The sequence below is a fragment of the Paenibacillus qinlingensis genome, assembly GCF_031455095.1.
Taxonomy (GTDB): Bacteria; Bacillota; Bacilli; order Paenibacillales; family NBRC-103111; genus Paenibacillus_E; species Paenibacillus_E qinlingensis_A.
In genome coordinates this window covers 1-57,671 of record NZ_JAVDSB010000025.1, presented here as the reverse complement: position 1 = coordinate 57,671, position 57,671 = coordinate 1, and the positions used below count along the sequence as shown (strand labels likewise).

Below are 57,671 nucleotides of genomic sequence, written 5' to 3'. Positions count from 1 at the left end.
ACAATCTCGGTTTCTTCATACTTTCCTGCTTCAAGGTTGTCATACTTAGTCCCTCCCCTTTTTACGTGCAAGATAGAGGAAGAAAGGTACACCAATCAGCGCAATAATCGCACCTATCGGCGTCTCAAAAGGAGGATTCACCATACGAGCTCCGATATCCGCAGCCACGACCAACAAAGCGCCTAATACGGCTGACGTCGGGATAATCCAACGATAATCAACACCTACGAGATAGCGAACAACATGTGGAATAATAAGGCCAATGAATCCAATTGCTCCTACTGCTGCCACAGACGCACCAGCAAGGACCAGAACTAGCACGAATGCGGCTAGCTTAACGTATCCTATCCGTAATCCGAGGCCTATGGCAACATCTTCCCCCATGCTTAACAGCGTAATCCAGGGTGAGACGAGAAGCGCCCCTAGTAAAGCAACGACAATCCATGGTGCCATGATGTCAACTTGTAACCACTTCGTACCTGCAATCCCTCCTGCAAACCAAAAAGCGAGATCCTGTCCAATATGATAGGAGATCGCAATCCCTTCACTGAGTGCCAGCAGTAAAGCGCTAACAGCTGACCCCGCTAGGACGATTCGAACCGGTGTTACGCCTCCCTTAGCCAACGCGCTAATCCCATATACCAGCGCGGTCCCTACCGCTGCACCTAGAAAGGAAAATAAAATAACATAGTGAAACGGCAGCTTCGGAAAAAAGGCAAAACACAGGGCAAGCATAAAGCCTGCACCTGCGTTAATACCAAGAATACCCGGGTCCGATAATGGATTGCGTGTTACACCTTGCATAATCGCACCTGCTACAGCAAACGCAGACCCAACCAGGGCTCCAGCGATTGCTCGCGGAAGTCTAAGTTGTTGGATAATCAAATGCTGTGTATTATCCGCATTAAAATGGAAGATCGCTCGCCATACTTCACCGAAAGTGATATCAGCTGCACCTACTGAAATGGAGGTGATTAAACTGATCACTAGCAAGGCTAATCCACCTATCATAATGACTGTCGCAGCAAGAGGACGCGATTTCAATGAGGGTTTAGCTGAGGGAACTTGGCTTTTTGAACCCATCATACACAGCCCCCAATTTACTTAATGACTTTAACCATATCGTCCATTACGCGCTCGCCAGCGATTACACCGTTGTACAACCAGCTGCTTGTCTTGTCCATTTCAAACACTTTACCTGATTTCACAGCAGGAACGTTCTTCCAAAGCGGGTCTTCCAGGTTCCCTGCTTGACCTTTATCGCTGTTAACCAAGAAAATGTAATCGGCATCTAATTGAGCAAGCTTTTCTAGTGAAATTGGTACCCAATTCGCTTTAGCATCCGGTAGTACAGCCAAAATATTAGGCAGTTTCAAACCAAGATCGCCGTAAGCAACCGCGCCGCTGGCAACTTTACCATTAACGACATAAAAGTTTTTATTCGTTACCCAGAGAATGGCAACCTTTTTATCGCCAAGTACTGGAGCAAGTTTTGCTTTTGTATCTGTTACTTTTTGATCATATTTTTTTAGAGCTGCGTTCGCCGCATCTGTCTTATTAAGAATTTCGCCCATTTTCAAAAGCGTCTTACGGAAGTCCGCAATTACTTCGCTGCCAAGAACGAATGTCGGTACAACTTTGGAGTATTGCTCATATAGACCTTTTTCAACCGCTGACTCACTGCCAACGATCATGAAATCTGGGGTAGCTTTCAAGATGGATTCCACAGGAAGATTGGAAGGAATCATAGGAACACCAGCTAGCTGTGTTTGCAAATAATCTTGCACACTTGTTTCTTTAACAGACCATTGAACAATTGGTTTAATACCCAATGCAAGAAGCGGATCTTCTAGATAGGAAGCAATAACGGCTTTCGGATTAGCCGGTACTTTCACGTCATGACCCATGCCATCTTTCATAACTTTATCAACAGCTGGAGCCGGTGTTGCTGTCGCCGCTGCCGTAGCTGCTGGAGCAGTTGAAGTTGCTGGTGTTGTTGTGCTTGCTGCATCTTTATTACTTCCACAAGCCGTTACTAGTAGTGCTGCCATACACACGGAAAGCACAGTGAATGAAACTTTAGTTGTTTTGGTTTGGTTAAAACGAAGCACGGGAAACCCTCCTGATTATCTCTTGACTATGATATTGATTCTCACCCCATAATAATGAAAATGATTCTCAATGTCAATGCATTAGAGGCTCCAGTAGATATATTCTAATTTTCTGCTAATTTCTTATCTATGACCTTCAATGCCTCTCTGACGCTTAGCGGTGATAACGCCGTGCTTGCAACAAAAGATTGTACGGCTGCAGCATCGGTTTTGGAGTACTCGCGCAGCGCCCAGCCTATCGCTTTGCGGATGAAGAACTCCTTCGAGTCCGCCATTACGCTGATGCAATGAAATAGCAACGGGACATCCGTCTTCTTTTTATACTTCAACTGAAAAAGAATAGCCGTTCGCTGCAGCCACATGTTATTGGAAGCTAACCATTTCTCTACATAACTTGGAATTAAGTCTGGGAATCGCTGCAGATGATAACCGATCAAGTGATCAGCAATCGTGTCAACTGAATCCCACCAGGAATTCGTCACGACAAATTGTTCCAGCGCTTGAATATGCTCGGCAGGGACGGTTTTTCTCACTTGGATAAGCATTAGCAAAGCCGTGTAGTGAAACTCACGCTCGGGCAATCGCCACAGTTCCTGTGCGACGCGAACAGCCTCCTCCCCTTTCGGAAAACCATGTTCCTTGGTGAATTGCTTAGTCAACGCAACACGTTCCGGATTACGAATGCCTAGAAAAGGAAAATGATTCTTCATATAAGCTTCCATGCTCGGGGCATTTTCCGTGTTCGCATGGGTTCTAAGCCATTTTTCAAGTTCATTCATATAAGCTGATGTCATCGTAAAAGAACCTCCTTGTAGCTAATTCCTATGCGCTTATTGTAGCAATTCGCTAGCAATTCGGGTATGCTATTAGCAGAATTTTAATAGAGAAGACGAATAGGATTGGTGAGAAACATGACGTATAAATTAGTTGCTGCTGACTTAGATGATACGCTGCTGCGTGATGATTTGACGATTTCCCAAGAGACGGTTGAGGCTATGCATCAAGCTGTTGCCAAAGGGGTCTTGGTCACCATTGCCACGGGAAGAAGCTTCCCTTCCGCTGCCAAAATTGCCAATCGCATTGGACTCAATGTACCCATTATTACGTATCAAGGCGCTTTGATCAAAAATTTATTAGACGAAAAAGTGCTCTATGAGCGCACAGTTCCTGTAGAGAGCGCCCGCTTCCTGCTCGATTATTGCGAGAAAAACAACTACCATCTCCAGCTTTACCATGGGGACGAGCTTTATGCAGCAGAAGATAACGATAAGATTAAAAACTATGTAAGCTTGTCCAAAACGCCTTATATCATTGGGGATTTGCGCCAGTGGATTGATATTCCGCAGCCTAAGATGCTGATTGTGGATAAACCAGAAGTTTGCGATCAAATCCGTGAAGAGCTTCTCCCTCTGCTCGGTGATCAATTGCATATTACGAAGTCCAAGCCTCACTATCTGGAGTTCATGCATAAGGAAGGTACCAAAGGGCATGCGATCACGTTCCTTGCAGAGCATATCGGTTGTTCTTTAGATGAAGTCATTGCCCTCGGCGATGCTTGGAATGATCGGGAAATGCTTGAAGTCGCGGGCCTTGGCGTTGCGATGGAGAATGCCTTGCCTGAGCTTAAAGCGTTGGCCAACTTCGTGACGAAGAGTAATAATGAGGACGGCGTGAGGCATGTGCTGGAGAAGTTTGTTCTGGCAGAGTAAGTGATGGAACGTGCTAAAGAGGAGCTACGCGTTTGTGCGCGTAGCTCCTTTGTTAGCTTCGCTGGAACTGGCCGATAATCCGATTTTGCCGAACTAAATTTAGATTTTCCCTCGATAGCCAGCCGATAGTCCGATTCTGCCAAACTATTTGTCTGTTTTCGTTGCGTGCTGCCTAGTTTAGGTGATTTAGTTAGGCTAATTCGGACTATTTGAGATTTATCAGCGTAGAGACTGAAAATAGTTCGGTAAATTCGAATAAAAAAACCTCCAGTACGGTCCTGAAGGTCTACGCTTTCATGAGTTTATAATTCCATCGTCATAAATGAACTTAGCGGATCATTCGTGTAATTCGCGAACGGTCCGCAATAGGTGAATCCAAAATTCTCATATAACTTTCTTGCAGGTTCGAATGCTTCCATTGAGCCTGTTTCCAAGCTAATTCGCGTATAGCCGCGATGCTTTGCTTCATTAATAACGTGGGCCAGAATTTGCTTAGCGACTCCTTTTCTGTGATGTGCGGATGATGTTCGCATTGATTTTAACTCACCATGCTGATGATCTAGCTCTTTAAGCGCTCCGCATCCAACTAATTCCCCTTGCTCCCATCCACTCCAAAATGTCACATCTGGTTTTCTTAAACCATCCACATTCAGCGCGTGTGTACTCTCAGGCGGGGATAAGGATTGCATATGTAGAAGGTGCTCCATAATGAGCGCTCTTACTTCAGGACCAGATAAATCATCTACTTTTATCTCCACTTTCGCCACTCCTCTATCACTAATTTTTATTAGCTAGAATACAACATGACAACGGTCAATTCAACCTTTATTAGCGAACCGCACAACGTGGAGTGTAAGTTTCGTGCACGATGACAATACATCTAAGGGTACTGGACAGTACGGTTGCTGGTGTGAGAACATGAGTTAAAAGCATTTTTGTAAGCGCTATCTATTCATTCGAACCAAAAACACTCTATATTTCAAAAAGGAGCGTGAATCCTATGTTCGACGGAGCCTTACTCCAGGATAAAGTGGTTCTCATTACAGGCGGCGGCACGGGGCTCGGCCGTGCGATGGGCGAAAAGTTTTTGTCGCTCGGTGCGAAGCTGGCTATCACGAGTCGACGGGAAGACGTGTTAGCCCAGACAGCGGCTGAACTGCGAGTGCATGGCGGGGATGTCTTCTACCATCCCTGCGATGTGCGTGATCCGCAGCAGGTCGATGCGATGATCACGGCTGTGGAGCAGCACTTCGGTCACATCGATGTGCTGGTGAACAATGCAGCGGGCAACTTTGCCAGCCCGACCGAGCACTTATCACCGCGAGCAGTCGATGCGGTGCTGAACATTGTGCTCCACGGGACGTTCTACACCACGTTGGAGTTGGGTAAGCGGTGGATCGAGCAAGGCGTAGGAGGTACGATGCTGAACATCGTGACCTCCTACGCCTCCACGGGATCCGCCTTTGTTGTGCCTTCCGCCGCAGCGAAAGCCGGCGTGCTTGCCCTCACCCGCTCACTCGCCGTAGAGTGGGCGCGGTATGGGATCCGGCAAGTCGCGATCGCGCCGGGTCTGTTCCCGACCGACGGCGCGTGGAGCCGATTGGCTCCCACGCCCGAGCTGTCGCAGAAGCTCCTGAACCGTGTCCCGCTGGGACGGGTCGGGGAAAAAGATGAGCTGGCGAACCTCGCCGCTTATCTGATTTCGGACTTCGCCGGGTATATTAACGGCGAAGTGATTACGATTGACGGCGGCGAGTGGCTGCAAGGCGCCGGGCAGTTCAACGACCTGCTCGAGGTGACCGATGAGCAGTGGGTTTCGATTGCGGAGATGTCCCGCAAGGGGAAATCGTAGCGCTAAATAGACCTGCCCAGTTGCTTAAACTGGGCAGATCTATTTTAAACTTACACGAATTTACTGGGAGCAACTTGATAATGCTTCTTGAATGCCTTCGAGAACGTGTAGGGGTCAGGGTACCCCAGCAGGGAGGCAATTTGCTGCATGGAATAACGCTGACTATACACCAAATCTCTAGCCCGATTCATTCGTAACTGGAACATATACTGCCCCGGCGTCACACCTAAAGCTTGCTTAAAATACCGGATAAAATACTTCTCCGACATGCCTGCTACCTCAGCCAGCTCCGGAATACGAATAGGATGATGAAGATTCTCTTGAATATAGCGAATGGTTGATTGTAATTCAAACAAATTGCCGGCAGAAGATTGCCTAGTGGAATCGGAGCCGAAGGCTCCTGTGTAGAGCTCGGCCCCGTAGCATTCCAAGATTCTGGCGATCAGAATCATTAAACAGCCCTTTAATCGCATGCCTGACATACCGACCGCTTGCTGGTTCTCTTCGAAGATTTTCCGCAATCCATCCGCTTCCATTTCAACAAGCCTGCCGGGCACTATCCCGCACAATGGAAACGACGCCAGAATCCGCTGCTGCTCCCCCAAACCGAAATCGAAATGAAGATAAATAAAGCGGCATGAATGACTGCCGTTCGTCGCTGTATACGCAATTCCTGGATAAAATAACACCAAATCACCGGCAGTCGCCTTATGCAGGGATGCCCCAACTTGAATCCCAACCTGTCCTTCTTGGATCAGCCAAAGATCATAATTATGATGGGACTTGCTCTCGACTAAGCCTGGAGCATGGAGAACTGTATTATAAGAAGTAATGCGAAGCGAGACGTGCTCGGACAAATCATTGAACAGATCGGTGCTGTTCATCCGCGATCTCCTCCTTACTTTTTGACGAAACGTATCTATAGCTATTTATATCCTGAATATTTATTGACTTTAATATCTTACTATTTGACATCAATAAGGAACTATCCTGCATTTTCTCTCAGGCTCATTCCCTTATAATTAAGGCATACCCTGACATGGAGGAGAATATCATGGCTAATTTGCAGATTCAGAAACCTAAAGTTGTCGTCATTGGCGCAGGAAGCTTGTTTTTTGGACGCCAGTCCATTTGGCAAATGGTGCATTCCGAGTACTTGAACAAAGGAACGTTGGCTTTGGTGGATACGGATGAGGAACGACTGAACAAAATGGTGACGCTCGCTAAAATGGTCGCTGCCGAGAACAACGTGGAACTGACGATTGAAGGCTCTACCGACCGCAAAGACGTGCTGCCGGGTGCAGACTTCGTCGTGCTTAGCTTCGCAGATGATACCGTCAAGTATCGCGGGATGGATTGTGCGGTATCGGAAAAATACGGCATCCGCATGTGTTCTGGCGATACGATCGGTCCGGGCGGCATTTTCCGCGCGATGCGTGAGCTGCCGGTCATTATGGACTGCGCTCGCGACATCGAGCGTTTATGCCCTGACGCTTGGGTTATTAATTACATTAACCCTTCGACCGTTCACGGCATGGCTTTGAGCCGCTATGCGCCCAAACTGAAGAGCTTTGCGTTGTGCGATGGCCATCATATGCCGGGGAAAAAGATTAATTATGCTTGGCGGGCGGGAATTATCGCGGATCCAAGTGAGTACACGGCAGACATCGACAGCCGATTCGATCTGCGGATCGCGGGCGTCAACCATTTTACCTGGATGCTTCAAGCTACTTATGACGGTGTTGATGTGATGCCTCGCATTGCGGCCTCCCTGAAAAAAGCGGCGGAAACAGAGACGGCCGGCGGAGATACCGGCGCTAAAGCGAAAGACAATGATGCCATTAGCTATCAATTGTATGATATTTATGGCTATGTACCGACATGTACCCCGCATACAAAAGAATACCTGCGTTTCTGGCAGGGACTCGGTCGAACGCCGGATGAGATTGCGCCCCTCTCCATTTGGGAAACCGAAGCGCGCTATATTCGTCACGAGGCCATGTGGGAGCAAGTGGACGATTTCATCGCAGGCAGACTGCCGATTGAGACGTATATGGACACTTTCGGCCCTGACCATGCTACCGACATTATCGAGAATATGGTTGGCGGGTTAGGCAAGCCTTTCTATATCAACACCTACAATCAAGGGGCCGTTCCGAATATGAATGATGGCGCTTTCTTAGAGCTCTTGTGTGAAGTCTCTATGGACGGTGTCAAGCCATTTCCTGTCGGCGATATGCCACGTGGACTTCGCGGGTTGCAAGAGCTCGTCTTGGATACGCATGAGCTAACGGCGCAAGCTGTGGTTGAAAGCAGTCGAGAATTGCTTAGACGGGCTATGCTGACAGATCCGTTGGTGAACTCTATCGCCGACGCGGATCTCATTATTGAAGAGCTGTTGGAGCTGGAGCGAGATGTCATTCCAAAAACTTGGTATGCACCGGTTAGTTCCCATTAAATAAAAGTGAAAAAGAGAGTGCTCACGGTATTCCGTAATGAGCACTCTCTTTCGTTATTTGCAGTAGACGCGCATCTCGTAAACTCTGGCACTGGCATCGCCATTCGTGGCGAGCACCTCAAGCTTCACTGCCGAGGCCGTGACGGTATCAAATGTAGCTGATCTTTTACGATGATAGTTGCCATGCTCTTCATACACACACTTCCACTCGTCATGGACATACACCCATAATCGCCAATCCTTCACGCACTCAGGCGCTTTCCAGAAAGCAGGCATATACGCGTAGCTCTGATTTAAACTGGTATCAAAGGTAACAACGACCTCGTTAAATGTCCGTTCTTCTTCCCACTTCAACGCCACATGTTGCGGAAGTTCGCTCGCCCGATCCGATATCCATAGTCCTGGCATCGCAATTGGTCTAGCTATTCCGCTCACTACTTGATCCCCCCCATACGGAGCAGGACAAGGGTGTACGTTCATTGCAAACGAAAAGCGTTTTCGTTTGATCTCATTCCAACGTTCATAAGGCGGGATGACGAGCTCACTTTCTTGAAACGACGGATAGTGCTTATTCTCAGGCTGAGGTCCGCCCTCACATTTGACATAGTACTGAGCTAATGTCCCGGTTGCTTGCTCAGTTGACTTGGCCCATGCGATATGTTCATGGCTCTCTAGAGCAATGCGGTGCGGTTTTCCTGCTGCAACACGGAGATTCAATTCTGCACAGATCCACCCCGTATGCAGCGGAGGAATAAGGAGCTCCGCAGTTCCAACAGGAACCCCCTCCCCTTTATCCCATATGCGCTCCAATTGGTAGACAGACACCTTCAACGAAACGGTCTCTTCTGATGTATTGCTTACATAAAATTCGACAGTGTCGATGCGGTCGGAGGTTATCGGAAGAACCTGAGCCCACGTTGAGTCAAGCGGAACCATCGCATTCTCATCAGGCTCGTTCAGATACATTGTCTGCTCGCTCGAAGCTGTCGCTGTCGCCTCTCTAGCCAAATCGTATTTGTCCTCGTTCTTCAGGCCAATAATTGGCACATCATCACGCAGTAGTTGTTGTTGAATAGCCTGAATATGTCCCTGCGATACGTCAGCAGCTTCTCTTGGTGAGATTTGATGGCGGATTGCGTATCCTGCTGCTGTGCCCACTGCCTGACCGATATTCGCCAAAATCACTTGATTGCGAACAGAACCCAACGCCACTCGACTCACACTAATGTTACGTCCTGCCATCCATAGGTTGGCGATGGAACGGCTGTATAACGAGCGCAGCGGAATGGAATAAGGCGCGACCAACGTATAATCCTTGTAGTTGGCATCGGCATTGGAAAGCTCTGGCGGTTCCGTTCGATTTAGGAGACCTCCATTAATATGGATATCCACAAACATGCCAGAGGTGCTTACCCGATCTGGCCAACATGGATCCTCGTAAATATGACGCTCGGATACGATCACATCGCCTTCCAAACGTCTGCTCTCTCTTTTTCCAGGATACATACCAATCCAATCAATTGAATAGGTGGACAGGGTTTCCTGATACTTGCTTCGATTCTTAAGGAAATCCCAGTATCCGAGCACATATCGCAGCAATTCATGCTTCATTGCGCCAAAATCATCGACCTGATGAAATGGATTGGCAAGCTCCATCCACCAGAAGCCAGCTAAGCGATCATGTTTAATGTGGTTAATATCTCGATATATGCCTACATCTTCAGCGGTTTCGTAGCGGTGTGCCCAGGCAGGCGCTGTAAACGGTACTTCCCTGCCGGCATTACGGGCATAGAAAGTGATACTGCTTCCCATGGTATGATTATCTGCTTCCACTGGCGCCAGCAGCTCTCCGAATTCGCTTCTCGCCTCTCTGCCGTAACGATAAGGAGCGCCTGCCAAAAAGCCAAGCTCAGCATCCCCCGTGCAATCGGCGAACTGACGAGCTGTAAATTTAAAGGCTTTCCCGCTTCCAAGCTGTGTCGCGTAAATCGCTTTCAGCTCGGAACTAACGCCTTCCGCTTCTGGATCTACTTCTACGCCGTTTACTTGTGTATCCAAATAAGCCGTCAAATTCGGTTCCTTTAAGATGGCTTGGTACAAATTCAAGTCATACAGCGTGTTAATCGCGCCATCGCCGAACTTCTCATGATTGGTTGCCCGATCCTCAAGCAGAATCTCACCTATAATCCCGCTCTCCATCGTCCATGAATTGAAATCGACACTCCCAACAGGAACGATTCGAATTTCACTAGAGGAATTGCCTCCGAAAGCAGGTCGATTCTGTATGATGGCTGTACGAAGTCCTCCTCTTGCTGCGGAGATCGCACAGCACACCCCAGCCAAACCGCCACCCGCAACGATGAAGTCGTATTCGTGATGCTCTAACATTCCTCTTTTTATTCGTTCATCCATGTTCTCCCTGCCTCCACCTACACATTTCATTCGTTACTGCTTGTCAAAACTAATATCCGTAAACTTCAATTTCATTGATTCTAGCGTCCTCATACGTTAAATAATCACAACCGTCGGTGATGTCCACTTTAAGTTTTGTCGTCGTTATTGGCGTAAAACTAAAGTCATTATATTGAGCGTTATAGACATCTATCGCATTATCAACGACGGTAGCAAGTACCTGCCAGGCACTGCCATTCCAGTATTGAATGGTGAAGTCGCGAATTTGCGTACCCCCAACTGTTACGGAACCACTCCAAAGCTTCACATTGTTAATGGTTTTGGCAGTCGGCCAATCCATCTGGAAGACGTGGGTTCCTGCCGTATTCGCTGAAATCCAGCGGCTATTGTTATCGTTTTTGATACCGTCTACCGCTTTCGTTTTGGCATAGCTGACATTGGACGAATCTACGGTTAACGTTGCAGTCGGAGCTATATTGGTAGATGTCGGAGGTAGAACTGTTGTGAGCCCCGACTCGATCTCAATTCGGCTTATTTTCTTATAAGGTTGACCGGTACCTTGCTCCGCAATTTTTAAATATTTCGTACCTGTAGGCAGAGCGGATGAGGTGTATACGACCTTAGGTTTGTTATAGCTGCCTGAATACGAGGTGGTGGCTGGCGTAAAGCTCGTGTAGGTTGCCCCATCTGGCGAAGTCAGCACGCTCAAATCGGTCGTGTTATACGAATACGTTTCAATTCTGAAAGAGCTTATTGCCTCCTGTGTCGTGTATACGATCTCTCCAGGATTGGCGTCATTTCGGTAGAGGACAGCTAAATCATTTCCGACTTCTTTGTTGGAGTAGCTTTTGCCAATTACCATGTTGGAAGTAAGCGCACTCATTTTCGATGTATCAAATAAGTTATCTACCAGCCATCTTGAACTTGCCACGACTGGCCCAACAACATTGGAATAACCCGAAGTGCCAGAGGTATTCTTTGCCTTAACTCTGTAATAATAAGATACATCCGGAGATGTCGTCGTATCAGAGAGAAGTGATCGATTCACAATCACATTATCCATGAAATCCGCAGCAATGACTGTCCAAGGTCCACTGCTGCTTGTAGCCCGCTCCACATCGTAGGCACTTGCATTCGTCGATCCTTTCCATGAAATGTGACCTGTATCCGGGATTGGCAGAAGCACTGGCGCCAATGGAACGGCAATGGCTGGTCGTGTTAATCCTTGAATTTCATAAGCATGATCTGCCAAAGCCGTCAGGATATCCTTCTCTGTTGCGATTTCTGATATGCCACTTGTATTGGTAAAGCCTGGCCAGTGAAGATCTTCATAGGACGCGTGATGATAGAATCCGCCCTCTCGCGCATGAAACCGCAGAGCCCACCAACTTGCACTGCTAGTCCCCCCGCTGATCATTTCATCTAAGAAGCTTAACAGCGTGCTCGTGGGCATGGTCATCGCAATTTCTCCCACATTCAGCACCTTTTGATCTTTTGTATAGTTCCGCATAGCTGTTAATGATTGTACTGCATTCATACCTGATAAATTGATATAAGTATGGTAGGATAGCACATCAATATTCGCATTATTCATAACGGTATACCGATTATAAAACGTAGCAGGCGAATTTCTACCGTCAATGAATAGATGGTTCGCATCGATGCCCTTTACATAATTCGCTAAATCGGACACCCATGTATCTAATACGCCATCATTGCTGGCACTCAATTCATTGCCGGACTCCCAAGCAAAGATCGCTTTGTCATTTTTGTATTGCTCTCCTGTGTAGCTGTTCGTTCTATTCAAAATTTGCGAAATCATATTTTTAAACTTTACATTCGTAGCATTTCCTGGTGTAAAGAAGTTCGATCCATAATCACTATACCCCCCAACATAAGCCCAGTTATCCGTAAATCCGATCGACACACGCACTCCCTCTTGATTGCAATATTGCAGTAATCGGTCAAACGCCTTCATCGCATCTTCATTTAAAGTGACAGCTGCGCTAGGACTCGCACTATTCGTAGTAATCATGCGAACTGCATTGTATGTCGGACTAGAACTCATCGCAAAAACGCGAAATACCCTGCCGCCCATTGCCTTTACCGTTCTCACTGCATCCAATAGCTCATCATCCGATGGGATTCGAAAACGTTCTGAATCATTTCCCATTGGCGAATAAATGTTAATTAATAGCGCATCCGGAATATTGACTGAGATATAACGGAAATCGGGTTCAGCAGCATCCTGAATGTTATTGCCATTCGAATCCTCATACAGTTTATCGATGTTTCTTTTTACGTAACCATTGACGGCTGCATCGGCTGTAGATTCTGGGAGCAGAGACATTGGGTTAACAGCAGCGATCAATGCGAATACAACGAATAAGGCAACCATTCTTTGACCCAGCGATTTCCACATTTGCATGATGGCATAACCTCACTTTCTACATTATGAATGGGATAAAAACAAGGAGACAAAGCGTGCCTTATCTCCTTGTACATGTGTCTGCCTTATTTGATCAATCCCTGACTTTTAAATGCTTTACTTGCTTCATCCACATATTTTTGCAATTGGTACGTTGTGTTTAGTGTTTTAAGGAACGAATCAAATTCAGCTAAAGGACGTTTGCCAAACATGAATTTAATCATTTCCTCATTCTCATAGCGATCCTTATCGGACTTATTCACACCTTCAGGGATGGCCGAGAAGTTATTGAACACTTTGATATAAGGCTGTTTTACGGCCTGATCAATATACTCTTTTTGCTTAGGGAACTTGGTGTACAGATACGGAAGTTCGTCCCTGCCTGTAAGTTGCAATTGGTACGTCGTACCCAGCTTTGACATCTCAGGAAGCGGCGTAATGGTCGTACCTGATTTGGTATAGTGAACGCCTTCGTTACCAAACATCACTAAGTTTTGTCCCTCACCAGCGCCAGTTATATAATCCAAATAGGCTAATGCGCGATCCAATTTCTCCGGCGTTTTTTCCAACGATTTTGGCAAAGCAACTCGCCAATCGGCAGCACTGTCGTCAAACGCGCCCATAAACTTGCCGCCAGGGCCTACAGGAGGTTCAATGGCAATGAATTTGGCATTGGGATTCGTTTCTGTAATCAATTTGATGTGCTCATCCTTGAACATATCAGACCAGTTCGCATAGATCATACCCACTTGGCCCTTTTGTGCTTTCGTTGGTGCGGCAGTTCCTTTATTCGTTAGCAAATCTGGATCAATGGCACCTTTTGCAAATAGATCTGAGATGTACGTCAGGGCTTGCTTCATTTCTGGTTGTGTGGTGGAGTACATCGCCTTGTTATCTTTCACGATTAGATTTCCAATCGATAACGATGCATTGAAGTAGCCATAGCTAGTTCCAAATGCACCAAAGATTGGCGCGAACGCATCTAACCCATATCCTGTTAGACCGTAGGTATCCTGCTTCCCATTTCCGTCTGGATCTTTGTCATGGAAGGCGTTAATCGTCGCTGCTAGTTCTTCAATCGTTTTCGGTACAGGCATCTTTAATTTATCCAGCCAATCTTGGCGAATCATGAGAGCCCGATAAGGAACCGTGGCACGTTTGGGAAGTGTCATCTGCTTGCCATCGACTTTCCCTTTTGCTAAATCAATTTCTGTGTAGGCCTTTTTGACATTTGGCATTTTATCTAAATATTTCGTCAGGTCTAGAATAGCGCCTTGCTTCGTAAACTGCAGCATTTGATCATTAGAGACGGTGAAAACATCCGGTGCATTATTCGATGCAACTCTTACGTTGATCTGATTGACATATTCGTTATTGCTGCCTGGGGCAATGGCATTATAGTCAAAGTTAATGTTCAACTTTTTGCCGATTTCCCCTTGAAGCGCTTTGTCATCCTCACTTAATCCAGGTCCAGATACGAGTACGCTCAGTTTAACAGGTGCAGTTGATTTCTCTGGCGCTTTCTCAGGTGCACTTGACGTGATAGGACTGCTCGGAGCGCCTTCCGTTTTGGTACCTTCACTTTTGGAAGCGCATCCGCTCAGCACCAGGCTTAGAGATAGACATGCCGCAGCACCTAATTTCAACGTTTTCTTCATACGAACATCCCCTTATATTTTATTCGTGTAGCTATATGTTAACTGCTAACCCTTCACTGCGCCAACTAGCATTCCTTTGGTGAAATACTTTTGGATGAAAGGGTACACAGTCACAATTGGAAGTGCGGTCAAGATGACACCTGCCATTTGAAGTGTCGTTGGTGGAACGGTCTGTTCCAAATTGATCTCGGATGACATGGAAGCATTCAATATATTGCGCAACACCACTTGCAGTGGATATAAGGAAGAATCCGTTATATACATAATCGCATTGAAAAATTCGTTCCAATGCATCACACCATAGAAGGTGCTGATCGTTGCAATAACAGGAAGCGACATCGGTAAAATAACGCTGAGCAGAACTCTGCTCTCTGAAGCACCGTCTATGCGAGCAGCTTCAATTAAGGATTCTGGAATATTTTCAAAAAACGTCTTCGTAATCAATAGCGAAAATGTACCCACGGCTGTTGGGATAACCATGGCCCAAATCGAATTCAGCAGCCCTGTTGCCTTCACGATCAAATAGGTAGGGATAATTCCCCCACTAAACATCATCGTAAACATGATGAGAAATAATAGCAGTGAACGTCCTGGCAGCGTCTTCTTGCTAAGTGGATACGCCATTAATACAGTGAGTGCAACATTGATGAGCGTTCCAATTACCGTAACAAAGAACGAAATGCCGTAGGCCCGTGGGATGGTTGATGTTTTCAAAAATAAAGCATAAGCCTCGAATGTCACTTTTTTCGGTATGATCGCAAATCCGCCGTTCTTCAATACTTCGCTGAAGGGAGTCAGGGATACCGCTAGCACGTATAGCAACGGGAATAACACGCACACGGATAATAGCAGCAGAATCGCATAAATCACACTGCTAAATAGCCGTTCTTTCCAATTCATTACCATATACTGCCCCCCGATCGCTTCGCTAAGCTATTGGCTCCAACAACTAAGATTAAAGCAATAAGCGATTTAAAGAGGCCTACAGCTGCACCAAGACTGAAATTGAACTGTTCAAGACCTGTTCGAAACACCCAGGTGTCGATAATATCGATTTTTTCATAAACTTGGATGTTGTACATCACATAGATCTGTTCAAAGCCTGCGTCTAATATCGTCCCTAACCGTAAAATAAACATCAGGATGATCACATTTCGGATTCCCGGCAATGTAATGTGCCATATCATCCGAATTCTTCCTGCACCGTCTACTCTCCCCGCCTCATATAGCGTCGGATCGATACCCGCTATGGCAGCCAAATACACAATTGCGCCCCAGCCTAAGTTTTGCCAGAGATCTGTTCCTACAATTAAAGAACGTATATATTCGTTCGATGTCAGGAAAGGAACTGCTTTCATGCCGACATCTTTGAGCATCATATTGAATAGACCATCTGCCTCCGAGAATAGAGAGAGACAAATCCCATAAATAATGACCCAAGAAATAAAATGAGGCATATACAAAATGGATTGAACCACATTGCGAACGTACTTCCCACGAATTTCAGATAATAAAATAGCGAGCAGAATAGCCGGAGGCATAAGCCATACGAGCTTATACACACTGATTAACAACGTATTGGTCATGATTTGCCCAAAGTAAGGAGAATCATAAAAGTATTTAAAATGCTTATACCAGGGATTCGCCCACGGACTGTTTACGATCCCCTCCGTAATGTTAAAATCTTTAAACGCAATAACTGCTCCGTACATAGGTAAATATTTGTAAATGATAAAATAAATAATGCCTGGCAGTAACATAAAGTAGTGAACCCTATGAAGGTGCATCAACTTTAGTAATCGGATTAACGCATTTTCACGCTCACGCACCCTTTCACGATGTACAACGATCTTTTCCATAAAGTCACCTTTCTTCTCGATCTTGCATGCATGCTTGGAATCGATGGATTGCCCTGATCATAATGGATGCCTTGCAGGGTTGCATAGTTCTGAATCTACAGGTGGTTCTGAAATGAACGATTCCTAGGTTCTGCTTCTCATACCTAGTTTGAATACTCACAATTCGGGTTTACCGTCTTGCAATTTAGGCATGGCGCCTCCACAATACAAATAGGTAGAAACTATACGAACCTAAACTCACATCTTGGGGGAGCGTCAGATGCTAAAGCTGAATCGCATGCAAGGTTTATATGTGCGAATTTTTTTATTAGTGGCCTTTTTGTTTTTAACGATGGCTAGTCTGTATTCTTACTACTTAACGAGTCAAATTTCAAAATACGCCATTAATGAAGTCAATGACGTTGCTTCTATTAAGATTACGCATGTGAAAAATAGTATGGAATTAATCCTTCAACGGTTGAAAATTAATAGCACGAACTTGTATCAAAACCGTAATGTGGGTTATTGGCTAGCAGCCCAAGATAGAGATACCTACCTGGATCACTTAGTGGATTTATCACTTATCGACTTCAAAGCCTCCGAGCGACTTGTAAAAGAGGTCTATCTCTTCAATCCCGCTACACGGGAGATTCTTGCCGCAAATGGCGGCTCTAGTCCTTTTAATGGATTTAGCGATCAACATTTCCTGCAAAAAATTATCCAAAAGCCAGAAGGACCTCTTCAGTTCTCGAAGCAAGTGTTAAATGGCCATCCTGAGATTATGCTCTTTTTCCCAAGTGAAGACATCAATGTCACCCAACAAGGACGACTAGCCGTTGTATTAGATCAGAAGCTCCTTACTGAAGAACTTTTGCTAGATAACAATGAGTTCCAAAGCAAGCTGTTAGTCCTTGATTCAGATAACTCCCTGTTAATGGGCGACATCAACCATACCTTTGAGTCAGCGTTTCATCAATTTTTAAGCGGTACTAACAAAGGCAACCATCATCTACAGGAAGATAATGCTGTCGTTGAAGGCTTTGATTGGAAATATGATGGGCAAGAGTGGGGCGTTCAATCGATCTCCTTAGCAGGAGATCACTGGAAGTTGTATCTGGTATCCCCTTTAGGCATATGGAAAGACAAGCTATTTAACTTGAATTTGAAGATTCTAGGTTCATTTTTTATCATGATTGCTTTCTTATTGGTGTTACTGTATTTTCTGTCCAAGCAGACATTTAAACCCTTTGTTGAGGTGCTCCAAAAAATTCGCGGCTATTATGGCGGAAATAAATCAATGGAAGACGATATGTCGTGGTATTCACTAAGTAAAGGCTATAAGCTGATCCATTCGGGGTTTGATACGCTTGTGGATCGTGTCGAGGAGCAAGACCGTTCAATAAAAAGCAGCGGTCATATTGTCAAAGAGGAACTGCTTCGTCAGTGGATTTTAAGTAATAAGATCACCTCCTCGTTGAAGGAAGAGCTAGGGCAGATGATCCAAATTAATCTCGATGAGCCGATTCGGTTTGCTGTTTTTCGTATTGAAAATTACAGTAAATTTAACGCCAACTACAGCTTCCAATCACGTAAACTGATGAAATTTGCTATGCAGAATATTATCAGCGAGGTTGTGATGAACTACGGGTTAACCTCGGAGTCCGCGGACTTAGGCTCTGACCATATCGTGATGCTCTTTTCTTCACAGGAGTGCGAACAACAATCGGAGACAACCATCGTTACAATTTTGGAAGAAGCCAAGCTTCAATTAAATCGCTGGATTGATATTCCCGCAGTGGTTGGACTCAGTGAATCCACAACCTCCCCTGCCGCAGATATTTACAAGGTATATCAATCCGCCTACGAATTATCTAAGCTCAGTTTTATTACTGGCGATAACCTTATTTTCAGGCAAAGTGACCTCCGTACCGTCGTCAAAGAAGGCCAAGTCAGCGGGCTGGATATTGACCAACTCATTACTTTCATTCAGTCTATACGTGTGCGTGACAAAGATGCTGTTCTTAAACAGCTGCATACGTTGTTTGAAGAATTAAAAGTATTGCCTGCCAATGAATCCAAACTGCAGCTTACTCAGCTCCTGTTCACTTTGCAGAAATCTTTCAAACAAATTCAAGGTCCCCTTGCCATGGAGGATATCGAGCAAAAATTAAATGAATTCACAAATCTCCGCGAAATTCAGGTCTGGCTTGAACAATTGCTGCTTAACCTCATGGAAGACATGTCGAATCGTCATGCACAAAAAGAAGAGGTGTTCACCGATATCCTCACCTATATTGCCAATCATCTGCATGATCCCATGCTGACGATCGACGATATCGCTCATCATGTCTCTCTATCTGTGAACTATGTACGGTTAATTTTTAAAGAACACTATCAATTTTCAGTTTCGGATTACATTTTAGAATGCAGAATTGAGAAAGTGAAAGAACTGCTTTTGGAAACCAATTGGTCGATCGTTGAGATCGCTGCTCAGTCCGGCTTCCAATCCAAGAGCCACTTTTTTACCGCTTTTAAGAAGGCAACTGGCATGACACCCACTCAGTATCGTGAAAAGCGAGCCTAAAGCTAGCCGCGAATCCTGAGATGTCCCGTCTCGCATCTGACTATTGGACCTTTTTAGTTTGAAAACCTCGATTTAGTTCAGAGAAATCGGACTAATCCTGTTTTCAGTTGACGATGCGGGCGCGGATGACAAAAACACGCTTCTAGACGCAGAGCCCTGCATCTAGAAGCGTGTTTACCTATCTAACGCTGCAAAACCTACCCCTTCACAGCCCCCGCCGTCATTCCCTTCATGATCTGCTCTTGGAACAGCAAGAACACAACAATCGTTGGAAGCACGGCAATGGCCAGCGCAGCCATGGTCAATTCATAATCCGTCATGTACCCCGTTGCGAAGGCGGACAAGCTAAGCGGTACCGTTTTAAGCGCAGGCTTACTAATGAAAACAAGAGCGAAAGCGAAGTCATTCCAGAATCGTAGAAAGCCCAGAATGGCAACGGTAGAAAGCGCTGGTACGCTTAGCGGAAGCATCATGCGGAAGAAAATACCCCAGTAGCCCGTACCATCAATCAGCGCGGCCTCTTCGATTTCTTTTGGAATACTGACTAGGTACGCTGCTACGATGAAGATCGCTAACGGTAATTCAAATGCAACATAGGGCAGCACTAGTGCGCCGTATGTGTTCAACAGCCCTATTTTTTTCATGATAATAAATAGAGGTACTAATGTGCTGTGAATCGGAATGAGCATGCCTAGCAGGAATAGTCCTGTGAAGAATGCCTTCAATTTGAACTCAAACCGTGCGATCACAAAGGCTGCCAAAGCGCCTAGAATTAGTGTTAACACTAAGGAAGTTACCGTTACAACCGTGGAGTTCCATAAAGAAAGTCCCATTCCGGAAACTTTCCATGCGCGGACGAGGTTATCCCACTTCCACACGGTTGGCAGCAGAAAAGGCCGGGAATAAAACTCTTCATTTGATTTAACGGCGCTAATAAATAACCATATTAATGGATACAACGTGACCAGTGCATATAAGGAAAGAACGGCATTGATGGCACCGCGCGTCCACACTTTACGTTGTTTAGCTCCAGCGGGAAAACCCGTCTGCATCGCTACTACCTGCTTCATAGATGTCCCTCCTACAAGAGATGAATGATTTGATCTGCCTTATCGATAGTCTCGCTTCATTACATATTGACTGCCCACGATCAGAAGCAAACTTAGAAGAATAATCGCTGTGGATAATGCGCTGCCGAACCCGAAACGATATACATTGAAGGTACTGTTATACATATAGGAAGCCAGCAATTCCGTGGAATGCGCAGGGCCGCCGCCTGTCATGACGTAGATCAGATCGAACGCTTTCAAGGAGCCTGAAATACAAAGCACGATCGCTACCTTCACCGTATCCCAAATCATGGGCAGTGTGACAGCAAATAGCTTGCGAACCGGTCCGACGCCATCCAATTGAGCAGCATCTTCGATTTCAGGAGAAATATTTTGTAAGGCAGCAATGAACATAATCATGTAAGGACCAATATAATTCCAGATGATCGGCACCATCAGTGCGAACATCGATACTTTCGGATCGGAGAGCCAAGCTTTCTTCCAGCTATCAAGGCCAATGCCATCCAGCAAGAAGTTCAGAATACCGATTTGCGGGTGGTAGATGTATCCCCAGATAATCCCGACAACGACAGAGGACAATACCATGGGCATAAAGACGGAAGCACGAATGATTCGTTGAAAAGGTGTACTGCGCATTAAGAGAAGCGCTAGGATCATCGCAATCGGCACTTGCCCAAAGACAGAGGCGGCAACGATCAGCATGTTATTTTTAAAAGCTTTCCAAAAGATCGGATCTGTAAAAACTTCGATATAGTTATCCATCCCAATAAATTTCGCTGCGCCAATGCCTTTCCAGTCAAAAAAGCCATAGTACGCCGACCAGAACAGCGGTACGACAACAAAAAACAAATAGATGATTAAGGCTGGAAGGAGCCCTATGGTGATGAATCCTCTCATTCTTGCGGACACGTTCATGATGCCCCTCCTTGTAAGCTTTTTTTGGAAAAAAGGCTCCAGCCAAGCTGAGGCTGGAGTCCTTTGTGCATAATCTTATTTGCCAATTGCTTTCGCTTGCGCATCTTGCACTTTCTTAGCAACATCCTCTGGCTTAGCGCCCATCAGAAGCTCTTGAAGTCCATTGTTCACGACATCTGCGCTTGAGGAGCTTAGTCTGCCGTCGTAGACAGGCGTCATTTTTACAGTGCCCATCATTTTGTAAACTTCGGCGAAAAGGGAAGTTACTTTACTTGTATCCAATGCTACCTTGTAGCTTACAAGCTGGTTGCCTTCTAGAATCGCTTTCTGTGCTTCTGGCCCTGACAACGCGTAGATCAACTCGTAAGCGGCAGCTTTTTGCGCGCCAGTTACTTTTTTACTCATACCTAAACCTGTTCCAACAACACCGGAAAGCGTGTTCGGATCACCCTTACCATTCGGTACGGATGGTAAGACAGTAACTGCCAAGTTCGCAAGAGCTTCTTTGGAAGCGCTCGCTGCTAGGTTCGGCAATGCCCAACCGCCATCGATCATCATTGCGGCTTTCCCCTGAGCGAACATTTGTTCCATTTGTGTGTTGTCGATGCTGTTGAATCCTTCTTGGAAAGCGCCTGCTTTGCCAAGCTGTTGCAAGTACGTTAAGGATTGAACAAATTCAGGATCCGTAAATTTCGCGCCATTTTGATCAACGGCTTTCAAGAACCACTCTGTTCCTGTTACACGGTCGGCCAAGGAGCTCAGGATACTTGATTGTGCTACCCACGCCGCCTTGTTACCAAGCGCGATTGGCGTTACGTTATTCTTTTTGAACGTATCCACCAGTTTCATCAGGTCATCCCATGTTTTCGGCGGTTGTACATTATATTTGTTGAAGATTTCTTTGTTGTAATAAAGAATGGATGTTGGCGATAAGGCCATAGGTGCCGCATACGTTTTGCCAGAAATGGTGAAATCGTCGAAGGAACCTGGCATAAAGTTGCCTTTCCACTCCGCTTTGCTATCAAGAAGCTCATTAATTGGCTGGATTAAGTCACCACCGACGAACTCCTTCGTCATTACGCCTGGCCACATAACGAATAGATCCGGCATTTCATTTGCTGCAGCTACGGTTTTTAGACGTGGGCGGTATCCATCGGGTGGAATCCCCTGAATATCCAACTCTACATTCGGATGATCCTTCTTGAACTTATCCATATATTCGCGCATGGTTTTGGCACGTGTATCTTCGCCTGTATAGTTGTGCCAGATAGAAAGCTTAACTTTCTCACCAGGCTTTGCTGTTTCTGTTTTAGCCGGTGCAGTGGTATCTTTCGTTCCATCTGTATTTCCACTCGACCCACAACCTGCCATCAACGAAAGTGACATCGCAGCCGCCAGTGTAACGATAAATGACTTTTTCATTCGTTCGGACCTCCCAAAAGTTTCGTAGCAACTAGCTCCTTTACTTGCGAGCGCTCTTCGTTACTCCTTTAGTATAGGGGACATTCGTCTGCCAAGGTACGGGAGAGACTTCGGTGCGAAGGGGGACATATTTCAGTCTTTGCCTCCTTGTCGAAACTCGGATGGTGTTCTTCCCGTGTGCTTTTTGAACTGCTGCGTAAAGTATTTGATATCCTCATAACCCACGCGTCTAGCAATATCGCTCACTTTCATTTGCGTGCTCTGCACAATATCCGTAGCTAGCTTCATACGTTCCCGAGTAACAAACTCAATATAGGTGCAGCCGGTCTCCCGCTTAAATACCTCACTGAAATGATTGGGATTAATATGGACGAAACCTGCAACTTGTTGGAGCGATATAGGCTGATGGAGATTATCCCGAATATACGCAATCGCTTTATGGATGTAGGCATACTTATTCTGATCTAGTCCCTGATGGAAGATGTTCATGATCGCTGATAGCACCTTGAATACTTCCTCTTCAGGACGTCCTTCCCCCTCTAGCTTAGAGAGTGCGCTTAATGCCGATAGATCCTGCTCTGTCGTACTGGCTCTCTCTAACCAACGATGTCCAGCGATCACCATCGACTGCAAGTATCCTTGGACAGACAGCGGTGTAGCCGCGGCGTCCTCAAGCTGTGTTCGAACTTTTAAATTGACCCAATGTCTGAGATCTGTCGCATTATCATTCATAAGGATAGCAGCAAGCTCTGCCTCCTCTTTCTCCGTGCAAACCGTACGGCTCCCGCTTCGATCTTGAATATCCTGTTGGGTATACAGCCCTGTTGAACCGAGCAGTCCTTGGAAGGTAAACACTTCTTTCGCAACCCGATAGGACATACGGAGTCCCTCATCATCGTGTACAACAGGTCCAAGCGCTGCAAAAACAGCACATTTCAGTGTTTCGGTGACCCGTTGGATCGCTTTATGGAGAGCCGCGACATCCGTTAGCCCAGCTTCATATCGAACAACCATGACGAGATGGTCCTTATCCATCAGCGTTACACAAGGCAAAAGCTCGTACAGTATATTCTCAGCCGCACCTTGCAGCAACTCAGCAAACGTCACCCAGCCCGAGCAGGATACAAGAAGTACCTGTCTGGCAATCCCCGCACCATGATCTGCTTTGGTGTCGACACCATTTTTACAAAACCACTGATGAAGCTGTGCACGAGCCTCCTCATCATCGTGCAAGCCACGATTCAAAGCCCTCTCCAGCAATTGTGAGCGCAACGCAGCCTGCTGAAGGTTATCCTGCTTCACCGACTCCCATTTATCCATGATGTTCTGCTTCGCTTTCAATGCGGCTTTAATGATCTCTTCCGGGCGGCTTGTTTTAAGCAAATAATCCATCACACCGCCACGTAAAGCCTGCTGCGCATAGCTAAAGTCATCATATCCGGTGAGAATAATGATTTCCGTATCCGGAAAAATAAGTTTGATCTCCCGAGCAAGCTCGATGCCATCCATCCCCGACATCCGAATATCGGTCAAAACAATATGCGGCTTCTCCTGCGGAATGCGCTCCAAAGCCTCTTCTGCAGACGAAGCGGCAGGCAGCAGCTCCAAGCCAAGTTCTTTCCAATCGATCACGGTACATAAGCCCGTTCGTATAATAACCTCATCATCCACAATTAAAATTCTCATACTGACTACTCTCCCATCTCACGAGGAATGATGAATGTAATTCGGGTACCCGTACCCAACGTACTCTCCAGTACGAGACCAGAACCTGCACCATAATGCAGCAGCAACCTGCGATGCACATTAACGAGTCCATAGCTGGTCACGACTTTCTTCCTCTCTGCATCTGCTTCACTTCGGATACCCAGCTTCTGATTCGCGCTCGCTAATTGTCCATGAATGTCACGTAGCTTAGCCTCATCCATCCCAATTCCTGTATCCTCCACAACAAATTTCATATCATGCTCCCGCAGCTCGCCGTGGACATAGATATGGCCTTTGGTTTTTTTCTTCTGAATACCGTGAATTAAACTATTTTCAATCAAGGGTTGAAGCAGCAACTTCAACATGACATTTTGTGTCATGCCTGGGTCAATAAAAAATTCAATATCGAACTGATCTGGGAATCGAATCGCTTGAATGTACGCATAATTCCGTGCATGGGAAACCTCCTGCTGAACAACACAGTACTCCTCCCCTTTATTTAGGCTAAAACGTAAGAAGTCACTGAGTGCACCGACCATCTCGGCAATTTGCCGATCTTTATTCATCAGAGCAATCCAGTGGATAGATGACAAGGTGTTATATAAAAAGTGTGGATTAATCTGCGCTTGGAGCGCCATAATGTCAGCTTCCTTCTTCATCGCTTCGTTGAGCTGCACTTGATCCTTCAGACGGCTGATCCGGTCACTCAGCTTATTGTAACTGTGAACGAGCAAACCGACCTCATCCACGCTTTTCACCTCAAACGTAGGAATCATCTCGTCAGGATTCAGATCTTTGAGATATTTGGTCAATATCATCAGCGGATTCGTGACCCATCGCAAGAAATAAATAACCAGCGCCATCGCCAGCAAAAGTGCAATGAGGATGGTGACGGCTGTAACCGTCAGGACGAATCCGTTTTGTTTTTGATATATTTCAGTCGGAATGAAACCTATTAATTTCCATCCGACGCGTGGAAGTCCATTGTATAGAACGGTGTAAGGATGCATCCCTTGCAGTACACTCGACACGCCGCTTGTTTCTGTAAGTCCATGCAGGTTGGGGAATACATCGGACATATCCTTCATCAGCCACTTCGAATCGCCGCCAGCAATAATCCGATTATTGGCATCGACCAACACAACAAATCCACTCGTTTCCCAGCCTGCTTCGGTCAAGTAATGCTCAATCTCTGATTGATCTAAGGAGAAGGATAAGGTGCCTAAGTTTTTGAATAAACTGAAGTCCCGGATTGGTCTAACCAGTGAAATGACCTTACGTAAACCGTCGGAAGTCTGAATGTCATAGAGCGGCGACCACCATTTGGGTGCTGATTTATTCGTTGTTTCGTACTGTTGCAAAAGTGGCACCATACCTGAATTCGTAATCGTTGTTGTGTATAACACAGGATTACTATTTTTTGGCGCAATCGTAATGTTGGCTATATACTTTTTGGAATAGGATAAGTTCCATAGTGTCCCGATCAGCTGCGAATACAGATTAATATCGCTTTCTTCTTTACCAAGATAAGCCTGAACATCCCTCTGCCCGATTAAGAAGATCGACATGTTCTCCACATCCTGAATAACAAAATCAAGCTTGTCTGTCATCTGCCTCAGGGTATTCATGCCCGCTTCCTTCGCTTTATCCTCCGTGACCGAGGTTGCAATGCGGTAGGAGACCGTTCCCATCGTAAGTAAAGGTAAAACAACTGCGAATAAAATTAACAATGAGAGCTTGCGATTGAGTGATTTGGCAAACCACCGCTTCATGGGAGATCCTCCATTCATCTAGCAGATCCATCTTCTGGTAACACATAGCATTCCTCTTACCATGATCTTTTTACCATAGTATCATGAGCAACAGTGGAAAATCATACTTTTTTTTAGCCTAACAAACTTTTTGTTTGACATTCGAAAAGTTTGTGATACCATTTTGCTCATAATAACCTACAACCTGCAAGGGGGGATAACCACTATGGAATCCATTCAGGATGAATTCGTATTTTTGGCTGATTTGGTGACTGGTCTTGCCGCTCAATTCGGCGAGAACTGCGAAGTCGTACTGCACGATTTGACGGGTTCCTATGAGAGCACCATCGTCGCCATTGCCAACGGTCACATCACGGGACGCAAAGTCGGAGATCCTGGCACCAATCTAGGTCTTGAGCTCCTCCGAGGCAATCATGTAAACGGCAACAAATTTAACTATTTGACCCAAACGAAGGACGGACGCATTCTGCGATCCAGCTCGATTTATATGAAAAATAAAGCGGGCAAAATCATCGGTTCTCTCTGTATTAACACGGATATCACGGATCTCATGGTCGCCGAGAAGACATTGAAAAACCTGATCAATCCCGCTGGTGAGCCATCTGAGGTGAGGGAATCGTTCGTAACGAGCGTAAGCGACCTCCTCGATGCTCTGATTCAAGAAGCACAAGAAGTCATCGGCAAACCCGTCGCCGTCATGACCAAAGAAGATAAGATGCGTATGATTCAGCTGCTCGATGCCAAGGGTGCTTTTCTGATTAAAAAAGGCGGCGAGAAAATTTGCACGTATCTCAACATCTCCAAATACACCTTGTACAGCCATCTGGAAGAAGGTAAAAGCAACGCGAAAGAGAGTGATTCCCTATGACCATCTCCCTAGAAACGCCCTGTGTCCTTATTGATACAGAAATCATGGCACGGAATATAGCAACCATGGCAGAGCGTGTTCAGCAGCATGGTGTTCAACTGCGTCCGCATGCCAAAACACATAAGCTTCCCGTTGTCGCCCATCAACAAATCGATGCAGGTGCCGTCGGCATAACCGTGGCGAAAGTTTCCGAAGCCGAAGTCATGGCTGCGCATGGGATTATGAATATCTTTATCGCTTATCCGTTGGTGACTGCGAGTAAGATTGAACGAGCCATTCGTCTTAGCGAGGAGATCGAGCTGCTCGTGGGCGTAGACAGCTTGGCCGGCGCCAAGCTGATGGAACAAACCGCGGCTAAGCATGGTCATATGCTGCAGGTTCGGTTAGAGATTGACACCGGTCTGCGCAGAACCGGTGTGCCGTATGAAGCGGCGGAAGCGCTTGCCTTGGAGATTGCGGGCATGCCGCACCTGCGGCTAACCGGCATCTACACGTTCCGCGGTGCCCTGCTTGCCGGCAAGCCCACGCTCGACGTGGCAGCAGCCGGTTTGGAAGAAGGCCAGCTCATGGCCCGGCTGGCCGACCGCCTTAGAGCCGCTGGCATCGCCATCGCGGATGTCAGCGTGGGATCGACGCCGACGGCACTGTATGCGGCGGCAGTCCCAGGGGTGACGGAAGTTCGTCCCGGCACCTACGTGTATCAAGACCGGATGCAGGCGCAGCTAGGCGTCTGCGGGCTTGGTGACAGCGCCGGCAGCGTGCTCGTCACAGTCGTGAGCCGTCCTTCGGCGGATCTGGCGATCATCGACGGCGGCAGCAAAACCTTCGCCACCGATGTGCAGCCAGGCACGCATCCCTTGCAGCTGCGCGGGTTCGGCCATATTCATGGCCTGGAAGATGCCCTGCTCGTGCGCATGACCGAAGAGCACGGCATGATCGAGCTTGGCCCATCGGCGCAAGCCGCTGACCTGAAAGTCGGCGACCAGCTGCGCATTATTCCGAATCATATTTGCAGTACCATTAACCTGCACAATCATGTTGTCATGCAGCGTGGAGACACATTCGAACGCTTGCCTGTGCTTGCACGGGGCATGTTGGAATAAATTCCGGAGGTGAAGACTTGATGTTGGATCTTATTTTGAAAAACGGCCGCATCGTCGATGGCACAGGAAATCCTTGGTTTGCCGGTGATGTCGGTATCCAAGGGAACCAGATCGTCGCTGTTGGTCAGCTTCATGAGGAAGCTTTGAAAGTCATCGACGTGAACAAACAAGTGATCTCACCTGGATTTATTGATGGGCATTGCCATTCCGATCTTATGATCTTCGATTATCCGCACAGTGAAATCAAAATGCGTCAAGGCGTTACCGCCGAAGTTGTCGGCAACTGCGGACTCGCTCCTGCTCCCTTTGTCCCCTCACAAGCTGAGCTGCTTCAAAGCTATGTGCAGCCTGTGCTCGGTCAAACCAAATGGCAATGGCCATGGGAATCCGTTGCTGAATATATGGATGCTGTTGCTCATTCGCGTCCATCTGAACATATGGCAACTTACGTTGCACACGGGGCACTGCGTATTGCGGTGATGGGCTTTGCCAATCGTCCAGCAACTGGGCCCGAAATCGCACAGATGAAAGCAATGCTCGAAGAAGGTCTGCGGGCTGGTGCAATTGGCTTCTCCATCGGACTGCTCTACGCGCCGGGCAGCTATACGAGCAAAGAGGAAATTGCTGAGCTCTGTTCTGTCTTACCGAAATATAACGGACTCTTCTCTACACACATTCGGGGTGAGGGAAACAATCTATTGCCTTCTGTGAAAGAAGTCATTTGGATTGCCGAAAAAGCCGGCGTTTCCCTCCACATCTCTCACCTCAAAGCAGCTGGCAAGCGCAATTGGGGGCAAATTACCGATGCGCTGGAGCTCATTGAGGATGCACGCTCACGCGGCATGGATGTTACATGCGATGTGTATCCGTACAATGCTGGATCCACCAGTTTAACGACGATTCTGCCTCCATGGGTGCTAGAAGGCGGCATAGAAAGTGCGCTTGAGGTGCTGCGAGATCCCTCGCTTCGTGCCCGTGTTCGTGAAGAATTAAGCCACGAACAGACGACCTGGGATAACCTAGTCTGTTCCACAGGCTGGCAAAGCGTGTTCCTTTCCGCCATGCACACGGAACGCAATCGCCATCTCGAAGGCAAACACCTTGCCGAGATTAGCGAGATTCGCGGGCAGGAGCCAGCCGATTGTATGATGGATCTCCTTTTGGAAGAAGAAGGCCGCATCTCCATCGTCTACTTCCACATGTCTGACGAAGATGTGCAGCAAGTTGTTGCTTACGATAAATCGCTCATCGCGTCAGATAGTCTCACTTGTGACACTGGGAAGCCGCATCCCCGCTTATATGGGACGTTCCCTCGTGTATTCGCGAAGTACGTTCGCGAGCATCGCATTCTGACCTTGGAGCAGGCGGTACGCAAAGTGACATCCTTCCCTGTTCAGCGTTTCAAGCTTGGTAAGCGAGGACTGATTGTTCCTGGCTACATCGCGGATGTTGCGGTGTTCAATCCAGATACCATTCAGGATCATGCGACATTCGAAAATCCAAGACAATATCCGGATGGCATCTCGCATGTTGTTGTGAATGGCGCGCTATCATTGACCGGTGGTCAACACACCCAAGCACGGGAAGGCAGCTTCATTCGCGCACAGCATTGCTGTCGTCATTAATCTTTTGAGCTAAAACTTATAACAAAACCTAACTTTGACTTGGAGGTCATCCCTATGTCCGTTATCGAAAACCGTTTGCAAGAGCTTGGTATCACACTTCCCCCATCCCCAGAAGCGCGTTTCACCTATCTCCCATGTACGCAAACCGGTAACTTAATTTACTTGTCAGGACAAGATTGCCGCATCAACGGTGAGCTCATGTACGAAGGTAAACTCGGCCGTGAAGTCACCATTGAGCAAGGTCAAGAAGCAGCTCGTCAGACCATCATCAACTGCTTAGCCGTCATGAAAGGCTATTTGGGCGATTTGGATCGTGTAGTCAAAATCGTAAAAATGCTCGGCTTCGTCAACAGCGCCTCCGGTTTTGGTGACCAGCCTTATGTCATCAACGGCGCTTCCAACCTCCTTGTTGATATTTTTGGCGAAAATGGCAAGCATGCCCGCTCCGCGATCGGTACTAGTGATCTTCCTTTCCACACGCCAGTGGAAATTGAGCTCATCGTTGAAATCCGCGACTAACTATATAAATGACACATTATTCTATTGGCACTATCCCCTTCACTCAGAACCTCCACTGATAGTGGTGGCCTGAGCCTAGGGGATAGTGATGGTAGGTTCTTCTTCAGCCACTATCCCTTTCGCTCAGAACGTCCACTGGTAGTGATCACCTGAGCCTAAGGGATAGTGATGATAGATTCTTCTTCGGCCACTATCCCTTTCGCTCAGAACGTCCACTGGTAGTGGTCACCTGAGCCTAGGGGATAGTGATGATAGGTTCTTCTTCGGCCACTATACCTTTCGCTCAGAACACCCACTGGTAGTGGTCACCTGAGCCTAGGAGATAGTGATGATAGGTTCTTCTTCAGCCACTATCCCTTTCGCTCAGAACGTCCACTGGTACTGGTCACCTGAGTCTAGGGGATAGTGATGGTAGGTTCTTCTTCGGCCACTATACCCTTCACTCAGAATCTCCACGGGTAGTGGTCACCTGAGCCTAGGGGATAGTGATGGTAGGTTCTTCTTCGGCCACTATACCCTTCTCTCAGAACCTCCTCTTGTAGTGGGCACCTGAGCCTAAGGGATAGTGATGGTAGGTTCTTCTTCGGCCACTATCCCCTAGGCTCAGAACCTCCACTGGTAATGCTCACCTGAGCCTGGGGGACAGTGATGATAGGTTCTTCTTCGGCCACTATCCCCTTCGCGCGGAACACCAACTAAAACAGAGGTCACCTGAGCCTAGGGGATAGTGATGATAAATTCTTCTTCTGCCACTATCCCCTTCGCGCGGAACACCAACTAAAACAGAGGTCACCTGAGCCTAGGGGATAGTACTGAGAGCTAATCTTGAACTATGATAGACGGGTAAACAAAAACAACCTCCTACTTCAACTGAAGTCGGAGGTTGTTTCTTTTATAGTCCCACTGCTGCACCTTTCTCCAGCCGCAGAATTTGTTTCTCGCCTGTTTCCGCCAATTCGCGGAACTGCGCAATCGTTTCGCGCATCTTCGGAAGCGCTTCTTGCTTGTAGGTGCTGATTGCATGCAGCGCCTCAAAGCTGTCTACGAAGGCTTTCTTCAAGGAGTCCGCCGAAATACTGGCTGCAATGGCACCTTTATGAATGTCGACACCTTGTTGCTTCAGCATCTGACCCGTATGTTCAATGAATGTATTCGTTGTTGTATATAAGGCATTAAGCTGTTTCAGCACCACTTTTTGATTCGCTAAGGCACTCGCAGCTGTTACAGCGACCCGTAATGCGGCAACTGTGACTGTACTCGCTCGATCGACGCCACGGATAAGCTCTTTATTATTACGAATAACCACTTCAAAGGTAATGAAACCTTGTTGATTGACTGCCATCATGGCTTGCATATCTAGCGTTCTCTGACGAAGTGGGAACAGGATCTCTTCTGTAATGAATTTAATCTTCTCCGGGTCATCGTTTCTTGCTTTGGCCACCGCGATTTGGGATTCAATTGATTCATCCATATAGGCAACTAATTGGATCTCTTTACGGAGCCTCTTCGTCAGCTCCCGAAGTGCGTGTTGTTCGATGAGAAGTGTCGTATTGTCATCTTTCAGTCCCATTTTACCCTTATTAAGCATCTCGATAATATTGGCAATAACAACATCGGCTTTATCAAACTGATGAAAATAAGCTCTCATCGGGTTGAACAATTTCCCTAGAAACCCGCGTTTCGCGAAGTCGATACCGCTGGGATCGAGGTCCTTCATTTGCATCTGCAGCTCGCCAAGCCCTTGGGCCACGACGCCCCCCTCATCCCCCGCTTTGGAAAGCTTACCTACGGTTACATGAAGCAAAGCATTTTTCTCCGAGGAGGCTCGCATAGTCTCCAAGCCGAAGTTTTCGACTGTCGCGAGAATTTGCTTGCGTTTCTCCAAAGAATCAAGGTCCAGCTCCATAATCGTTAGGACATTTTTTTCGGCTTGTGCTTTTAGCTTAACAACTTCCTCCGGAACCGGCCTCACCTGCTCCTCAACAACGGCTTTCAGTTCTTCATCCCCTGCTATTTCCATCGAAAATGACAAATCGAACTCCCCCTCTGAACGGTATAAGTTACCTTACATTTGGACGTTGAGCAGATTGCTTATTTTATAAACAACATCATCTGTGTCTGCATTAATGCTCGCTGCTTCGTTGATGCTTGAAATACGCTGGAGCGCTTCAATATCTGCATTGTAACCAATCGTGTAGATGGGGATATGATAGCTTTCAATCATACCTTGAATATCTTTTAACGAATGACCTGCATTGGTTTCTCCATCACTTAATACGAAAATCAGCGGTTTCACATTAGGATCTGCGGCCATGTAATCCTGTAACATTTTCATCGCTACGACGATGGCATCGAAGGTTGCGGTCCCGCCGCCTGCTTGCAGACTATTCACAGTACCTACAAATAACGACTGTTGATTGGTATCATACTTGGCGATTGGAAGATTAATGGTCACCCCGTTCGAGTAGGAGACGAGACCGATTCTATTTTCTTTGCCTAGGTATTTCTGACCCTTAAGCAGGGATTCTTTCAATCGACTGATTGGTTTACCGTCCATACTGCCCGATACATCCGTCACAAACACTGCTGCAAGCGGCTTGCTGCCATTTTTCTTTTCTTTCCAGACTTTTTGCGCGGAAGTAAGTATATTGCCATCCATGATTGTGAGATCATTTTTATAATTTTCGAGTCCGTTAAACCCTTTTTCTTTAGCAGCTTGTTGATATTTGGCCTGTGCAATAAATTCGGCAAATTGGTTAATCACATTAAGTTTCGCTGCTGGCAGATCCCCTATTGCGTAGAGCGGACTGTCATGACGATAGCCAAAAGGTGTAAACATATAGTCACTCGTAAGCTCCGATGCATTCTGAAAGGTTTGATATTCTAGCACGAAGCCATCCAGCATCCCCGACTTAGCGGCATCCCGCATTTGAAGCGTGGTAGACGCAATGAACGGGACGTTCGTTTGGAACTTCTCGAAGCCTTGCACAGCCTTCTCACTAATTGGATTGGCGCTATCAAAGGTACGTAAAGCCGTTACCAGAAAGTTAAGGCCTGTTGAACTTGCGAAAGGGTCCGTGTAGCCCATGGCAAAATCATTATTGGCAATCGCCTCGGTCATCGTTTGAACATTGATCGGACCGTATTTTTCGACTAACGTATCGTACTTTTTCTTTGAAATCACAATGCCGGGCACATTCCCAACAAGTCGTTTGGCAACAAGCTGTGTTTTTACGCCAGCCGCCTTAACCATCTCGCCCCAAAGCTCATTCGAAGGTGTATAGGCATCCGGCAGGTAAGCACCTGATTTGATATAGTCCGCCGCTGTCCCGGAAGCGATATTACGGATTTTAACTGATGCAGGCCTTCCATTCACTTGAATTTGGGCTTTATTAAAAGCATTCGCAACATCCGTTAACCAGCCGTCAACGCCACTGCCGGATTTCTCAGTCGAGGAGAATATTTCCACAAAGTTGTCTGTCGTATTGTTCACGGTTATCGGAAATTTCGAAATATCCGGTAAAGATGAGGCCACATCCGCGGGATTAATATCAATCTGACCCTTGACTGGCGTTCCGTTCGTCACAGAAATTTTCCCATAGGCTTTGCTCAATTGTTTCGCAGCATCTTCTGCTGTAATTTGCAGATCTGTTTTGCCTAGATGGGTCGTGTAGCTGACGCCGGCATAGACCGCAATAAATACAATTATGATTAAAAAGACAGATAGCAGGAAGAACTTACTCTTTTTCATAGCTAGTTCACCTCATCTACTTATAGTAATGCGTCTGTTTAATTAAAGCATCGATTTCTTGCATGCCAGACATCTTCTCAATATCACGGATCTCCACGCTATCTAGCCGAGAGATTTCTAAGAGCAGTTTATCTAATTTGAGTAAAATCTCTTCGTTCATATGTAAAGCACCTTGAATAAACGATAAGTACGTCTGATAGAAATTTCGTTTCTCTTGAAGAAGCTTGGAAGACAACTGACTCGATGACTTACTCATAACACTCTGATACTCTTGCTCGTCAAACACATGAAGTCGGTTTATCATACTCCGAACATTGAGAAAAAATAACTTCTCCACTTCGTGTATCGCCGATGCAAATTTTTGAAAGCTAAGTCCCGTAGGCTCAAATCGCTGGTTCAATACCATTAGTAAAGTTTCTTGCTTCTTACGCATACGCTCTATTTGATGTAAAGCGAGTGCAATTTCCTGCTCAAGTGATTTCATGCCCTTGTAACCCTGCAAAGCGCGTTCAAGATCTACTGGCCCCTTCATCTGTTCTAAAGGAGGCCGCTTCACTACCGTTGGCTTCATTAATATACGATAGGTGCTAAAGAGCAACCCGAGCGTGCTAGCTAGCAGAATAGCTGCAGCTGATGCCGTCTGGAGGGGATCACCACCCAGCAGTTGTAGACCAATGAATCCTGGTGAAAGCAAGAAAATATCGAACACAACGACCCCAACCGTAATCATAATTAGTTTCATTATTTTACTTGCAGCTTCCATCAAGGGAATAACTCCTCTCTGTGCGATCTCGACTCCCCGAATTCACAAGAAAGCGTCTGTTCGTTTGCTATCGTACAAAGACTGCTGATATTGGATTATATGCAGGACTTATAGGACATATCTGCTTTCTGTTGTTCAAAGTGCAAGGAAAGATGTCGCTAGGCTGGATTTTTCTCGCTAGAAATGACAAAGGGGCTGTCTTTCGAAGTAGATATGACTACTTGAGGACAGCCCGCAAAGGTTTATGTAATTAATCTATGTCCAGTAAACGAAATGTCCCCTTCTGTACCCAATAGATATGGTCGGATACTGGATGTGGCGCTACCAAATAGCTTCTGCGAACAACATCCGTAAACTTTGCTTTCTTTGCCAACCTAATGGCAACAGCCTCGGAATCGATGGGCTCTGTTGAACGCATGACAAGTGTCTGCTTACGGTTCGTAAAGGCGATGAGGAAACTCTCCGGCATGTGTTCCTTTATCCAACCTGAATTTAAAAATTGACACTCGAAGGGAAAGAGATTATCTACAAACACATCAACTGTACAGGTTTTCCTAGCTGGGCTTAACAGTTCTAACCTCGGCTTTGTCCAACCCTCAGCTCTTAAGTTACGGTATCCGATTCGTTTGACCTTCTCCTCTGTTAACATTGGATTTGCCTCTAACATACTCCTAGTCACAATTTTGTTATGCTCTGTCTTAATCTCAAGGAAAAGAACACACATGCCTGGTATAATCTCGTCCACGACCATATGTAATCCTTTCCCCGCTTCTTCTACAAATTGAGCACCACGAAGTACAGGATAAATATACGAAGCATCCAGCTTCAGGACTTCATCTTGATTTTGGCAATACTCCACAGCACTTAGAATGCCATTCAAATAAGTAATTGCTGCATTGATGTCTCCTGAATTGTGATAAGTTTGGAATACACGATGAAGACTGACTACCAACTCCTCCTTTTCTTCCTTCATTATACTTAACAATAGAGGATCATTTTCTGGTTCCTTCTGCTGGATTAGCATGCCTAAACTCTCTTCTAAATGCCTCATTAACATGCTTGCGAACTCTTCAGGTGTTTTATACAACAATGCTTGTCTCATCTTTCTACTTCCTCCTTGTTTGGTCGACGGAATGCAAAAACCCCTGACCAGCAGGCGTATAAACTACGCTTGCCAGTCAGGGGTGTGCTTCACCACCGATTTAATACTTTTACTATACTATAAATGTAAATATATGGGTAGTTATTTCACACCTGAAACCTCCCAATCAACCCCTGCAACTCAGCAGCCATGCTGCTCAGCACCGTCGCGGAGGAGACGATCTCCTCCATGCTTGCATACTGCCCTTCGATGTTGGCTGAGACGTTCTTCGTCCCCGCAGCAGTCTGTCCCGCTACTTCGTCGATGGCGCGGATTACATTGGCGGCGATGAGCGTCTTCTCGGAGATTGCCTCCGAGCAGCCCGCCACTTCTTCGATCTGCCGAGCGACCTCGTCCATCGCCGAACGAATGCGGCGGAACGTCGCTCCCGCTTCGCCGACGAGCTCAAGCCCCGCCTCCACTTCGCGGCTTCCCGCTTCGGTGGAGCTCATGACATCTCTCGTTTCCTCTTGGATACTCGTCACGAGCAGAGCCACTTCTTCCGCCGCTGCGCCGGTCTGCATAGACAGCTTGCGGACTTCTTCCGCAACCACGGCAAACCCTTTGCCAGCGGCTCCTGCGCGTGCCGCCTCAATCGAAGCATTGAGCGCCAGCATGTTGGTCTGGCGCGCAATGCCTGCGATCATCGCGTTCGCGCCCACGATTTTCTCGGATCGGCTGCTCAAACGTTCTACCGCCACAGCGAGCTCCCTCATCTTTTCAAAAATAGCTCTCATTTGCACCATCGCCGTTTCAATCGCTGCAGTACCTTCACCAGCCTCCTGCTGGGCCAACAAAGACTGCTTATTCGCGGTTTGCGTCACACTAGCAATTTGCATGACAGCTGCTGACATTTCCTCCATGATAGCCACACCTTGATGCACACTGCCTACCTGCGCGCTCGTTCCTTGCGAGATGCTCTGAATCGTTCCTATGATTCGCTCAGATAACTCACTAACCTGATTGGAATTCGCACTAAGCTCTTCCGATGCCGCAGCAACCTGCTCGCTGCTGCTGCCCACCTGGCGAATCAAGCCCTGCAGATTGTCCTTCATCTGATTAAAAGCAGTCGCCAAATCCCGCAGCTCGTCGCGGCTTTTCACCCCAATGTCACCGACCGTTAAATCGCAATTTGCGATTCGCTCTGCCGCTCTTACCATGCCGCGTACGGGCAGCACAATCGAACGCGATACCCAAAGCCCCACCAACAGCGCAAAAACTAACGCCGCTCCACTCACCCAAATCAACGTCATTATCGTCGCCGAGACGGTCTCATGATTTCGCAAAGAAGCTTCTGCCTGTATACCTGCTTCTAGCTCGTCTATTTTAGCTGCTGCTTGTGTCAAGGTTTCCGTCGTTGGGATCGCCCACTGCATAGCTTCCGCTTTAGCTAAGGCTGTGTCACCTTTTTCTCCGTAAGCGACGACCTTCTGAACCAGCCTAGCGAAAGTTTGATTCGCCTCCAGCATCGCTCCAATGGCAGATTGCTCCTCCTCATTCCCCTCCGCATCTTTCATTCTCGTGATGATTGAGGAAAGCGTTCCATTCATGTCCGTTAAGAGCTTCTGCCTGTCTTTCGTCGGATCCAGCACATAACCAAACAATAAGCTGGTCTGCATCTGTGTTTTCACTTTGATTTCTGCAACATCTTGAAGCAGCCTCACATTCTTATCGAGCAGCTCTGTATACGAATTATCTACTTTTTTAATATACATATAAGACAGTCCGCTCGTAATCCCAACGAGTAATGAAACAAGAACAAAAGCACCTACTAGTTTCGTTTGCAGAGACATAAAAGAGACCCGTTTCTTCCTGTCAGATGTGTTATCAGATGTGAATTGATTGGTGTTCATAGTTAATCTTCGCCCCTCTCGGTAAACGCTTACATTAAATCCGGTAAAAAAGGCCGCCGATCATGTCGACAGCCTGCCTAACTTACTTCGAATTCATATATTTCCGCATATCAAACGCTACCGCGGCAACGATGATCACACCTTTGATAATCAACTGCCAGTATGGGCTAATCCCGATGAACGTCAAACCATAGTTGATTACGCTGAAAATCAATACCCCGGCAAGAACACCAGGAACCGTTCCGATACCACCTGAAGTCGAAACACCACCGACGACGCAAGCTGCGATCGCATCAAGCTCGTACATGTTTCCGTAGTTATTCGTTGCTCCACCCGTTCTAGCTGCTTCCAATACCCCTGCCAGTCCGTAAAGTGCACCTGCAATTGCATAAATGTAGATCAAGTAACGATTAACGTTAATACCAGACACGACGGCGGCGTGAATGTTACCACCTATCGCGTACATATATTTACCAAGCTTTGTTTTATTAAATACAATCCATACAATAACCGAGACAACAATCGCGAAAATAACGATATATGGAATCGAGTACGTTGAGCTTGATCCAATGGCTCCCGTTCCTAGACTACTGAAATCAGGGCGAAGACCACCGATAGGTTGTGATTGGTTTGGCTTCATATCGAAGTACAACGAATTGGCACCGTACACGGCTACCATCGTTCCTAGTGTCGCAATGAATGGCGGGACTCGGAACTTAGCAACGACAATTCCATTAATTAACCCAATTAATAAACCAGCAACAATGGCAATGATAATCGGAATAAACATTGGCAATTGCGGTAAGTCTGGGAAAAATCGTCTACCGTACTCTTCTGTTTGAAGCATCGATGCGGAGATAACCGCCGATAAACCAACAATCCGGCCTGCTGATAAATCGGTTCCGCCCGTGATCAGGATGAACGCTGCACCCAACGCGATAATAACACGTGTGGATGATTGTAATAAGATATCACGTAAGATACTTACGGATAAAAATCTCGGATCATAGATCGCGATCCCAATCACTAGAACAACTAGTACGATGTAGATCGCGTATTTGGTAATGAACCCGCTAAGGTCTCTGGATTTCAATGTCTCTGTTTTTGTAGTCATGGTTCTAGGCCCCCTCCATTATGCCATATGCTGTGCAGCAAGGCGCATAATCTCTTCTTCTGTTGCTTTATTTCCTTCTACAATGCCCGTAAGACGTCCCTCACACATAACCATAATTCGGTCTGACATCCCAAGAAGCTCGGGCATTTCAGAAGAGATCATGATAATACTTTTCCCCTGCTTCGCAAGGTCAGCAATGATGGAGTAAATCTCGAATTTCGCTCCTACGTCAATTCCCCGCGTCGGTTCATCAAGTAAAAGGATCTCAGGATCGGTCAGCAGCCATCTGGCTAGCAATACCTTTTGTTGGTTACCACCAGATAAGTTTTTAATCAGTTGATACATGTGAGGCGTTTTTACACGAAGCTTCTCTATACTTTCTTTTACTTCTTTCCTTTGCTTTGCTTCTTGGATAAATCCGAACTTCATGTATCGATCCAAATTCGCAATAACGGTATTCTCAAGAATCGATAGCACTGGGAAAATACCTGTTACACGGCGTTCTTCCGTTAGCAAAGCAATCTTCTGCTTAATCGCATCCATCGGCGATTTTAGCTTTACAGGTTTCCCGTGAATAGAGATGCTTCCTGAAGCAATACCTCTCATCCCAAATAGGGATTCTATTAATTCGGTCCGTTGTGCCCCAACAAGGCCGCCAACACCGAGAATCTCACCCTTTTTCAACTCAAAAGACACATTCTTGAATGATTTAGGAACGACCGAAGTCAAGTCCTCTACCTTCATCAATACGCCTTCTGGCACATTACTGCGCTCAGGGAAACGTTCTTTCAAATCACGTCCAACCATCTTGGAGATGATCATGTCTGTCGTAAGCTCGGAAGATGCCCATGTGCCAATTTTGGTACCATCGCGCATAATCGTTACTTCGTCGGAAATCTCCAAAATCTCTTCCATTTTATGTGAAATATAGATGATCGAAACACCGCGGCTCTTCAGATCGCGAATGATACGAAACAACTGCTCAACTTCGTTACCCGTAAGGGAGGAAGTCGGCTCATCCATAACAATGACTTTCGAATTGAAAGAAACAGCCTTAGCAATTTCAATGGATTGCACTTTGGATACTGATAAAGTACCAACAAGTGTATCCGGCTTAATGTCCATTTGGAGTTGTTTGAACAAACTCTCTGTGTCTGTACGCATTTTTTTGTGGTCCACTAGTTTCAAAGGTCCGATACCTTTTAGCGGAAATCTGCCTAACCAAATGTTCTCCATCACATTGCGATGTGGAACAGGGTGAAGCTCTTGGTGAATCATGGAAATACCATTCGCTAATGCATCGTTGGAGTTCGTGATCGAAGCTACTTCTCCATGAAGCTTAATTTCTCCACCATCGGGCTTATAAATGCCGAACAAGCATTTCATGAGCGTCGATTTCCCCGCACCGTTCTCTCCCATCAGCGCATGTACGCTTCCTGGACGAACTTTGAGGGTGACATTATCCAGCGCTTTGACGCCTGGGAACTCTTTGGAGATTTGATTCATTTCCAATAAATAGTCATGTACAGTCATGGTAACTCCCCCTACAGCTCACGATAATCCCCACAAAGTGAAGCCTTTATTCGAAGCTTATTTCTCTTTATCTTTGCACGGGTTTCCAAAAAAGGAAGGCAAAAGCGCGACTGTTCATCACATATCGCCTCTCTTGCCCGTTCTCACAATTACTTCGCTTCGTTCATGTTTGCTTTTGTGATTTTTTTGTAGGAAATCCAAACGTATTTACCGTCCGTGATATCATAGCCAGTTGTTTCTTTGCTTGGTACTAGACCATTAGCAAGAGCTGTTGCTACGCTTGTAGTTGCAGCACCTTGGTTTTTCGCATCGTTGAGAACTGTTCCTAGAAGCGTTCCATCGCTAAGTGCTTGTAGAGCTGGAGCTGTTGCATCTACACCCACAACTGGAAGGAATTTATTGTCTTTGAAATAGCCTTTTGCTTTCAAAGCTTCGATAGCGCCTAGAGCCATATCATCGTTGTTCGCAAGAACAGCTTCGATTTTGCTTTCGCTGGAAGCTAGGAATGCTGCCATTTTCTCTTGACCTTTAACGCGGTCCCACATCGCTGTATCTTCTGCTACTTTTTCTACACCCAAACCAGCATCTGTAATCGCTTGGATGGAGAACTTCGTACGAAGCTCAGCATCTTGGTGTCCTGGCTCGCCTTTAAGCATCACGTATTGAATTTTTCCATCTTTGTTTTTGTCAGCTTCTGGGTGAGCTTTGAAGTAGTCAACCAATAGTTGGCCTTCCATGGTTCCGGATTGCTCAGCTTTAGCGCCTACGTAGTAAACTTTATCCCATTTCTTCATGTCCGTATCAAGTGGTTCACGGTTCAAGAAGACAACTGGAATGTTCGCTGTTTTGGCTTTATCGATGATAACACCTGCAGCCGTACGATCAACTGCGTTGATTGCAAGCGCATTTACTTTTTTCGTGATGAAAAGGTCAACTTTATCGTTTTGTGTAGGTTGGGAGTTTTGGCTGTCTACGATATCAACAGTTGCTTTATCTTTCGCCGCGTCGGAGATCGCTGCACGAACACCAGACATGAACGTATCGTCAAATTTATAGATGGCAACACCGATTGTTGGTTTTTTACCAGCTGCTGGAGCTGTTGTTGCTGCCGCACCTGTGGAAGCTGCTGGAGCTGTTGTTGCTGCTGGAGTTTCTGTTTTATTTCCACAACCTGCTACGGTTGCAACTAGCGCGCCTGCTACGGCAAGTGTAAGTAATTTTTTCAAGATAAGACCCTCCCTCAAAGGTATGTTGTTTGTTTACATTCCTTACTATAATGGTTCAAAAGATATAAACAAATGCAATATCCTCATGTCTTCTATCGATATCCTCATCACTTTTAGTCACTTAATAAATGGAAAAAGCAGCTTTTGATTATCTGACCAGAACATATTGTTGATATCAATCGCCTTAATCCCTGTTTCTACGCGTTTTGGAACACTCTTACCTCGGACAGCTTCTACAGCACTTTTCACGCCTAAATACCCGATGCTAAACGGATTTTGTATAATCGTCGCCTGAATAACGCCCTCCTGTAAAAGCTCGAGTTCTTCGGAGGTGCTATCAAAAGTAATGATTTTCACCTTCTCCTGCAAATTCCTACTTTGAACCGCGCTGGCAACTCCGCCTGACGAAATTTCACTCATTGCGACAATCCCGTCTAACTGAGGATGTTTATCAATCACCGTGTGGGTCAGTTGAGCGGCAAGCTCACGATCAGTCAAACTGTAGACCTTATCGATCACCTGTACATCCGGATACTTCGCTAGCTCGTCCAATAAGCCTTTCTCTCGCAGCTCGGTATTTCGTTCCCCTTGCTGAAAGCTGACTATCGCGATTTGCCCACTCCTGCCGATCAGTTTGATCAGCTGTTTGCCCGCTAATTGACCCGCTTCATAATTATTTGCACCAATGAAACTTTGTACATTTTTGCTCTCAACCTCAGAATCGATCGTAATAACCGGAATATGCGCTTTATTCGCTTCATCAACAACAGCAGACAGCTCTTTATAATCATTCGCCGCCAACACAATCGCATCTGGACCACTGGAAATGGATTGCTCCATCAAGGCAATTTGTCCTTTCACATCGGCTTCATCACCAGGTGCACGGAAATCCAGAGCAACATCAAATTCCTTCGCCGCGACCTCTGCACCCAGCTTTACAGTCTTCCAGTAATCGCCCTCCTGACTTCGGAGAACGACCTCCAAGTGTTTCTTTTGCTCCGTCGGGAGGGTTTCGACACTCTCGGTGCAGGAGGACACCGAGAGCATAGCGATGAGGACTGCGATCATTAACGGTTTCATTTTCACCCTTCACTTCCCCCTTCGTCATCTAATAAAGCAGGAATGGTAATCAGAACGACCGTTCCTTCTTCAAGCTCACTGCTCACGTGGACGCCATAGTCCATGCCGAAATAAAGCTGAATACGTTCATGCACATTGCGCAATCCGACGCCGGAACCCTTCTCGCTTTTTACTTGCCCGGACAGAATACTCTTTAGGGTTTCCTCTGACATACCCACCCCGTTATCTCGAATCTCAAAGAGAATCTTCCCTTTTTCCATCGTCACACTAATTTCAATGAACCCTTCGTCCACCATGTACTCGATCCCGTGATAAAGCGCATTTTCCACAAAAGGCTGCAGAATCAGCTTCAGTGTTTTGTAAGGAAACAGCTCTTCCGAGACACGAATTTCATATTCAAATTTGTCTTTATAGCGCATTTTTTGAATGATCAAATAGTTGCGAATATGCTCGATTTCTTCCCCAATCGTAATAATATTTTTACCTTTGCTCAGCGATATCCGGAAAAATTTCGAGAGCGACGTAATCGTTGTCACAACCTCTTCCTTCTTTCCATTACCAACCATGCGAACAACCGAATTGAGTGTATTGTATAAAAAATGGGGATTAATCTGCGACTGGAGTACCTCCAGCTCGTTCTTCCGTTTTATTTCCTGTTCCTCGATACTCTGATTCATCAACTCGCGAACTCTAGAAACCATCAGATTAAATCGCCTTGACAGCTGTTCAACCTCATCGGCTCCGCGCACATGAATATAGGTGTCGAAATGTCCTTTCTCCACCATTTCCATTGACTTCTTCAATCGCTTGATAGGCTGCGAAATCCTTGCCGACATGAAGGCAGAAATCAGCAGAATAAACAGCAATACAATCATTAACAGCCAGATCATGAAGGTTGAGATTTCCTTGCGTGTTGTCACCATCTCATCCATATAGGAGACTCCAATAATCTTCCATCCGATGTTATTGACCGTCCGCACGACGTTTAGCCGCGACTCTCCCTCTCGTTCGTCCATGTATTGGCCATAGGAGAATTTGAGTGCCTGCTCCACATTTTCATACTTTAGACCAATATAAATAAGCTGCTGCTGCGGATGGTACACGATGCTGCCCGCAGAATCGTCAATGATATAGACATAACCTTTCTTCCCAAGCGATACCGTACGGAACACATCATCCAGTGTCTTGAAATTGATATCAACCAAAATAACCGCATTCACCAGTTTCCCATTCTGTTCAATCGTGACCCCCTTACTCATGGAAACCACCCACTTGTAGGGATCTTTGAATAGGTTCTGGATATGCGGTAAAGAGAAAGTAAGATGGTTGGGGTTATCGAGGGCAGACCTAAACCACGGCTGCTCGAGCAACCGTGTATTTTTACGCATTTCTGTCATCGGCACACCCGTGACCAACCCGCCATCTGCAGTAAATAAATGAATAGACACAATATCCTCACGTGTACTGGCTATGGTGTCTAACTGTTCGAGCAGCTTGTCCGACGGGATGCCGCGGCTCCTTGCAATTTTGGCATCCACGACCTCAAATGTATCCGACATCCCCTTGATGTACTGCTCCAAGTTGAATTGCACTTGCTCAATCACCTGTGCCGTACTCAGAAAAGCTCCTTCTTCGGCCGTTTTAGCAAATTTATTATAAAGGACCAATGAAACAACGAGCATGACCGTTACAGTAATAAGGATGAATGACATTGTAATTGTAAATTGAATACTTTTTACCCGCATCGTGTCGTTCAAAACGTTATATAAAGCTTTCAGCAGCGTACTCACTCTGCGTTTCAACCAACTCTCCCCTTTCTTAGTTTCTACAGCCCTTTGGTGCTGTTATTGCGATACTCCTTCGGGGAAACGCCGACATTTTTGCGGAAGGAGAAGCTGAAATAATTCGCATCGGCATAGCCGACCTTTTCAGCGATTTCTAACGCCTTCATGTCCGTAGAGCGCAGGAGCTCTTTCGCGGCTTCCATTCGTATGAGGTTCAAATAGTTCACGAAGGTCATTTTGGTTTCTTTTTTAAAAATAGAACTAAAATATCCCGCGCTAATATGCAGATGTCCGCACACTTTATTAATCGTGATATCCCCTTCATGATAATGGCTTTTCGTATAATCCTTCGCCATTTCCACCAAGTTTTTATAGGTATACTGACGATCTGTTGCAATATGAGTCATCATGCTGGCGCACAGCTCGGCCAACCAATGCTTCGCTTCCTCCAAGGAGGTGAACTTATTAATCTCTGTAAAAGGAATGAAGCTTTCGCCAAAGACCTCGTCGACATTCAGATTGGAGTCCTTCGCTGCTTTCAAGATACAAGTAAGAATCTCAAGCAAATAGATTTGATAATCCTTCACCGACACACCAGCCTCGATGCCTTGAAACAGCTCATCAATCGTCTCCCGGATCTCTTGCGTCGTGCCTACCTTAATGCAACGGGTCAACGCATGTTCCTTCACATCATCGAATCGAATCTTATCCACGCTGCGCTTTTCCACATCATCTATGTAAATCATACGATTACTGCCCAGAATCAGTCTGTAATCAAGGGCAAGAACAGCATCTTCATACGAATAGCTGATTTTCGTTACATCCTTCATTACACTTCCGACTCCGACGGTCAGGGTGAATTTCAAATATTTTTCCACGCTCTGTCGAATTTCTTCCAACACACGCATCGTTTCTTGCAGCGCCGCTTCCTGATCTTGATTCTCTCTCGCTGCTAACAACACAACTTGATCATCATGCATGAAAACGAGGCCAAGCCCGCGCTTGCCTGCGATTTCCTCGGATATATTTAAGAGTGCAAAATATTTCAACGCCTGATCTTCCGAGTATTTCAACGATACCGACTTCGACAGTTCTTCCCGATTCTCCGAATCCTCTTCGGAAATAAAGACCCCATCGATGCTCAACACAGCCACCACATAGCTATTGCCGCTTAGGGCTATCCCGTAATTCGCTGCTTTCTCATTCACTTCGTCTCGCGGAAGCTTACGATTCATTAATGTCGCTAAGAAATTCTCCTTCAGCACAGGCATACTCTTACGATAATGCTCCTTCAGCAGCTGCACATCCTCCCGATGCGCAACCTCTTCCTGGATGTGTCCTTTTACCTTCAAAAGAGCATTCACCAGCTCCTGTGCAGAAAAGGGCTTCAGCACGTATTCATCAATGTGCAGTTTAATCGCCCGCTGCGCGTACTCAAATTCATCATGCCCTGTCAGGATGATGAGCTTAATTGTGGGAAAGCGCTCTCTAATTGCTTCTGCTAGCTGTAAGCCATTCATAAAAGGCATTTGAATGTCCGTCACAACCACATCCGGTTGCAAACGCTCGACCATCTCCAGCGCTTCTTTCCCGTTCTCCGCCTTATCGACAACTTCAAAGCCAATGGTTTCCCAATTTATTTCACGGACGACGCCTTCCCGTACATCCTCTTCGTCATCCACTAACAGCAGCTTGTACATGCTGACCTCCTAGGACTTCCCATAGTAGAAGTATCCACTTTCACGTTTCTAATGATCACCATCATTGTACTCACTGGCTACCCAATATACAAATAGAAATCATGATGTGCGTGAGAAATACAAATAACCCGCCGTTTCTCCAATAATCCGATTTGTCCGAACTAAATCCACGCTCTGCGCCAACAATCCTCATTTAGTCCGAATTAACCGATCTAAATCAACCCAACTAACCTTCTCCCGCAAAAAGTGGACATTTAGTTCGATGGAATCGGACTATTCATGCTTTCCCCCTCGGAATTTGCGATTTAGTTGGGAAAACTCGGACTAAATCGGAATAGAACAGGCTGCCGCTGACGGCGTTGCTGCTCGTGCGAGTTCCTTTTGCCAACAATGAAATTAGTCTACATTTAATCGACAGTCTCAACAATTGGACTAGCGTCACCCCACCGCTTTTCCCCGCTAACAGTCGACAAACGAAAAGTTGGTAAAAATCCCCTAATGGGTGGTAGAATTAGCTCATGTATATGTAAATCCTGACATTCATCTCATTTATCATTTAGGAGGTTAACTATTTGAATATCACACCGATCTCACGCATCGCTTCCCTCATCAAAGAAAACGTTGGTCACGTTATTATAGGCAAGGACGACACCATCGAGCTCATGGTCATCGCGCTGATTGCATCGGGCCATGTGCTGCTCGAAGATGTCCCCGGCACAGGAAAAACCCAGCTGGCCAAAGCACTTGCGCGCTCCCTGGACGGCTCCATGAAGCGTATCCAGTTCACGCCCGATTTGCTGCCGTCCGATGTAAGCGGCATCAATTTCTTCAACCAGAAGCTGGGCGAATTCGAATTCCGCCCAGGTCCGCTCTTCGCTCACATCGTGCTCGCCGATGAGATTAACCGCGCGACGCCGCGCACACAGTCCAGCTTGCTGGAGAGCATGGAGGAGCGCCAGGTCAGCATCGACGGGGAGACGCGCAAGCTCGAAGCGCCGTTCCTCGTCATTGCGACGCAGAACCCCGTCGAGAATCAGGGGACGTTTCCCTTGCCGGAAGCGCAGCTCGACCGCTTCCTGATGAAGCTGTCCCTCGGCTATCCGACGGCAGCCGAGCAGGTCGTGATCTTGCAGCGCTACCAGCAGCAAGATCCGCTGGATCAGCTGCTGCCGGTCGTGAGCCGCGCCGAGCTGCTCGAAGCGCAGCTGCTGTTCACGCAGGTGCGCGTCAGCGACGAGCTGCTGCACTACATCGTGCAGCTCGCGGAAGCGACGCGCACGCATGCCGATGCCGCGCTCGGCGTCAGCCCGCGCGGCGTGCGCGCCTTGATGAAGGCGGCGCAGGTCTACGCGGCGCTGCGCGGCCGCGATTATGTGCTGCCGGACGACGTCAAGGCGCTGCTCGCGCCCGTCTGGGCGCACCGCATTATGCTGCGTACGCGCTCGCGCCAGCAGGATCAGCAAGTGCTCGCGCTGCTGACTCGCATAGTTGCCGCTACCCCCGTTCCTACGGAAGTGAAACTGGGGTAACGATGAGCATAAGCTGGATTGTGATTATCGCTGCCGCTCTCTTCTTCCTCCAGTTTCAGTTTTTTGCCCGCTGGGGGTTTCGCGGACTTCGTATCGAACGAACCTTCAACCAAACCCATTGCCATGTCGGCGATGAGATTCAAATGATCGAGACCATCGTGAATCGGAAGCTCGCACCCATTCCCTGGCTGCGCTTGGAATCCACCATTCATGCGGGGCTCCATTTCACCCGGATGAATAATCTGGAAGTGAGCAGCGGCTCCCTTTTTCAGAATCACCGCAGCTTGTTCAGCCTCATGCCTTATACACGCATCGTTCGGCGCCATGGCGTGCACGCAGCGAAACGCGGTTGGTACAAGCTGGAAACCGTTGCAGCGACGATCGGTGATTTCGTCGGTGTGCAAGCAGCTTCGACCACCCATTCCATGCACGTCGAGCTGCTGGTATACCCACGTTTGGTTAATCGTGATGATATACCACTCCTCTCCAGTCGGTGGCAGGGTGACGTGACGGTTCAACGCTGGATCATGCCCGATCCGTTTCTCGTATCCGGTGTAAGGGAATACCGCTATGGAGATACGATGAACAGTATCCACTGGAAAGCTACCGCTCGAAGTGGGCGGCTTCAAGTGTACAATCGGGAGTTCACGGCAGATCCCCGATTACTTATCGTTGTTAATAGCCAAGTCACGCCAACGATGTGGGATGCCGTTACCGATCCTGAACTCGTGGAGAAAGCCCTCTCCTATGCAGCAACATTAGCTGAACATGCCATTAGCCGAGGGGTTCCCGTTGGCTTTGGCTACAACGGTTGGCTGCTGAATGAGCCAGGTGCTCCCGTCTATTGTGAACCCGATGGCGGCTGGTCGCATCTGGAGCATCTTTATCAAACCATGGCCAAGCTCGCTATTTCATGTGCCCGCTCCTGTGAAGACTTTCTCGATTATGGCATTGAGGTTGTAGGCGAGGCTTTGGATATCATCCTAGTGACAGCCTACGTGTCTGAGGGAATCGCACGAAGCATTGAACGACTAGAAGCCTTAGGACATTCCGTATTCATTGTTCCTTTAGATCACAACCTGCTTGAACTCGACGAGAAGGAGGCGACTCCATCCGATGCTCAAGCCCTTGCTTGATCAAACGCACTCTCGCCCTAATCATCTATACGCCATCTTACGAACATACGGCATTGCTCTCCTATTCGGCTTTGTCGAGCTTATTAGCTTTGCCCCTCTAGTTATATTGGCTCAAGTCTATGCCTTAGATAGCACGCTTGTTATTACTTGTATCCAGGTACTGCTATGCTATGTAATCGGCGCCTATTTCGGTCACTTCACATGGCTGTCTCGAAAAGGGTACGAACACCTCATCTGTATAGCTGTAGGTTTTGGACTATCCTATTTCTTTCAATTGTCTCTTTTACACACTGCGTTAGGTGCGGCCATAGGAGCCCTTCTCGTCTATCGAGGCATACGGTATACCAAAGATGGATGGAGCTCGCAGTATACACCTGGCATTTTCGTCATCTCAGGCGTGATGTACTTCATTGGCGTTCCGATCATGACACGAGTGGAAATGATTCAGCCTTATCAGTTGGCCTTAAATGGACTCGGATTCGGCACGCTGATTCTCTACTTCTTTATAACGAATCGCACGCAGCTCCTTGTCGCCACCTTAGCAGGCAATGATCGCGATGCCGCCTCGTCACTGTCGCAAACCGTAAAACGTTCCAGTCGCATCTGGCTGATCGGCTTTATTGCGGTGATCGCCGCTGTCGGTTATTTTCAGCAAATCAAGCAAGGATTAACGAACCTTCTACTCGGCATGGTTGCTTGGCTCTTAGGGCTGATGTCCTCTGAAGCACCACCGGAGGTGCCCGTAGCGAGCCCTTCAGCGCCCCCTCCAATGGCGTTTCCACCAGCACCTCCGGATGAGCCGGGATGGTTCGACATTCTCATGCAGGTTATTGCGCAAGTGATTGGCTATATTTTCGTAATTGCACTTGTGCTGTTATGCCTCTATCTGCTCCTAAAGAAGCTTGGCCCAGCCCTTTTTTCTTTCCTGAGGCGCTTTTGGAAGCAGTCGCTGCGGAACGAACAAGGAGATACGAGCGATGGCTATTCGGATGAAAAAGAAGCCCTTCTCGACTGGAAAGAGCTTCCTCAACTCTGGTGGCGCAAAGCTAGCTCAGCGTTGTGGCCAAATTCACAACGCGATCCGTCTTGGTCGCAACTGCCGAATAACCAGGAGCGTGTCCGCTATCTGTATCGTGTGCTGATTGGTCAGGCGAGCAAGAGCGGTTACTCCTTCAAACGCGCGTTAACCCCTAACGAAACAGGCTGGGAGCTCACGCATCAAACACCGCTTGCAGAGGCTTCTGTCCAGGCACTCACCAGTGTTTATAATCGGGTGCGTTACGGACGAGAAGCGATTTCAGACGAAGAGCTGGCTCAGGTGCTCCAAACGCTGGATCCGAACATACGGAATCAGCTGAAATGATGATGTGAATATGATGGCCTGCCACAATCCGTGTTATAACAAAAGGTATCCTTCGTGTCTCCCACGCGGATACCTTTTGTGTTTACTGCGTTAGCTCAAAGCCATGTGCTCTTGCAGGCTTAAATCCGATCCGGTATAAATCCCTCGGACGCACGAATTCTTTCAATCAATTTGGATTCATCTTCTCTATTCCCGAATGCTTCATAGTTCAACTGAGATACTTGCTCATGATCGGATTTATGCTCCATTCTAATGTGCACCATACCCGCATTCGCCTCCCATTCTTTAGACAAGCCTACCCTAAATCATACACGTTTATCTCCAAAATGGTACAAAGAAACAGGCTCATCCCTACTTCCAAATGAGCATTTTGAAAATAACCGTCACATATTTTCAAAACTTCGCATATACATAATTGTTTGAATACATTCGATTGAGGTGGTTTTGAGATGTTAGCATTAAAAACCGGTTCTGAAAAAGAAGAAGTGCTTCACACGCTTAATGAAATGGGCTTGGATCAAATCGCCAGATGGATCCTCGTATTACCTGAAGACAGGTGGGAAAGCATGTTTCTCTCGACATGGCCAACACTTGCCAAAAAATGCGGCTTTCACAGATAGCTGCTTTCTTTTACATACAGAGAGGTGGTTTAAATAATGAGACTCCTAAACGCTCTACACCTTCAAGGTGCAGGGCGTTATTTGTTTCATTTCCCCTGTTTAAACGCTTTCAAACGCTTTCAATAAAGGATTGTGACTAGGTTAAAGAGAATGTAGTAAAGACAGTTCAAATCTCATGTAGCGTTTATCTATCCTGTTCCTGTTAGATTTACCTTACTACCGCTCATCTTGAAGGAGGATCTCCCGTTTGAAGTCCGTCACTGTGAATGATTTAGTTAAACGTTTTTCGCTCGAAGTTCTCGCTGGCCATTCGGAACTCCACCGTCCTATTACGAAAACAAAGGCACATCGTCCCGGTCTGGAATTCGTTGGCTATTTTGAATATTTTCCACAAGCACATGTTCAGCTCCTTGGTCGCAAAGAAATTACCTACCTGCATAAGCTCAGCGAAAATGAACGCAATTTGCACATCGGTAATATTGTCAAATATCACCCGCCTTGTTTTGTAGTAACACGAAACCAAGAAGGCTTAAAATACTTAACCAAATACTGTGAAGAAGAACGCATCCCTCTTCTGCGTACCAGCTCACCAACGAGTAAATTTCAAGACTTAGTCGATTTATTTTTAAGCAAATCACTTGCTCAGGAGATCGCCGTCCACGGGGTTTGCGTCAATGTTTCGGGCATCGGCATCCTGCTGCGCGGGAAATCCGGTGTTGGCAAAAGCGAAACCGCCCACACACTGATCCGTAGAGGGCATCGTCTCGTTGCCGATGATATCGTGGTGCTCAAGAAGATTAGCCCTGAAACACTGCTCGGTACGCATAATGGCAAAACGAAGGAGTTCCTCGCGCTGCGCAGTGTCGGACTCATCAATGTCTCACGGCTGTATGGCCGCAAGGCTTTTCAAGATGAAACACGCATCGTACTCGATATCGAGCTTACGAAGTGGCAGGAACATGCGCTGAACAATGATCTTGAGCTAGAACCCACGTTCACCGATTATATGGACATTCAAATTCCGCATATTGAGATCCAGTTACAACCTGGACGTGATGTTGCTGGACTTATTGAAGCTGCTGCGAACAGTTGGTATTTGCGCCAGCAGGGCTACAGTGCAGTTGAAGAATTCATGCAGCGATTGCAATCCGACACCGACTAATCGTTCTTCCTTCAGCTAGTGAATTAGATATGTACCGTCCCAAAACCTCCCTTCAGCCCGAAAGCTGTTAGCGGAGGTGTTTTTATGTTCTCAAAAATGCGAATAACACTGATAGCTATTATCATAGCTGCATTAACGATCTGTGGTTGGACCGCTTACGCTGCAACGTCATCCAGCTCGGCAACATCAACAACCATCTTGGGTAAGCTGACAACCCTAACGGAGGATACGATTACTTTACATACGGATACTGGAGATCAGACCGTTCCTTTAGCAACGTCCGTCTGGGTTTACCTGAATGACGAGAAAGCACAGTTACGCGATTTACACACGGGGGATGAGATTGATGTCATTCTCAATAACAAAAAACAGGCCGCCTACGTGAAGGGAGCTTCAGCAACTGCGATTTCTTCTGGAGCAACACCGTCTGTATCACCTGTTCCTAGTGAATCACCTACACCCGTAGCTGTTCCTGTCCCTAGTTCTTCGGCCGCTCCTAGCTCATCCGCGGAGCCAACTTCTTCCCCTACGAAAGTAGGGAATAAGCCAGCAGCTTCGCCACCAACCAATCGGTCGAACCTGAAGGATGTGGACATAAGCGTAGATGGGCAGCATTTCAATTTTCATTTGAAGCAAACGAAAGGAGCACATGGTTCTCAATATGATCTGAGCATCCAGTCTCCGCATGCCGGCAGAATTCATCTTACTGGATCGCAAGCTCAAGCTTGGATCTCCAAACTTCTGGGTTCTATTGACTTATCTGCACCTGATGCACGGGAAATAGTGAGCCAGCAGCTCGCCAAACAATACAATTTAGAAGCCAGTAAATTGAATGTTCATTTGAATGTACATGCCAATGACCAAGAAGATGACAAAGAAGTTGAGAAAAAACACGATAAAGATGATGATAAGAAACCTCAAAAAGACAAAAACAATGACAAAAAGCCCGGTAACAACAATAAAAATGACTAACTAGAAAAGAGAAAGCCCTCGTCCTCCGTAATCGGATTTCGAGGGCTTTCTTATTTATCTCCGTTTCTCTTTCCCATGTCCATGTCCTTGTTCCTCTTGCTTGTGCGGCCCCTTATCAGGCTTCCCTGAGGGCTCTGCGGAGTGAGGCTCTGTTGTCGAGCCTTCCTTCTGAGGCTTCTCCGTCACGCTCATCGGAATGTCAAAAGGAATAACTGGTGTTTGAGCTAGCGCACGACTGAGCATCTCACGAAATAATACAGCAGGCACTGCCCCTCCTGAGGTTGTTAAATAATGCTGCGCATCTGTACGGTCATAACCAACCCATACCGCTGCCGTCAACTCCGGCGTGTAGCCAACGAACCACGCATCCTTGGCACTTCCGCTGCCGATTCCCTCGAACTCCTTCGTACCGGGCAGCTGCGTTGTCCCTGATTTCCCTGCTACGGGGCGATTCATGGCCGCATTCTTCCCTGTCCCCTGCGCTACGGCCGTCTGCAGCATCGCAGTCATCGTCGTTGCCGTTTCAGCACGCATCACCGATATTCCCTTTGCTTTCGATTGAACTAGCAGGTGCCCATCACTTGTCTCTATACGGGTGATCAGATGCGCAGGAGTCAGAACGCCCTTCGCGGCAAAAGCACTAAAAGCCTGTGCCATCTGTAACGGTGATACCCCCTCGGATAGGCCGCCCAGCGCAATACCTAATTGCCGATCTTGTGCGGGTAAAGTTATCCCCAGAGACTTCGCGAATTTCAATCCATTATCAATCCCGATCTCATGCAAAAGCCAAACCGCAGGAATATTCCAGGATGATGTGATAGCCTCTTGCATCGAGACTTGCCCCCTGGACTGGTGATCCCAATCTTGCGGCTGATAGCCTTCAATATTCAGGGGTCCATCAAACAACATGGACGAAGGTTTATACCCGCTTTCTAAAGCCGGGCCATATACCGCCACAGGCTTAAAAGCAGAGCCAGGCTGTCTTTTTAATTGGGTTGCACGGCTGAACCCCCGAAAGACCCCCTCACCCCGTCCACCGGCTAAGGCTCTAACACCTCCCGTTTGCTGGTCCACAATTGCAGCGCCGGTCTGGATAAGCTGATCTGGCTTACTCGCAGGGAACAGACTGTCGTTGTTAACCACATCGGTAACTGCTTTCTGCACCGCAGGATCTAACTCTGTCGTAATCCGCAATCCGCCTGTCAGCAATTGTTCTTCCGTAAATCCATACAGGGTCACGGCCTCCTCGATAACGGCATCAACATAAGCCCGATATCGCCCTTTCGCCTCATTCGTGTTGACCGTCTTCACGGCACCCAGTGCTGCAGCTGCTGCTTTCTCGTATTCCTCTTGAGAGATTTTACCTTCCTTCTGCATCAGCTTAAGGACCGTATTCCTTCTCTCCAACGCCTGTTCTTCGTTCTGAAAAGGGGAGTAATGGCTTGGTGCCTTAGGCAATGCCGCTAACACCGCTGCCTCTGGCAAGGTGAGGTCAGTCACATTTTTATTAAAATAAGTCTTCGCCGCTCCCTGCACACCCCAACTGCCTTCGCCGAAATAAATCTTATTCAGATACATTTCTAGAATGTCATCTTTACTGTAGCTACTCTCGATTTGGATAGCGTAAGCCGCTTCCCGCAATTTCCGGCCTACCGTTTTATCCGCAGTAAGAAAAAGATTACGTGCCAACTGCTGCGTAATGGTACTTGCTCCCTCCGAATAGCTTCCTTTGAGTACATCCCGAGCGACAGCACGGACAATCGACTTCATGTCAACTCCTTTATGCTCATAGAAACGTCTATCCTCTACCGCGACAATCGCGTCAATCAGCACCTGTGGGATGTCTTTAAAAGGTACCGCATCAATCTTTGACGCGGACAGCTGTGAAGCCATTTGACCATTTTTATCGAGCACGATGGATGCTTCAGGGAGCGGCTGATTCAGCAGCGACACATCCAGTCTTTTTATATATAAAAAGCTCATTAACACTATACCCACACTCACGAGCAGGACTATACCAACACCCCATTGCCATAAGCGTCGAGGTACTGCCTTTAATTTAAACATGATCATGCCTCCTAACGTACCTCATAGTTATTCGTATGACACTTCCAATAAGTGTCCTATGCGTGTAAGAAGACACAAAAAAGCCTTCAACCCACCTTCCTTAGGCTGAAGACTTCTCACATTAAGCTATTGACGTTGGCGCTCCAAAAACACTCGCATACCCGCTAATTCCGCTCAGAACGCGTTCCATATCCCCTTTGCTCATCGTACCATAGCGCTCCACAGCGTCTACGATTTTCGGGAATAAATGCACATCCCCCGCACTCGCAAAACCACACACGCTTGGGAATGACAGCACGAAATGCACACAAGCATCGATAATCTCCTGCTGATCAAAAGGCTCGTACCACGTCGCATAAGGACGCTCCGCCCCTTCAACCCAAGGCGCCTTCGCAATCGCTTTGATCACACGAATCGCTGTCTGCTGTTTGTTCGCTTCCGCCATCAGAGCATCAACGGCCTCACGATATGCTGGTAAGCCATACATGTAGTAGTTCAGTGGGAACAGTATGGTGGCAAAAGGGAACCTCCTTAGCGCTTCCAAATGAACAGCAGGCGCCTCATGTCCATGTCCTGTAATCCCAATTTCCTTCACAATGCCTTCGCTTTGCGCCTCCAAAGCTGCTTCCAGCGCGCCGCCCTTGGCTGTGCATTTGTCCAGTTCCTCCATCGATCCCACGGCATGCAGTTGCAGCAGATCTACCGATGACACCTTCATTCTCTCCAAGGAGCGATAAATCTCTTCTTTCGCTTCTTTCTTCGTTCTTTGCCCTGTTTTGGTAGCTAAAAAAATGTCATCACGCACCCGGCTAATCGTCGGGCCCATCCGTATTTCTGCGTCTCCATAGCTCGCCGCTGTATCGAAATGATCAACACCATGGTCCAGTGCGTAAGCGATTGAGGCATCAGCCTCTTGCTGAGTGACTTGACCTAGACTAGCTGCGCCAAACATCACTACAGAGGTTTCTTTATTCAATCGGCCTAACGTTCGCTTCAACATCATTAGATTAGCTCCTTCTATCATCGAGTATGTATTCTCTTTATTTACAAATCTCTGCGCTTTGAAACCTCAGTCGGCAGATATCTGTTTCATTTGCTTCCTCAGATTAAGCTGTAACACGCCGGCTGCTAGCAGTAACGCGCATCCTGTTAATAAGAATACAGAATGAATACCAACTAAACCGCCTAAAAATCCGCCAATCAAAGGACCGATCATCATCCCCAATTGATTCGACGTTTGGTTAAGACTCATAGCCCTCCCTCGGAAATCAGCATCGGAAGCTTTTACAATAAGCGCACTCAGTGCGGGATAGACTGCAGCGAAGAATAACCCATAACTGAAACGAAGCACACCGAAAGCGATCAAATTATGCGCAGCCAACTGTAGCAGGTTCCCAATACCGCCACCGATTAAGCCAATGAGCAGCGTCTTGTCATAGCCGATTCGCTGCCCAATGATGCCCCATCTTGATCCCATGATGACGGTCGCCACCCCTGCAGCCGAGAAGATAATACCCGAGCTTAATGAAGCGCCCTTAGCGCTTCCACCAATTTGCACGACATAAATCGTTAGTAGCGGTTCTAAAATCATTACCGAAGTTGCCACTAATACGGTTAGTCCAAAAATGGATAATAACTGCCTATTTGCAGTCGCCTGTTTAATATCCTGAAGCACACTTGGACGTGCGCCTGCCTTCTTATGATGCACTTCCTTCACACCGACTACAGCAATCACAGCAGAAATCAGGACGACGAAGCCAGATGCTAGGAAGCATTCTCTCGTACCTACCCAATGGCTGAGCATCCCGCCAAACAAGGGTCCTAGGATACTCCCAGCTGCTGTCGCCGTTGACATAACACTCAAGGCATAACCAACATGCTTCTCAGGTGTGTTCGTACTGACTAACGCCATCGATGCGGGAATATAACCCGCCATAAGTCCCTGTAGAACACGAACAACAATAAACATATAGGGATCATTCACAAAATAATTAAGAAAATAGACAGCACTTAAGCTTAGTCCTGAGCGAAGCAGCATCGGTTTTCTGCCGTATTTGTCTGCTAGAGAGCCCCAATACGGTGCGATTAACGCACTCGCCAGAAAGCTCACAGAGAACGTGATCCCCGACCATGCCTCCAACCCGCTATGTATGCCCAAGTCCTCTTGCAAAAATATAGGGATAAATGGGATGGAAAGCGTATACGCCATCGCGCAAAAGAATGCTCCAATCCATAAAATAAATAGATTTTTCCTCCATCGTAATTCCATGTTGTAGCCCTCCTCCTTGTCTACTATACACCAACCTACCCTCGAATCCCAGTTAATAGCAGTTACGTATGCACAAAAAAAGCATAGACCGCATCAGCATGAAGCTGACAGTCTATGCTTTCTTTCTTGATCGGGACGACACGATTTGAACATGCGACCCCCTGCTCCCAAAGCAGGTGCTCTACCAAGCTGAGCTACGTCCCGATGCAATAGTGATAAAAATGGCGCGCCCTGAGAGATTCGAACTCCCGACCTTTTGATTCGTAGTCAAATACTCTATCCAGCTGAGCTAAGGGCGCTTAATAAAAAAAATGGAGCGGAAGACGGGGATCGAACCCGCGACCCTCGCCTTGGCAAGGCGATGCTCTACCGCTGAGCCACTTCCGCATAGGGATCCCCAAGCCGTAAGCTACGACTTGGGGATGTTTGATGCGCGTAGAGGGACTTGAACCCCCACGGTCACCCGCTAGATCCTAAGTCTAGTGCGTCTGCCAATTCCGCCATACGCGCATGCTGTAAATAAGGCAAATGGTGAGTCATGTAGGATTCGAACCTAC

45 protein-coding genes and 4 tRNA genes (1 of these 49 running past the window's edge) are annotated in these 57,671 nt (G+C 47.0%); 14 read left to right on the top strand and 35 right to left on the bottom strand.

The features are described from left to right. The 4 genes from J2736_RS31985 to J2736_RS31970 form a co-directional block, all read right to left on the bottom strand. Window positions 1-43: the start of a FecCD family ABC transporter permease gene (locus tag J2736_RS31985; protein ID WP_310502599.1), read on the bottom strand. Its footprint begins 995 nt before the window's first position; the window shows 43 of its 1,038 coding nt (coding positions 1-43); the start codon lies at window positions 41-43; its stop codon lies off the left edge, out of view. Window positions 44-45: 2 nt separating this feature from the next. After that, a complete protein-coding gene (locus tag J2736_RS31980) occupies window positions 46-1,083 on the bottom strand; it encodes a FecCD family ABC transporter permease (RefSeq protein ID WP_397342103.1) in 1,038 nt (345 codons plus the stop codon). 17 nt (window positions 1,084-1,100) lie between these two features. Further along, a complete protein-coding gene (locus tag J2736_RS31975; protein ID WP_310502597.1) occupies window positions 1,101-2,111 on the bottom strand; it encodes an ABC transporter substrate-binding protein in 1,011 nt (336 codons plus the stop codon). A gap of 104 nt (window positions 2,112-2,215) precedes the next feature. After that, window positions 2,216-2,905 (bottom strand): DNA alkylation repair protein, encoded by a 690-nt coding sequence (locus J2736_RS31970; protein ID WP_310502596.1) that lies wholly within the window; start codon window positions 2,903-2,905, stop codon window positions 2,216-2,218. 117 nt (window positions 2,906-3,022) lie between these two features. Here J2736_RS31970 and J2736_RS31965 point away from each other — a divergent pair, with 117 nt between their 5' ends. After that, window positions 3,023-3,820: a Cof-type HAD-IIB family hydrolase gene (locus J2736_RS31965; protein ID WP_310502595.1), complete on the top strand. Its 798-nt coding sequence runs from the start codon at window positions 3,023-3,025 to the stop codon at window positions 3,818-3,820. A gap of 302 nt (window positions 3,821-4,122) precedes the next feature. Here the strand turns inward: J2736_RS31965 and J2736_RS31960 are convergent, their stop codons facing one another. Further along, complete coding sequence (locus J2736_RS31960; RefSeq protein WP_310502594.1) at window positions 4,123-4,578, bottom strand: GNAT family N-acetyltransferase; 456 nt, start codon at window positions 4,576-4,578, stop codon at window positions 4,123-4,125. 242 nt (window positions 4,579-4,820) lie between these two features. Between J2736_RS31960 and J2736_RS31955 the strand changes: the two genes are divergently transcribed. Continuing rightward, window positions 4,821-5,672: an SDR family oxidoreductase gene (locus J2736_RS31955; protein WP_310502593.1), complete on the top strand. Its 852-nt coding sequence runs from the start codon at window positions 4,821-4,823 to the stop codon at window positions 5,670-5,672. A gap of 50 nt (window positions 5,673-5,722) precedes the next feature. Here J2736_RS31955 and J2736_RS31950 read toward each other — a convergent pair whose 3' ends face one another. Further along, on the bottom strand, window positions 5,723-6,556 hold the full coding sequence (locus J2736_RS31950; protein ID WP_310502592.1) for an AraC family transcriptional regulator: 834 nt from the start codon (window positions 6,554-6,556) through the stop codon (window positions 5,723-5,725). A gap of 170 nt (window positions 6,557-6,726) precedes the next feature. Between J2736_RS31950 and J2736_RS31945 the strand changes: the two genes are divergently transcribed. Continuing rightward, on the top strand, window positions 6,727-8,130 hold the full coding sequence (locus J2736_RS31945; RefSeq protein ID WP_310502591.1) for a family 4 glycosyl hydrolase: 1,404 nt from the start codon (window positions 6,727-6,729) through the stop codon (window positions 8,128-8,130). 54 nt (window positions 8,131-8,184) lie between these two features. Here the strand turns inward: J2736_RS31945 and J2736_RS31940 are convergent, their stop codons facing one another. From J2736_RS31940 to J2736_RS31920, 5 genes are all read right to left on the bottom strand, one after another. Further along, window positions 8,185-10,542 (bottom strand): FAD-dependent oxidoreductase, encoded by a 2,358-nt coding sequence (locus J2736_RS31940; protein WP_310502590.1) that lies wholly within the window; start codon window positions 10,540-10,542, stop codon window positions 8,185-8,187. 49 nt (window positions 10,543-10,591) lie between these two features. After that, the gene (locus tag J2736_RS31935; RefSeq protein ID WP_310502589.1) at window positions 10,592-12,970 is read right to left on the bottom strand and encodes a galactose-binding domain-containing protein; all 2,379 of its coding nucleotides are present in this window, start codon (window positions 12,968-12,970) and stop codon (window positions 10,592-10,594) included. Window positions 12,971-13,056: 86 nt separating this feature from the next. Beyond that, window positions 13,057-14,628, bottom strand: coding sequence for an extracellular solute-binding protein (locus J2736_RS31930; protein ID WP_310502588.1), 1,572 nt, complete (start codon window positions 14,626-14,628; stop codon window positions 13,057-13,059). A 45-nt stretch (window positions 14,629-14,673) separates the two neighbouring features. Then, complete coding sequence (locus J2736_RS31925; RefSeq protein ID WP_310502587.1) at window positions 14,674-15,534, bottom strand: carbohydrate ABC transporter permease; 861 nt, start codon at window positions 15,532-15,534, stop codon at window positions 14,674-14,676. Next, on the bottom strand, window positions 15,528-16,487 hold the full coding sequence (locus tag J2736_RS31920; RefSeq protein WP_397342091.1) for an ABC transporter permease: 960 nt from the start codon (window positions 16,485-16,487) through the stop codon (window positions 15,528-15,530). The genes J2736_RS31925 and J2736_RS31920 overlap by 7 nt, the downstream gene beginning before the upstream one ends. Before the next feature lie 259 nt (window positions 16,488-16,746). Between J2736_RS31920 and J2736_RS31915 the strand changes: the two genes are divergently transcribed. Beyond that, the gene (locus J2736_RS31915) at window positions 16,747-19,050 is read left to right on the top strand and encodes a helix-turn-helix domain-containing protein (protein WP_310502586.1); all 2,304 of its coding nucleotides are present in this window, start codon (window positions 16,747-16,749) and stop codon (window positions 19,048-19,050) included. Window positions 19,051-19,247: 197 nt separating this feature from the next. Here the strand turns inward: J2736_RS31915 and J2736_RS31910 are convergent, their stop codons facing one another. The 5 genes from J2736_RS31910 to J2736_RS31890 form a co-directional block, all read right to left on the bottom strand. After that, on the bottom strand, window positions 19,248-20,102 hold the full coding sequence (locus J2736_RS31910) for a carbohydrate ABC transporter permease (RefSeq protein ID WP_397342101.1): 855 nt from the start codon (window positions 20,100-20,102) through the stop codon (window positions 19,248-19,250). Window positions 20,103-20,159: 57 nt separating this feature from the next. After that, window positions 20,160-21,035, bottom strand: a complete 876-nt coding sequence (locus J2736_RS31905) for a carbohydrate ABC transporter permease (protein WP_310502584.1) — start codon at window positions 21,033-21,035, stop codon at window positions 20,160-20,162. Between the two features lie 75 nt (window positions 21,036-21,110). Next, entirely contained in the window at window positions 21,111-22,457 is a 1,347-nt protein-coding gene (locus J2736_RS31900) for an extracellular solute-binding protein (protein WP_310502583.1), read from the bottom strand. A gap of 132 nt (window positions 22,458-22,589) precedes the next feature. Continuing rightward, window positions 22,590-24,143, bottom strand: coding sequence for a response regulator transcription factor (locus J2736_RS31895; RefSeq protein WP_310502582.1), 1,554 nt, complete (start codon window positions 24,141-24,143; stop codon window positions 22,590-22,592). A gap of 5 nt (window positions 24,144-24,148) precedes the next feature. Further along, the gene (locus tag J2736_RS31890; RefSeq protein WP_310502581.1) at window positions 24,149-25,936 is read right to left on the bottom strand and encodes a sensor histidine kinase; all 1,788 of its coding nucleotides are present in this window, start codon (window positions 25,934-25,936) and stop codon (window positions 24,149-24,151) included. Between the two features lie 205 nt (window positions 25,937-26,141). On the opposite strand from J2736_RS31890, the gene J2736_RS31885 reads away from it, so the two are divergent. From J2736_RS31885 to J2736_RS31870, 4 genes are read left to right on the top strand one after another with little or no spacing between them, the layout of a single operon-like run. Further along, window positions 26,142-26,804: a helix-turn-helix transcriptional regulator gene (locus J2736_RS31885; protein WP_310502580.1), complete on the top strand. Its 663-nt coding sequence runs from the start codon at window positions 26,142-26,144 to the stop codon at window positions 26,802-26,804. Next, the gene (locus J2736_RS31880; RefSeq protein WP_310502579.1) at window positions 26,801-27,907 is read left to right on the top strand and encodes an alanine racemase; all 1,107 of its coding nucleotides are present in this window, start codon (window positions 26,801-26,803) and stop codon (window positions 27,905-27,907) included. Before J2736_RS31885 ends, J2736_RS31880 begins: the two co-directional genes overlap by 4 nt. Before the next feature lie 20 nt (window positions 27,908-27,927). Then, a complete protein-coding gene (locus tag J2736_RS31875; protein WP_310502578.1) occupies window positions 27,928-29,532 on the top strand; it encodes an N-acyl-D-amino-acid deacylase family protein in 1,605 nt (534 codons plus the stop codon). Window positions 29,533-29,586: 54 nt separating this feature from the next. Beyond that, window positions 29,587-30,051 carry a RidA family protein gene (locus tag J2736_RS31870; protein WP_310502577.1) on the top strand — a complete coding sequence of 155 codons (465 nt, stop codon included), beginning with the start codon at window positions 29,587-29,589 and terminating at the stop codon, window positions 30,049-30,051. 892 nt (window positions 30,052-30,943) lie between these two features. On the opposite strand, the gene J2736_RS31865 is transcribed toward J2736_RS31870, so the two are convergent. From J2736_RS31865 to J2736_RS31815, 11 genes are all read right to left on the bottom strand, one after another. After that, window positions 30,944-32,083, bottom strand: coding sequence for a toxic anion resistance protein (locus J2736_RS31865; protein ID WP_310502576.1), 1,140 nt, complete (start codon window positions 32,081-32,083; stop codon window positions 30,944-30,946). A gap of 33 nt (window positions 32,084-32,116) precedes the next feature. Continuing rightward, window positions 32,117-33,802: a vWA domain-containing protein gene (locus J2736_RS31860; protein ID WP_310502575.1), complete on the bottom strand. Its 1,686-nt coding sequence runs from the start codon at window positions 33,800-33,802 to the stop codon at window positions 32,117-32,119. 16 nt (window positions 33,803-33,818) lie between these two features. Further along, the gene (locus J2736_RS31855) at window positions 33,819-34,565 is read right to left on the bottom strand and encodes a hypothetical protein (protein ID WP_310502574.1); all 747 of its coding nucleotides are present in this window, start codon (window positions 34,563-34,565) and stop codon (window positions 33,819-33,821) included. A 250-nt stretch (window positions 34,566-34,815) separates the two neighbouring features. After that, entirely contained in the window at window positions 34,816-35,667 is an 852-nt protein-coding gene (locus tag J2736_RS31850) for a DUF1444 family protein (RefSeq protein WP_310502573.1), read from the bottom strand. Between the two features lie 146 nt (window positions 35,668-35,813). Further along, window positions 35,814-37,559, bottom strand: coding sequence for a methyl-accepting chemotaxis protein (locus tag J2736_RS31845; protein ID WP_310502572.1), 1,746 nt, complete (start codon window positions 37,557-37,559; stop codon window positions 35,814-35,816). An 82-nt stretch (window positions 37,560-37,641) separates the two neighbouring features. Beyond that, window positions 37,642-38,673 carry a galactose/methyl galactoside ABC transporter permease MglC gene (mglC, locus tag J2736_RS31840; protein ID WP_310502571.1) on the bottom strand — a complete coding sequence of 344 codons (1,032 nt, stop codon included), beginning with the start codon at window positions 38,671-38,673 and terminating at the stop codon, window positions 37,642-37,644. Between the two features lie 18 nt (window positions 38,674-38,691). Then, a complete protein-coding gene (locus J2736_RS31835) occupies window positions 38,692-40,206 on the bottom strand; it encodes a sugar ABC transporter ATP-binding protein (protein ID WP_310502570.1) in 1,515 nt (504 codons plus the stop codon). A 149-nt stretch (window positions 40,207-40,355) separates the two neighbouring features. Next, complete coding sequence (locus tag J2736_RS31830) at window positions 40,356-41,432, bottom strand: galactose ABC transporter substrate-binding protein (protein ID WP_397342083.1); 1,077 nt, start codon at window positions 41,430-41,432, stop codon at window positions 40,356-40,358. Between the two features lie 117 nt (window positions 41,433-41,549). Next, the gene (locus J2736_RS31825) at window positions 41,550-42,512 is read right to left on the bottom strand and encodes a substrate-binding domain-containing protein (RefSeq protein WP_310502611.1); all 963 of its coding nucleotides are present in this window, start codon (window positions 42,510-42,512) and stop codon (window positions 41,550-41,552) included. A 2-nt stretch (window positions 42,513-42,514) separates the two neighbouring features. Further along, the gene (locus J2736_RS31820; RefSeq protein ID WP_310502610.1) at window positions 42,515-44,257 is read right to left on the bottom strand and encodes a sensor histidine kinase; all 1,743 of its coding nucleotides are present in this window, start codon (window positions 44,255-44,257) and stop codon (window positions 42,515-42,517) included. A gap of 80 nt (window positions 44,258-44,337) precedes the next feature. After that, the gene (locus tag J2736_RS31815; RefSeq protein WP_310502569.1) at window positions 44,338-45,996 is read right to left on the bottom strand and encodes a response regulator; all 1,659 of its coding nucleotides are present in this window, start codon (window positions 45,994-45,996) and stop codon (window positions 44,338-44,340) included. A 572-nt stretch (window positions 45,997-46,568) separates the two neighbouring features. Here J2736_RS31815 and J2736_RS31810 point away from each other — a divergent pair. The 3 genes from J2736_RS31810 to J2736_RS31800 are packed head-to-tail and all read left to right on the top strand — an operon-like array spanning window position 46,569 to window position 50,024. Continuing rightward, complete coding sequence (locus tag J2736_RS31810) at window positions 46,569-47,525, top strand: AAA family ATPase (protein WP_310502568.1); 957 nt, start codon at window positions 46,569-46,571, stop codon at window positions 47,523-47,525. 2 nt (window positions 47,526-47,527) lie between these two features. Continuing rightward, window positions 47,528-48,661 carry a DUF58 domain-containing protein gene (locus J2736_RS31805; RefSeq protein ID WP_310502567.1) on the top strand — a complete coding sequence of 378 codons (1,134 nt, stop codon included), beginning with the start codon at window positions 47,528-47,530 and terminating at the stop codon, window positions 48,659-48,661. Then, entirely contained in the window at window positions 48,642-50,024 is a 1,383-nt protein-coding gene (locus tag J2736_RS31800) for a DUF4129 domain-containing protein (protein WP_310502566.1), read from the top strand. Before J2736_RS31805 ends, J2736_RS31800 begins: the two co-directional genes overlap by 20 nt. Window positions 50,025-50,143: 119 nt before the next feature. Here the strand turns inward: J2736_RS31800 and J2736_RS31795 are convergent, their stop codons facing one another. Next, window positions 50,144-50,317: a hypothetical protein gene (locus J2736_RS31795; RefSeq protein ID WP_310502565.1), complete on the bottom strand. Its 174-nt coding sequence runs from the start codon at window positions 50,315-50,317 to the stop codon at window positions 50,144-50,146. Between the two features lie 156 nt (window positions 50,318-50,473). Between J2736_RS31795 and J2736_RS31790 the strand changes: the two genes are divergently transcribed. The 3 genes from J2736_RS31790 to J2736_RS31780 all read left to right on the top strand — a co-directional run bounded on the left by J2736_RS31790 (window position 50,474) and on the right by J2736_RS31780 (window position 52,778). Continuing rightward, complete coding sequence (locus J2736_RS31790) at window positions 50,474-50,644, top strand: hypothetical protein (protein WP_157264501.1); 171 nt, start codon at window positions 50,474-50,476, stop codon at window positions 50,642-50,644. A gap of 247 nt (window positions 50,645-50,891) precedes the next feature. Continuing rightward, window positions 50,892-51,806 carry an HPr(Ser) kinase/phosphatase gene (hprK, locus tag J2736_RS31785; protein WP_310502564.1) on the top strand — a complete coding sequence of 305 codons (915 nt, stop codon included), beginning with the start codon at window positions 50,892-50,894 and terminating at the stop codon, window positions 51,804-51,806. Between the two features lie 84 nt (window positions 51,807-51,890). Then, entirely contained in the window at window positions 51,891-52,778 is an 888-nt protein-coding gene (locus J2736_RS31780) for a hypothetical protein (RefSeq protein WP_310502563.1), read from the top strand. Between the two features lie 54 nt (window positions 52,779-52,832). Here the strand turns inward: J2736_RS31780 and J2736_RS31775 are convergent, their stop codons facing one another. The 7 genes from J2736_RS31775 to J2736_RS31745 form a co-directional block, all read right to left on the bottom strand. Continuing rightward, window positions 52,833-54,845, bottom strand: coding sequence for a transglycosylase domain-containing protein (locus tag J2736_RS31775; protein WP_310502562.1), 2,013 nt, complete (start codon window positions 54,843-54,845; stop codon window positions 52,833-52,835). 121 nt (window positions 54,846-54,966) lie between these two features. Next, window positions 54,967-55,848 (bottom strand): aldo/keto reductase, encoded by an 882-nt coding sequence (locus J2736_RS31770; RefSeq protein WP_310502561.1) that lies wholly within the window; start codon window positions 55,846-55,848, stop codon window positions 54,967-54,969. A 66-nt stretch (window positions 55,849-55,914) separates the two neighbouring features. Beyond that, window positions 55,915-57,114: an MFS transporter gene (locus J2736_RS31765; RefSeq protein WP_310502560.1), complete on the bottom strand. Its 1,200-nt coding sequence runs from the start codon at window positions 57,112-57,114 to the stop codon at window positions 55,915-55,917. 130 nt (window positions 57,115-57,244) lie between these two features. After that, window positions 57,245-57,318, bottom strand: a tRNA-Pro gene (locus J2736_RS31760). Between the two features lie 18 nt (window positions 57,319-57,336). Next, a tRNA-Arg gene (locus tag J2736_RS31755) sits at window positions 57,337-57,413 on the bottom strand. A 13-nt stretch (window positions 57,414-57,426) separates the two neighbouring features. Beyond that, window positions 57,427-57,501: transfer RNA gene (locus J2736_RS31750), tRNA-Gly, on the bottom strand. Window positions 57,502-57,544: 43 nt separating this feature from the next. Further along, a tRNA-Leu gene (locus J2736_RS31745) sits at window positions 57,545-57,624 on the bottom strand. Between the last annotated feature and the right edge of the window lie 47 nt (window positions 57,625-57,671).

Excerpts from the sequence above, each read along its gene's own strand:
- J2736_RS31905 (WP_310502584.1), bottom strand. The coding sequence starts at position 21,035 with ATGAACGTGTCCGCAAGAATGAGAGGATTCATCACCATAGGGCTCCTT.
- J2736_RS31965 (WP_310502595.1), top strand. The coding sequence starts at position 3,023 with ATGACGTATAAATTAGTTGCTGCTGACTTAGATGATACGCTGCTGCGT.
- J2736_RS31915 (WP_310502586.1), top strand. The coding sequence starts at position 16,747 with ATGCTAAAGCTGAATCGCATGCAAGGTTTATATGTGCGAATTTTTTTA.
- J2736_RS31790 (WP_157264501.1), top strand. The coding sequence starts at position 50,474 with ATGTTAGCATTAAAAACCGGTTCTGAAAAAGAAGAAGTGCTTCACACG.
- J2736_RS31855 (WP_310502574.1), bottom strand. The coding sequence starts at position 34,565 with ATGGAAGCTGCAAGTAAAATAATGAAACTAATTATGATTACGGTTGGG.
- J2736_RS31820 (WP_310502610.1), bottom strand. The coding sequence starts at position 44,257 with ATGCGGGTAAAAAGTATTCAATTTACAATTACAATGTCATTCATCCTT.
- J2736_RS31920 (WP_397342091.1), bottom strand. The coding sequence starts at position 16,487 with ATGGAAAAGATCGTTGTACATCGTGAAAGGGTGCGTGAGCGTGAAAAT.
- J2736_RS31780 (WP_310502563.1), top strand. The coding sequence starts at position 51,891 with ATGTTCTCAAAAATGCGAATAACACTGATAGCTATTATCATAGCTGCA.
- J2736_RS31800 (WP_310502566.1), top strand. The coding sequence starts at position 48,642 with ATGCTCAAGCCCTTGCTTGATCAAACGCACTCTCGCCCTAATCATCTA.
- J2736_RS31970 (WP_310502596.1), bottom strand. The coding sequence starts at position 2,905 with ATGACATCAGCTTATATGAATGAACTTGAAAAATGGCTTAGAACCCAT.
- J2736_RS31860 (WP_310502575.1), bottom strand. The coding sequence starts at position 33,802 with ATGAAAAAGAGTAAGTTCTTCCTGCTATCTGTCTTTTTAATCATAATT.
- J2736_RS31885 (WP_310502580.1), top strand. The coding sequence starts at position 26,142 with ATGGAATCCATTCAGGATGAATTCGTATTTTTGGCTGATTTGGTGACT.
- J2736_RS31775 (WP_310502562.1), bottom strand. The coding sequence starts at position 54,845 with ATGTTTAAATTAAAGGCAGTACCTCGACGCTTATGGCAATGGGGTGTT.
- J2736_RS31815 (WP_310502569.1), bottom strand. The coding sequence starts at position 45,996 with ATGTACAAGCTGCTGTTAGTGGATGACGAAGAGGATGTACGGGAAGGC.
- J2736_RS31900 (WP_310502583.1), bottom strand. The coding sequence starts at position 22,457 with ATGAAAAAGTCATTTATCGTTACACTGGCGGCTGCGATGTCACTTTCG.
- J2736_RS31980 (WP_397342103.1), bottom strand. The coding sequence starts at position 1,083 with ATGGGTTCAAAAAGCCAAGTTCCCTCAGCTAAACCCTCATTGAAATCG.
- J2736_RS31890 (WP_310502581.1), bottom strand. The coding sequence starts at position 25,936 with ATGAAGCGGTGGTTTGCCAAATCACTCAATCGCAAGCTCTCATTGTTA.
- J2736_RS31935 (WP_310502589.1), bottom strand. The coding sequence starts at position 12,970 with ATGCAAATGTGGAAATCGCTGGGTCAAAGAATGGTTGCCTTATTCGTT.
- J2736_RS31955 (WP_310502593.1), top strand. The coding sequence starts at position 4,821 with ATGTTCGACGGAGCCTTACTCCAGGATAAAGTGGTTCTCATTACAGGC.
- J2736_RS31945 (WP_310502591.1), top strand. The coding sequence starts at position 6,727 with ATGGCTAATTTGCAGATTCAGAAACCTAAAGTTGTCGTCATTGGCGCA.
- J2736_RS31950 (WP_310502592.1), bottom strand. The coding sequence starts at position 6,556 with ATGAACAGCACCGATCTGTTCAATGATTTGTCCGAGCACGTCTCGCTT.
- J2736_RS31835 (WP_310502570.1), bottom strand. The coding sequence starts at position 40,206 with ATGACTGTACATGACTATTTATTGGAAATGAATCAAATCTCCAAAGAG.
- J2736_RS31805 (WP_310502567.1), top strand. The coding sequence starts at position 47,528 with ATGAGCATAAGCTGGATTGTGATTATCGCTGCCGCTCTCTTCTTCCTC.
- J2736_RS31845 (WP_310502572.1), bottom strand. The coding sequence starts at position 37,559 with ATGAACACCAATCAATTCACATCTGATAACACATCTGACAGGAAGAAA.
- J2736_RS31765 (WP_310502560.1), bottom strand. The coding sequence starts at position 57,114 with ATGGAATTACGATGGAGGAAAAATCTATTTATTTTATGGATTGGAGCA.
- J2736_RS31910 (WP_397342101.1), bottom strand. The coding sequence starts at position 20,102 with ATGCAGACGGGTTTTCCCGCTGGAGCTAAACAACGTAAAGTGTGGACG.
- J2736_RS31770 (WP_310502561.1), bottom strand. The coding sequence starts at position 55,848 with ATGATGTTGAAGCGAACGTTAGGCCGATTGAATAAAGAAACCTCTGTA.
- J2736_RS31940 (WP_310502590.1), bottom strand. The coding sequence starts at position 10,542 with ATGGATGAACGAATAAAAAGAGGAATGTTAGAGCATCACGAATACGAC.
- J2736_RS31850 (WP_310502573.1), bottom strand. The coding sequence starts at position 35,667 with ATGAGACAAGCATTGTTGTATAAAACACCTGAAGAGTTCGCAAGCATG.
- J2736_RS31870 (WP_310502577.1), top strand. The coding sequence starts at position 29,587 with ATGTCCGTTATCGAAAACCGTTTGCAAGAGCTTGGTATCACACTTCCC.
- J2736_RS31895 (WP_310502582.1), bottom strand. The coding sequence starts at position 24,143 with ATGAGAATTTTAATTGTGGATGATGAGGTTATTATACGAACGGGCTTA.
- J2736_RS31925 (WP_310502587.1), bottom strand. The coding sequence starts at position 15,534 with ATGGTAATGAATTGGAAAGAACGGCTATTTAGCAGTGTGATTTATGCG.
- J2736_RS31875 (WP_310502578.1), top strand. The coding sequence starts at position 27,928 with ATGTTGGATCTTATTTTGAAAAACGGCCGCATCGTCGATGGCACAGGA.
- J2736_RS31930 (WP_310502588.1), bottom strand. The coding sequence starts at position 14,628 with ATGAAGAAAACGTTGAAATTAGGTGCTGCGGCATGTCTATCTCTAAGC.
- J2736_RS31880 (WP_310502579.1), top strand. The coding sequence starts at position 26,801 with ATGACCATCTCCCTAGAAACGCCCTGTGTCCTTATTGATACAGAAATC.
- mglC (WP_310502571.1), bottom strand. The coding sequence starts at position 38,673 with ATGACTACAAAAACAGAGACATTGAAATCCAGAGACCTTAGCGGGTTC.
- J2736_RS31825 (WP_310502611.1), bottom strand. The coding sequence starts at position 42,512 with ATGAAACCGTTAATGATCGCAGTCCTCATCGCTATGCTCTCGGTGTCC.